This is a genomic window from Microtetraspora niveoalba, from assembly GCF_001570405.1.
GTDB lineage: Bacteria > Actinomycetota > Actinomycetes > Streptosporangiales > Streptosporangiaceae > Microtetraspora > Microtetraspora niveoalba.
This window is the reverse complement of the sequence record NZ_BBYM01000018.1, coordinates 55,991-111,825: the sequence shown is the minus strand read 5'-3', so window position 1 is coordinate 111,825 and position 55,835 is coordinate 55,991. Positions and strand designations below refer to the sequence as shown.

The following is a 55,835-nucleotide window of genomic DNA, read 5'->3' as shown; positions in this document are numbered from 1 at the left end:
CGTTGCCGCGGAAGGCGTGGTTGCCCTCCTCCACCAGCGGCTCGATGTCGTGCGCGGCGACGGGCACCGCGTTCATCCGGGCGTGGTAGTCGGAGATGAAGGCGCGGTTGTCCTCGATCTCGGTGAAGTCGTAGAACGCCAGGCCGGCCCCGTCGCTCAGCCCGTACGTCGTGCGGAGCAGCTTGGCCAGCGTCGCCCCGCCGTGCAGATAGCCGGCGTAGCGGATCCACTGATGGGGGACCAGGCCGAGCGGCCATTCCTCGCGGACCCGGCGCAGCCGCGCCACGTACGCGTCGGTGGCCGGGGAGGTGCGCAGGGAGTCCCGCCAGCCGGGGCCGTTGAAGTGCGCGAGGTCGCGTTCGATGGCCTCCGTCCGGTTGAGCTGGGGCAGGTGGAGCGAGCCGACGGCCGGGTCCTCGCGCAGGGCGCCCGTGGTGCGCTCCAGCTCCGAGTACACGGCGTGGAACCGGACCAGCCAGGCGACGTAGGCGTCCTTGGGCAGCCTGCCCTGGAACAGGGCGAGCATGTACGGGGTGTTCTCGGCGGCCCGGTGGGCCTCGGACGTGCCGTGATAGAGCAGCTTGGACAGCGGCTCGCGTTCCTGGGCGGTGTTGGTGTCCACGCCTGGTCCTCCGTTTTATGACGACGTGCCATAAAGATAACGACAAACTGTCGTTAAAACAATGGGCCGCGCACGTGTCGCCGATGGCCCCGCGCGCGCCGGTCCGGCCTCAGCGCGGGGGCGTGACAGCCGGGGCCGCTCACCGACGGTGGAGCGGCGGCGGGAGGAAGGTGCCGAGCCGGCAGTGGGCCGTCACCGGGCCGGCCCGGGAACCTGAGGTCCCCGGCGGGACGGACCGGCCGGATCGCTGACGCCATGCCCCCTGCGTGCGAAAATGCGGACATGCCTAGGATTTCCGCCCCGAACCTTCGCGAGCACCGTGCGCAGACCGTGAACCGGATCATCGACGCGGTGGCCACGCTCTCCAAGGACCGAGGCATCGACGCGATCTCCATGACCGACGTCGCCGCGGAGGCGGGCGTCGCGCGCACCGTCCTCTACAACTACTTCCCGGACAAGGCCGCGCTGCTGCTCGAGTTCAGCCGGCGGGTGACCGACTACTTCGTGGACCGGTTCGACCAGGACCTGCCCGAGGACGCCTCCGCCCACGCGCGGCTGGAGTCCTTCATCCGGCTCCAGTTGAGGGGCCTTCTCGCGCACCCCCACCCGGGTGCCGCCGAGATCACCGCCGCGCTGGGCCCCGACGCGTACCAGGCGCTCGCGGGCCACGTCGCGCCGATGCACAAGATCCTGTGTGAGATCCTCGCCCGGGGCATGGAGTCGGGGGAGTTCCGCCGGCTCGACACGGACGCCGCCGCCCGCAGCATCCTGGCCGTCATCGGCGCGGAGCGCATCCCCCTCGTCGGCGGCGAGGTCGCGCTGGCGGACGCCGAGGAGAGCGTCATCGCGTTCGTCGGCGGAGCCGTGGCCGCGCCCGCGAAGTGACGCCTCCGCCCGCCTCCGGCACCGCACCTGCGGACAGCGGACAGCGGACATGGGGGCAGGGGCTCCGGGCAGGACACCGCCTCTGAAGACGGACCGCTCTGGTGTTCGGTGACTCCGAAGACGGGCCCCTGTGGGACCGACGCGGACGCCCTGGTGGGACGTGGCTCTGAAGACGGATTACTCCGGGCCTGACGTGGCCCTCCGGGGCGGGCACGGCGCGGGCCGATCCTCGTACCGAGGCACCGCACTGCGAGGATGGCGGATGTGTCCCCCGACGAGCCGGCATCGCCCCCGGTACGAGCCCTCCAGTGCGCGAGCGACGCCTCCGTCCCGGATCGGGGGAGCGGCGACCGCCGCCCGAAACGCGCGCGTGATGCCCGTGTCGCGGACCGCGCGGGCGGCAGACCCTCGGAACCCGCGAGCGGCGGCCGAGCCGCCGGCGCGGCACGTGACGGGGCGGCCGTGGACCGGATCTCCGACGACGAGCGGCTGACCGGGCTCGCCCTCGCGGCCCGCGCGGGGGCGCCCGCGGACGTCGAGGCGTTCACCCGCGCCGTCTATCCCGACGTGCTGCGGTTCCTCGTCCACCTGACCGACGCCCAGTCGGCGGAGGACCTCACCCAGGAGACGTTCGTGCGGGTCCTCGGCAGCCTGCCCGGATTCGCCGGACGGGCCTCCGCCCGTACGTGGTTGCGCGCCATCGCCCGCCGGGTCGTCGTCGACCGGATCCGCTCGGCCGCCGCCCGCCCCGTGATCGCCGACGTGCCCGACTGGCGCACGGCCGCGGAACGGTCCCGGTCGAGCGGACTGCCCGCCCCGGAGGACGCGGTGGCGCTGGCCGCGCTCCTCGCCGAGGTGCCGCGCGACCGCCGCGACGCCTTCGTGCTCACGCAGATCATGGGCCTGCCGTACGCCGAGGCGGCGGAGCTGATGGGGTGCCCGGTCGGCACGGTGCGCTCCCGGGTGGCGCGGGCCCGCGGCCAGCTCGCCACGTCGCTGCTCGACGCCGAACGGGCCGCCTGACCGGGGAGCCTGACCGGGGCGAAAGGCCGTCCGGGGCGGCGGGACGCCGGGCCGCACCGGCCCGGCGTCCTCGGTTCCGGATGCGCCGCCGACGCGGCGAACCCGGGACGATCACCACTCCACGGGCAGGGCCTCCAGGCCGTACACGATCGCGATCTTCCTGAACTCCACCTCTTCGGCCGGCACGGCGAGACGCAGCCCGGGGAACCGGCGCAGCAGCGCCGGGTAGGCGATGCGCATCTCCATCCGCGCCAGCGGGGCGCCCACGCAGCGGTGGATGCCGTGCCCGAAGGCGAGGTGCGACGACGCGTCGCGGTCCGGGACGACGGTCTCCGCGTCCGGGCCGAGCTGCGGGTCGCGGTTGGCGGCGGCCAGCGAGCAGAGGACCATCTGGCCCTTCGCGATCGGCTGCCCGGCCAGGACGAGGTCCTCGCGGGCGAAGCGCGGGAAGGCGACCTGCACCACGGTCATGTAGCGCAGCAGCTCCTCCACCACCCGGCCGACCTGCTCCTCGTCGCCGTCCCGTACGAGCGCGAGGTGCTCGGGGTGCTGCAGCAGCCACAGGGTGCCCAGCGCGAGCATGCTCGTGCTGGTGTCGTGGCCGCCGGTCAGCAGCCCGTCGGCGAGGCTGGCCAGCTCCTCGTCGCTGATCTCGTCGCCGTGCTCGCGGAGCAGCATCCCGAGCAGGCCGTCACCGGGGTTCTCCCGCTCGCGCGCCACGAGCTTGCGCAGGTAGGCCATCGAGTCGTTGATCGCCTGCAACGACGCCTCGGGGCCGCCGGAGAAGTCGAACCGGCCGGTGCTCAGGCGCAGGAAGTCGGCCTGCTCCTCGTACGGCACGCCCAGCAGCTCGCACACCACGAGCGAGGGGATGGGCAGGGCGAAGGACTGGACCAGGTCGGCCGGGCTGCCCGCCTGCTCCATCGCGTCCAGCCGCCCGGCCACGATGGCCTCGATCCGCGGCTCCAGCCTGCGCAGCCGCCGTACGGTGAACTCCGGGGTCAGGAAGCGGCGCAGCCGGGTGTGCTCCGGCGGGTCGCGGAAGCCGAGCCCGCCCGGGTCGTCCTGCTGGGAACCGGCGGCGATGACGTTCCCGAAGTCGTTGCTGAACCTGTTGTGGTCGCCGAGTACGGCGCGCACGTCCTCATATCTGGTGACCAGCCACACGGTGGAGCCGTCCGGCATGGGCAGCGGGTGAACCGGATGCTCGGCCCTGATCCGGGCGAGCTCGGGCACCGGGTCCATCCCCTCCCGCATGAACTGCACGAGGGGAAATTCCGTCTCTGACATCTGTTCCTCATAGTTTCGCCCGGTGCCGGTGCGCGGGGGTGCGCGCCGGCGCCGGGGTCCGTCCAAGGGCGGGTGGGCGCCGTGCCGACCGCCGCCGGCGATCGTCCCCGCGGGATGCCGACGCCCTTCGCCTCCGACACCCGGCCGCTCCCTCGCGCGGCCGGTCACAGAAACGCCGGCGATGAGAGCCCCCACAAGACTTGTCGTTCCAGCGGGCCGCGAAGTTCCCGACGGAGTGGATTTCTTCCGGCATCGGGCGATATTTCCTGTTATCGAGCGCCGCCGCCGCCCGTCGCGGGCCTCACGTCGCCTCGTGGACGACACGACCTCCGACGGCGACGAGGCCGGCCGTTACGTCGGGGACGGCCTCCACCGGGATCGCGAAGAGGTCGTGGGACAGCACCGTGAAGTCCGCCAGCTTGCCCGGAGTGATCGAGCCCCGGTCGTGCTCGCAGAAGTTCGCGTACGCGGAGCCCAACGTGTACGCGCGGATCGCGGTCGCGAGGTCCAGGGTCTCCTCCGGCATCCAGGCGGGCCCGCCCGCCAGCCCGCGCCGGGTGACGGCCGTGTAGATGCCCACCATCGGGTCCATCTCGGCCACGTTCCAGTCACTGGAGAACGCGAGGACCGCGCCCGCCTCGTGCAGCGACCGCATCGGCCACGCCTTCGGCCACCGGTGCGGACCCACCGCCTCCGCCCAGTCGTGCCCGGGGCCGGCGATGTCCGGGGAGCAGTGCCGCGGCTGCATGCACGCGACCACGCCCAGCTCGGCGAAGCGCCGCACGTCGGCCGGGTCGAGGCACTCGACGTGCACCACCTGGTGGCGGGCGTCGCGCGGGCCGTTGACCCGCCGCGCGTGCTCCACCGCGTCCAGCACGGTGCGGATGCCCCGGTCGCCGGTCGCGTGGACGAAGGCCTGGAAACCGGCCGCGTCCAGCCCGGCCAGCAGGTCGGCGAACTCCTCCGGCGGATAGAACGTGTCGCCCCGGTGGTCGCCGTGCCCGCAGTACGGCTCGAGGAGCGCGGCGGTGCGCGGCTCCACGACGTCGTCGATGTAGAGCTTGAGGGGCCCCGCCCGCAACCACTCGTCGTCGTACCGCGCGGCGGCCCGCGTGAACTCGGCGAGGTCGGCGACGCCCGTCCCCCTCGGGTGGAACAGCGCGGCGATCAGCCGGGACCGCAGCCGCCCCTCGGCCCTGGCCCGCGCGAACAGCTCCAGGTCGTCCACCGAGTTCTGCGGCTCGACGATCGTCGTGATGCCGTACGCGGTGGCCATGTCGAGGCTGCCGAGCAGCCGGGCGTACTGCCGCTCCGGGCTCGCCCACGGCACGCCGAGCGCGGCGAGCGCCCGATGGCCGTCCCGGGACAATCCCCGTACGGCGAACTCGGTGACGAAGCCGGTGGGGGTCCCCCGTCCGTCCACCCGCGCCACGCCGAACGGCAGCTCGGTGTGGTCGCGGTCGACGCCGAGGCGGCGCAGGGCGGCCGTGTTCGCCCACATGGTGTGCACGTCGTAGCTGAAGACGATCGCGGGCACGTCACCGGTGAGGGCGTCGAGGTCCTCGGCCCGGGGTGTGCCCGGGAGCGCCGAATAGTCGAAGCCCTCGCACTCGATCCACGCCGCGTCCGGGTGCGCGGCCCGCCAGGCGGCGATCCTGCGGCCGATCTCGGCCGTGTCGGCGGCCCCGGCGAGCTGTACGCAGGCGTCGTCGGAGCCGAGCCGCACATGGTTGTGCGCGTCCACGAACCCGGGCAGCACGAGGCGGCCCCCGGCGTCGATCGTCTCGGCCGCGTCGGGGGCGTCGGCGTCGGCGCCCACCCACACGATGCGTCCGTCGCGGACGGCCATCGCCTCCGCTTCCGGGAGTGCGTCGTCCACGGTGTGGATCCGGGCGTTCCGCACGGTCAGGTCGGCGGTCATCGTAATCCGTCCTCCTCGACGGGGTCTCACAATCGGTCACTCCTCGCCGGGGACCGCCCGGCGGGCGGTCCCCGGCCGGTCAGTCCTCTGGGGCGGTGACCACCCAGTGGGTCGCGCGGCGCGGCCGCAGGTAGAAGACGTAGTACGCGGTGAACACGACGACCACGCCGCCCGCGACCAGCAGGTCACGCGCGCTCTGCTCGAACAGCGCGTAGCCGAGGGCGGCGATCACGACGAGCGGCGGCAGCGGCCACAGCGGCATCCGCCACGCCCGCTCCCCGCGGTGCGCCGCCGTACGGGAGCGGAGGGCGGCCGCGGCGAGCAGCAGCGAGACGACCGTCACGATCACCGAGGTGAGGCCGAGCAACTGCTCGATGTCGAGCAGCGCCGCCATCGCGACGCCGGGCAGGCCGATGACGAGCGTCGCGATGTACGGGGAGCCCCAGCGCGGGTGGATCCGGGTCAGCAGCGCGGAGACGGGAGCCGGCCAGGCGCGGTCGCGGGCCGAGGCGAACACGACCCGGCCGTTCTGCAGCACCATCACCAGGACGGCGTTGAGGATCGCGATCGCGATGCCCAGGTTGACGGCGGTGGCGACGCCGTCGCCGCCCCACGCCCGCACGTGGTCGGAGAAGGAGCCGTTGACCAGGTCGTCGAGCGAGCCGACGCCGAGCACGGTCGCGGCGACCGGCACGACGATGACGACGGCGGCCAGGCCGAGCGACCAGAACACGGTGCGGGCGATGTTGCGGCGCGGGTCCTTGATCTCCTCCGAGAGGTAGGTGGCCGTGCCGAAGCCGTTGACGACGAACATCGCCACGGTGAGCCCGGCCATCAGAGCGGTGATCCCGAACGGCGACACCCCGCCGTTCCCGTCGGGCAGCACCGGCGACACGAGGACGTCCGCGCCGCGCTGGGTGTGCGCGAGGCCGAGCACGGCGACCACACCCGCCGCGACGACCTCGACGGCCAGGAAGATGCCGGTGACCAGGGCGTTCGACCGGACGTCGAGCATCGCGAAGGCCGTGGCGGCCAGCATCACGACCGCGCCGGCCGCCGCCCGGTCCACGGAGAACAGGTCGCCCAGGTAGTCGGCGGTGCCCAGCGCGATGATCGGCGGGATCACGACCAGCAGCGAGATGGACAGGCCGAAGGTGAGCCAGCCGCAGAAGCGGCCGAGCATCGCCGTCACCATGGCGTACTCGCCGCCCGAGCTGGGCTTGAGCGTGCCCAGCTCGGCGTAGCAGCAGCCGACGGCGGCGGACACGGCCACCCCGGCGAGCAGGGTGAGCACCGCGCCGCTGCCCTGCCCGGCGAGCACCTCCGGAACGATGATGAAGAGCGAGGACGCGGGCGTGATGCACGACAGGGTGAGCAGCACCGCGCCGAAGACGCCGAGAACTCGGGACAGGGACGGTGCCGGGGGAGCGGCCGCGGACGCCGTTTGCGGCTGGGTCATCGTGGCTCCTCGAAACGGTCTTTGAACGCCGTTCAAAGCGATTGAATGGCATTCAAAATGCACTGCCGTACAGTGGTCCGTCAAGGACCCGTCAACGAGCGTTATCGCAAGGTGAGAAATGGCACGGGAGCGTCGCCGGCTGGACCGCCCGAGGGAACAGATGCTGGAGGCGGCGATGGCCGCCATCACGGAGCACGGCCTGGCCGAGCTCACGATGGCGGGGCTGGCCCGGCGCCTCGGCACCAGCGGGGGCCACATCCTGTACTACTTCGGCAGCAAGGACCAGGTGCTCGTGGAGACCCTGCGCTGGAGCGAGGAACGGCTCGCGCCCCGGAGGGCCGAGCTCGTCGCCGGGAGCGCACCGGCGGGGGAGCGCCTCGCCGGGTACGTCGACCTCTACCTCCCGACGGGAGCGGCCGATCCGCGCTGGCTGCTCTGGGTCGACGTGTGGAGCCGCACCATCGCCGTCCCCGAGCTGCGCGAGGCCCAGGCCGAGCTGGACCGGGGCTGGCACGAGGACCTGGTACGTCTCGTGGACGACGGCGTGCGCGCGGGCGAGTTCGCGCCCACCGACGCCGAGGCGTTCTCGGTCCGGCTGCGCGCGATGCTCGACGGCTTCAGCACCCAGATCGTCATCGGCGTGCCCGGCGTGGACCGCGACGTCCTGGCCGACCACGCCAAGGACCACGCCCGCCGGACGCTCGCCCCGGCCCTCCTCTGAGCGTCGAAGCCCGGTCACCGATCAAATGAGTCGAATCTCCTTTCGTGCCCGTGCAGACTTGGCGGCGACGTAAAGGAGAGCAACCATGCCGAACCGGGTCGCCCCGAACCTGCTCTCGTGGGCCACCGACATCGAACCGGGCACGATCGAGCAGGCCGCTCGCGCCGCCCGGCTCCCGTTCGTCCCCGGCCACGTCGCGCTGATGCCGGACGCGCACGTCGGCCTCGGCGCCACGGTCGGCTCCGTCATCCCGACCCAGGGGGCGATCATCCCCTCCGCCGTCGGCGTCGACATCGGCTGCGGCATGGTCGCGACCGAGACCACGCTGACCGCCTCCGACCTGCCCGACAGCCTGGACGCGCTGATGCCGCTCGTCGAGCGCCGCATCCCGGCGGGCGTCGGCAAGGGCCACGACGACCCGGCGATCGACGACGCGCTCGACGGGATCGGCCACCCGCACACCGAGCTCACGACCAAGCAGCGGAGCACCACGGCCCGCCAGTTCGGCACCCTCGGCTCGGGCAACCACTTCGTGGAGGTGTGCCTCGACGAGCGCGACCGCGTCTGGACGGTGCTGCACTCCGGCTCGCGCGGGATCGGCAACCAGCTCGCGACCCGGCACATCGCCGAGGCCAAGAAGCTGATGGCGCGCTACTTCATCACGCTGGAGGACCCGGACCTGGCCTACCTCGTCCAGGGCACTCCGGAGTTCACCGCCTACATCCGCGACATGCTCTGGGCCCAGCGGTACGCCATGGCCTCGCGCGGCCGGATGGACGCGGTGCTCTCCGACGCGCTGTTCTCCGTCGCCGGCAAGGGCGAGCGCGTGCGGACGATCAACTGTCACCACAATTTCACGGAGCAGGAGCGTCACCGCGACAAGGACATGTGGATCACCCGGAAGGGCGCCATCAAGGCGGACGCCGGCGACCACGGCGTGATCCCCGGTTCGATGGGCACCCGCTCGTACATCGTGCGCGGGCTCGGCAACCCGTCGTCGTACAACTCCTGCTCGCACGGCGCGGGCCGCCGCATGTCCCGGGCCGAGGCGCGGCGCCGGCTCTCGGCGGAGTCGCTCGCCGAGGCGATGGCGGGACGCACCTGGAACGCGGACCGGGCGACGGCGCTGATCGATGAGCACCCCGAGGCGTACAAGTCGATCGACCAGGTCATGGAGGACCAGCGCGACCTCGTCGAGGTCGAGCACACCCTGCGGCAGGTCTTCAACTACAAGGGATAGCGCCGCCGGGGGATGCCGTGTCCGGTTCCCCCGGCCGCGTCGTCGACGGGTGACTCCCGGCGCGCGGCACGCCGGCTCGGCGCCGCCGGGCCACGGCGGCGGTGTCAGCGCGCCCGCGCGCCGAAGCGGGTGAGGAAGCCGGTGAACGCCTCGACGACGTGGTCGAGCATCCTGCGCCCGGCCTCCACCGTGGCGGGGGCGACGGGGTCGGTGGCGCCGTTGATCGCGGCGATCCAGCCGTGCTCGGCGACGAAGCCGCCCTCGATCTCCAGCGGCGTACGCGTTCCGGGGGGCGGGTCGTCGGGGGAGGCGGGGGCGGGCGGCGTCCCGAGGGCGAGGAGGAGGGCGGCCTCGAACGCGCCGGCGTGGCCGGGGACGTGGTGGATGCCCGCCTCCCGGGCCAGCTCGACCAGCCGCTCGCCGCCGAGCGTCCAGTACGACGCGGCCGCGACGGTGATCTCGTGGTCGAGCACGGCGTCCCGGGCGGCCTGGCGGATGATGTCGTCGTTCCCGCCGTGCCCGTTGAAGACGACGACCCTGCGGAACCCGGTGCGCGCCGCGCAGGCGACCAGGTCGCCGAGCACCGCGAGCAGGGTGCCGCTGCTCAGCGAGAGCGTCCCGGGGAAGGGCAGGTGGTGGTGGGAGGAGCCGTAGGCGAGCACGGGCGCGACCAGCGCCGGCGGCGCGGTCACGCCCGCGGCGGCCCGTAGCGCCACCCGCTCGCTCACGACGGCGTCGGTGCCGACCGGCAGCCGGGCTCCGTGCTGCTCGGTCGCGCCGACGGGGATGACCAGGGTCGCCTCGGCGGCCAGCCGGCCCAGCTCCGCGCTGGTGAGTTCGCCCAGGACGTGGGATCGCATTCTCGCTCCTGTGTGCGTGCGTGGCCGGACGCGGGGCCGAGGATCGCGGCCGGGGGACGGCCGGATGGGCGCGCCCCGCGTTCTCCCGGCCATATTACGAGCTATTTACGAGCACGCAAGGGGCGGGATGTCGTCACGGATCGTGGCAGGCCGTGGCGCCGAGCGGGACGGGGGCCGGGCGAAGTGCCGCGACCGGTCCCGCTTACGAACTATTTTGTTCACGTGCCCGAAACGCAGCCCATGAGCAGGGATCCCCGGCCGTTGACGAGAACGCGCCTCGGGATCGTCGTCCCCGTCGCCAGCGAGAGCGTGTTCGAGGCGGCGCTGGCCCGCCTGGAGGGCGTCGAGGCCCGGTGGGTGCGCTACGAGGACGAGGGCGGGATCGAGCCGTCGGTCCGCGAGGCGCTCCAGGACGTGGACGCCGTGTTCTTCGCCGGGCCGATGCCGCTCGACCGGTGCCGCGACATGCTGCCCGAGGGAGTGCCCGTGGCGGTCGCCCGCCAGGGGCCCATCGACCTGGCGCTCGCCCTGCTCAGGGCGCGCGAGCAGGGCCTCGCGCTGGCGCCGGCGAGCGTCGACACGTTCGACGAGCCGGTCGTCGAGGAGCTCGCCCGAGAGCTGGGCCTCCCGGTCAGGGCGATGCGCGCGCTGCCGTACGCGCCGGGGCAGGACGTCGAGGAGATCGTCGCGTTCCACCTGGAGATGCGGCGGCGGCACCGGACCCACTACGCCGTGACCGGGCGCAGCCGGGTCTACACGCGGCTGCTGGAGAGCATGGACGTGCCGGTCCTGCGGTCGGTGCCGGTGGTCGCCTCGATCCGGTCGGCGATGAACGAGGTGGTGCTGCGGGCGGTCTCGGCCCGGCACTCCAACCTGCGCTTCGCCGCCGCCGTCTACCGCCTGCTGGAGGACTCCGGCCTGTACGAGGCGGGCGTCGAGCGGGTGAACACGCTGCGCATGTTCTTCGACGCCCCTGAGTTCGCCGAGGCGTGGGTCGAGGGCAGGGGCGACCAGTCCGTGCTGGTGTTCGCGCACAAGGGGCTCCTGGAGGAGATCACCGCGTCGTGGACGACCGTGCCGCTGATCGAGGAGGTCCGGGCCCGGCTCGGGGTGCGGATGGCGGCCGGCTTCGGGGTGGGGGAGTCCGCCAGGGACTCGGTGCGGCACGCGGAGATGGCGGTGCGGCGGGCCATGGCCGAGGGCGGCGACACCGGCTACCTGATGAGCGAGGACGGCCTGATCATCGGCCCGATGGGGGCGGCGGCCACGCCGCTGCGCTACGCGTTCAAGGCCGACGACCGCACCGACGACGGCGGCCTGCGCGAACTGGCCGGGCGGACCGGCCTCGGGGTCTCGACGTTGTCGCGGCTCGGCGACCTGGAGCGGCGGCTGGACGGCGCCGCGGCGAGCGCGGAGGAGATCGGGCAGGCGCTGCGGGTGTCGGTGCCGAGCGGGCGCCGGATCATCCGCGTCCTGCGCGAGCACGGCCTCGCCCTGCCGGCCGGGATGTCGCAGCCCAGCAAGCGCGGCCGGCCCAAGAGCCTCTACCGGCTGGCCATCAACACCCACCTGAGGGGCTCGGGCCACACCGCCTGACCGCGCGCCGCCGGCCCGGCGACATCCCACCGGCCCGGGAGCGTTCGACCGCTGCGGTGGGGCTCGCCGGGCGGTCTCGTGTCGCTCGCGCGTTCATCGGCGCGCCTTCCGGCGCCCCCCGGGAAACCGCGCCGGAAGCCCCGGGCGGCCCCGCGGTGAGGTCTTGACGGACCCCTCGGGCGTCTGCACACTTGTGGCCATTAAACGAACCATTTCCGAACATGGCCGTAATTCATCGCGGCTTCCGGGGGCAGCACGGAGAAGGGAGCAGAGCGTGGGGCCGATCAAGCGCCGGCGCCTCCTCACAGGAGGCGCCCTCGTACTCGTCACCGCCGTGGTCAGCGCGTGCGGCGTCTTCGGCGGCACGACCGGCGAGCCCGCGTCCTCCGGTTCCGGCCCGGTCTCGCTGGAGTTCTGGACGATCAACCTCAAAGAGGGCTACACGCCCTACATCGAGGGGGCGATCCGCCGCTACGAGCAGGAGCACGCCGGCACCACGATCACATGGGTGGACATCCCGGACTTCGAGCAGACCCAGAGCAAGCTGCTCGCCGCGATCAGCGGCGGCGCGACGCCCGACGTCGTCAACATGACGCCGTTCATCCTGCCGAAGTTCGCCGCGACCGGCACGGTCTACTCCCTCGACGAGCTGGCCCCCGACGTCCCGTCCATCGCCGCCGAGTACGCCCCGGGGCTGTGGGACGCGGGCGTCATCGGCGGCAAGGCGTACGCGATCCCGTTCTACGGCAGCGTCTCGGCGCTCATCTACAACGCCGACCTCTTCCGCGAGGCCGGGCTCGACCCGGACAAGCCGCCCGCCGACTGGGACGAGGTCTTCGCCGCGGCCGAGAAGATCCACGAAAAGACCGGGGCGTCGGGGTTCGTGCAGACCCTCGACGACTTCGACGACGCGGGCAACCCGTCCGACATCCTGGCCGGCCAGGCCGGCGTCCCGCTGCTGTCCGACGACGGGAAGAAGGCCGCCTTCGCCACCCCCGACGCGGTACGCCACCTGGAGCGGTACGCCGAAGGGGTCAAGAAGGGCTGGATCGACCGCACGTCCGTCAACGGCGGCGTCATGGACGGCGCCAAGGTCCTCGCCCAGGGCAAGACCGGCATGGTCTTCCTCGGCCCGTGGATCCTGCGCTGGCTCCAGGACAACACGGACGCCGAGACCTTCAAGAAGTTCAAGGTCGCCGTGCACCCGAAGGGCGCGGGCGGCGCCGCCAACGGCTTCCTCCAGCAGTTCGCCGTCCCCAAGGCGAGCAAGCACCCCAAGGAGGCCCTCGACTTCGCCCGCTATTTCAGCTCGACCGTCCTCGAGCTGGCGAAGCAGGCCCCGGTGCTGCCCGGGCTCGCCTCCGTCGCCGACGACCCCTACTTCCAGTCGTCCCCCGAGATCAAGGTGCTCGTCGACCAGGACGTGAAGTTCTACTGGCCGAAGCACCCCGCCGTGGCCGAGCTGTTCGCCGCGCTGCGCACCCAGTTCCAGGCGGCGCTGCTCGGCGACAAGACGGCCGAGGCGGCGCTCAAGGACGCCGCGGGTGAGTGGGACCGGATCCTCCCGGTGGGCCAGTGAGCGGAACGGCACTCCGGACCCGCCCCGGCCGCGCGGCGCGGCCGCCCCGGGCGTGGCGCGCGGTCAGGGACTCACGCTGGGGATGGCTCCTCGCCGTCCCCGCCGTGGGGCTGATCGGCGGGTTCGTCCTCTACCCCGCCCTGAACACCCTGCTCTTCAGCTTCACCGACTTCAACGGCCTGACCCCCGCCTCCTTCGTGGGGACGCGTCAGTACGAGGCGCTCGCGACCGACGCCGTCTTCCACCGGACCCTGCTGAACTCCGCGCTCATCACGGTGACGGTGACCGTCCTGCTGGTCTGCCTGCCGCTGCCGGTGGCGTACTGGATCCACCGGGGCATCCCGTTCCGGCGCTTCTTCCGGACCGTGCTCTACCTGCCGGTGGTCGTGCCGATCATCGTCTCGTCGGTGGCCTGGAAGTGGATGCTGGACGACAACGGGCTGGTCAACCACGTCCTGGTGTCGCTCGGCATCACACGCGAGCCGGTCTCGTGGCTCTCCGACCCCGGCTGGGCGATCTGGTCGGTGGCCGGGGTCATCGTCTGGCGGGCCTTCGGCATCTACCTGCTGATCTATCTGGCCGGGCTGGCGACGCTGCCGGGCGAGCACTTCGAGGCCGCCGCCATCGACGGGGCCGGGCACGTGCGGACCTTCGCGAACATCGTCGTGCCGCAACTGCGCGGCTCGATCGTGCTCAGCTCCGTCATCGCCTTCGTCGCGGCCATGCGCACCTTCGACGAGATCTACGTCCTGACGGGAGGCGGCCCGGTGAACGCCAGCAAGAACACCGCCTACTACATCTGGGAGTCGGCCTTCTCGTTCTTCAAGTTCGGGTACGGCAGCGCGATGGCCGTGGTACTGCTCGCGCTCGTCCTCGGCCTGGTCCTGCTCGGCCTGCGGCTCGCCAGGGTGGCGCGATGAGCACGACGGGCTTGCCGGGCGCGATGAGCACGACGGGCGTTCCGGATACGGCGGGCGCGACGAGCGGGGCGGGCGGCGGCGTCCCGGCGGCGGCGAGGCGGCGGAGGCCGGCGCGCAGGCCGGGCCGTGCCGGGGCCGGGAGGGCCTTCGGCCCGGTCTCCCGCACGGTGGTCGTCGCCGTACTCGCGGTCGCGTCGGTGGTCGCGGTCGGACCGCTCCTGTGGCTGGTCTCCACGTCGTTCAAGAGCCGCGGCGACGTCTTCTCCGTGCCGCCCGAGCTGATCCCGACCCAGCCCACCCTCGACAACTACGCGTACGTGTGGGGGCAGGCCGACGTCCAGCGGTACTTCGCCAACAGCCTCATCGTGTCCGTCGGCACGGTGCTGCTCAACGTCGCGGCGGCGGCCCTGCTCGGGTTCGCCCTGGGCAGGTTCCGCTTCAGGGGCCGGCGCCTGCTTTTCCTGCTGGGGCTCAGCACGATGGTGATCCCGTTCCCCGCGATCATGCTGCCGCTGTTCATCGCGACCAAGGAGATGGGCCTCACCGACAACCTCCTCGGGATCATCATCCCGACCGCCGCGATGAACCTGTGGCTGTCGGTGTACATCCTGCGCGAGGCGTTCGGCGGGCTGCCCGACGAGCTGGAGGAGGCCGCCGTCATCGACGGCTGCTCGCCGGCCCGGCTGCTCTTCCGCGTGATGCTGCCCCTGGTCAAGGCGCCGCTCGCCACGTCGGCGATCCTCGTCTTCACGCTGACGTGGAGCGACTTCCTGTGGCCGCTGGTCATCATGCGCGACCACGGCCGGTTCACCATCTCGGTCGGGCTGCAGTACTTCATGTCCACGCTGACGTCCAACTGGCACCACATCGCCGCCATCGCGGTGATCGCCTCCCTGCCCGTCGTGGTGATCTTCCTCGTGTTGCAGCGCTTCTTCTTCAGCGACGTCCTCGCCGGTTCGACCAAGGGATGAGTGCCATGAGAGTCACGCGGCTGGAGGCCGTGCCCGTCTCGGTGCCGCTGCGCGAGCCGTTCACCTCCGCGCTCGGCGTCCAGGCCACCTCCGACTACGGCGTCGTCGTCGCCGAGGCCGACGACGGCACGACCGGGCTCGGCGAGATCTCCCTCATCTGGCACGGCAACGGCGCCGCCCTGTGCGGCCTCGTCAACCGGCTGCTCGCGCCCGTCGTCGTCGGGACCGACCCGTTCGCGCTGACCCGCTTCCACGAGGCGGCGTCGCGGGTGCTCGCGTTCGGCCGGCACTCACTCGCCGCCGTCGCGGCGGTCGAGACCGCGCTGCTCGACCTCGCCGGCAAGGCGTCCGGCCGGCCCGTGTACGACCTGCTCGGCGGGCTCGCCCGCGACCGGGTGCCGCTGTCGATGTCGCTGCCGATCGCCCCGGTGGACGAGGTGCTGGATCGGGCCCGCCGCCTGACCGGCGAGGGCTTCACCACGCTCAAGGCCAAGGGCGGCGGCGACCACGACCGGCTCGTCGAGGTCGTCGCCGCGCTGCGCGCGGAGTTCGGCCCGCGCCTCGGCATCCGGGTGGACCTCAACATGGCGTGCACACTCGCCAAGGACGCGCTCCGGCTCATCCGGCGGCTGGAGCCGTACGACGTGCTGTCTGTCGAGCAACCGCTGCCCGCGGCCGACGTCGAGGGCATGGCCGAGCTGTGCGCCCGCTCCACGGTCCCGATCATGGCCGACGAGAGCGTGTGGTCGCCCGGCGACGCCTGGCGGGTGCTGCGCGCCCGCGCCGCCGACATCGTCAACGTGTACGTCCCCGAGGCGGGCGGGCCGGTCGGCGCGCGGCGGATCGCCGACCTGTGCGCGACGGCCGGGGCCGGCGTGGCGATCGGCAGCATGCCGGAGCTGGGCATCGGCACCGCCGCCGCGGCCCACGTGGCCTTCAGCTCGCCCCGGCTCGACCAGCCCAGCGACGTGGCCGGGCACCTCTACCACGCCGACGACGTCGTCCGCACCGGCCTGACGATCGAGGACGGATTCCTGCTCCCGCCCCCGGGGCCCGGCCTCGGCGTCGAGCTGGACCCCGACAGGCTCGCCGCGTACCGGATCCCCGCCCCCGACGGCGGCGACCCGTACGCGACGCTCCGGACGACCCGCGCGTCCTGACAGGTTTCCGCGCGCGGAGACGCCCGCGGCCGGGGTTTCCACGACCGGGAGCCCCCGCCGCCGGAAGCTCGGCGCCCTGAGAGAAGCGAGGATCTTTGCGGTATCTCGACTGCAACACCTTCATCGGCCGCCCGGCCGGGCACCGGCCGTACATCACCCGGGCGGTGACGGCGGCGGACCTGGTCGCGGAGATGGACCGGGTGGGGGTCCACGAGGCGGCCGTCTACCACGTGCTCGCCCACGAGTACGCCCCGGAGGCGGGCAACGAGCTGCTCCTGCGCGAGCTGGCCGGCGCGGCGGGCGGCGTGCGGGAGCGGCTGCGCCCGGTGGGGGTGGTGCTGCCGCCGCACACCGGCGAGGCGGCCGAGCCGGAGCCGCTGGTCGCCGGGCTGCTCGCGTCCGGGGTGCGCATGGCGCGGATCTTCCCGTCGTCCGACATGGCCGGGCACCGGTTCTCGCTCGCGCCCTGGTGCTCCGGCGAGCTGCTCGCGGCGCTCGAACGTGTGCGGATGCCGCTCGCGGTCGACTTCACCCTGTTCCGGCGGGGCGAGCCGCCGTGGCGGGAGATCCACGACCTGGTGGAGTGCCACCCGGACCTGCCGGTGATCCTGATGGACGTCCAGGGACGGAACAACCGGACCCTCTACCCCCTGCTCAAGCGGTTCGCCAACCTGCACGTGCAGTCGGCCGGGTTCAACGTGCACCACGGGCTCGAGGACCTGTGCGAACGCTTCGGGGCGCACCGGGTGGTGTTCGGCTCGGGCTACCCGCTGCGGTCGATGGGCGGGGCGCTGCTCCAGCTCGACCGCGCGGGCCTGCCCGCGGCCGACCGCGAGCTGATCGCCTCGGGCACCCTGACCCGGCTGCTCGCGGACGTACGGACCGGGACGGCGGCGGGCGCGGACGCGGACGCCGGCGTGGAGACGAAGGAGGCGGCCGCGCATGCGCGCTGACGCGGTGACCTCGGCGGCCGGCACGGTGGACGGGGCCGCGACGAACGGAACGGGGGATGCCCGGGTGGACCACATGACGGCCGGCATGACGGGCGGCGTGACGGGCGGCGTGACGGACGGAGCGGTGGCCGAGCGCGCGAGCGGGAAGGCCGGGCCCACGGACTGGCCGCTGGTCGTGGACGCGCACTGCCATCTCGGGGCGTTCCGGAACTTCCACATCCCGGCCAACGACATCGACGGCATGGTCCGCGTCATGGACCTCCTGGGGGTGGACGTCGCCGTCGTGGCCGCCCACGCCGGGATCTACGCCGACTACCGCTTCGGCAACGACCAGGTGAAGGCCGCCGCCGCCCGGCACCCGGGCCGGGTGCTCGGCTACTGCTGCATCAACCCCAACTACGCCGCCGAGGTGCGGGACGAGCTGGAGCGCTGCTTCGCCGACCCGGCCTTCCGCGGGATCAAGCTGCACCCGGAGCTGCACGGCGACTATCCCCTCGACGGGCCCGCGTACCGGCCGGTGTGGGAGTACGCCGCGGAGCACCGCGTTCCGGTCCTCTCGCACAGCTACTTCGCGGGCGACCCGCTGGGCGTGTTCGCCGCCCTGGCCGACGAGTACCCCACCATCCCCCTGCTGCTCGGGCACGCCGGGCTGGACTACGGCCTCGACCGGGTCGTGGACGTGGTCGCCGACCGCCCGAACATCCACCTCGACCTCACCGGCCCGCTCTCCTGGGACGGCGTGGTCGAGTTCCTGGTCCGCGAGCTCGGCCCGGAACGGATGGTCTTCGGGAGCGACATGCCGTTCATGAACGCCGCGTTGCAGCTCGGCGGATGCGTGTACGCGCGGGTGGACGGCGCGGCCAAGGAGCGCATCCTCGGCGTCAACGCCGCCGCGTTGTTCGGGCTGGACGCGCCCGCGCGGCGGACCGGAGCGCCCGCGTGAACGGCATGGACGGAGCGAGCGGGACGGAGGCCGCGCAGGACATGGACGCGATGGACAGGGCCGCGAGTGACAGCACCGCGAGTGACAGCACCGCGAAGGAGAGGGGCGCGGACGAGACGGGGGGCAGGAGCGGGCCGAAGCGGCTGGCCGGGCGCGCGGCGCTGGTGACCGGCGCGGCGCGCGGCATCGGGAAGGCCGTCGCGGCGCGGCTCGCCGCCGAGGGCGCGCGCGTGACGGCCTGCGACGTCCAGGGAGACCTGCTCGCCGCGGCCGTCGCCGAGATCGGGGCGTACGGCGAGATCGAGGGCCGGGTCGTGGACGTCGCCGACCACGCGGCCGTCGCGGAGCTGCTCGCCGCGCACGGCGGGCCGTACGACGTGCTGGTGAACAACGCGGCGATCGCGCCGCGCATCGCGCTCGACGAACTGCGGCCGGACGACCTGCGCGAGGTGCTGCGCGTCAACGTGGAGGCGGCCGTGTTCCTGAGCAGGGAGGCCGGGCGGGCGATGCGCGCCGCCGGGCGCGGCTCCATCGTCAATGTGGCCTCGGTGAACGCGCTGCGCGGCCAGCCGGACATGCTGCATTACAACGCGTCGAAGGCGGCGCTGGTCTCGGCCACCCAGACCCTCGCCGTCGAGTACGCCGGGGACGGCGTGCGGGTCAACGCGGTCTGCCCCGGATCGACCTGGACCGAGATCTGGGAGGAGGGCGGCTGGGGCGAGGAGGACCGCGCGCGCTTCACCGGCCGGATCCCGCTGCGCAGGTTCGCCAGGCCCGACGAGATCGCGGCCGTGGTGGCGTTCCTCGCCGGGAACGACGCCTCCTACGTCACCGGCCACGCGCTGGTCGTCGACGGCGGCCTGACCGTGGGCATGTAGGGGAGTCCGCCCATGCCCAGCCCGCCTGCGCCCGCGCCGCCGCCCGGCCCACTGCCCGGCCCGCCCGCTCCGGCGCCCGGCCCGGGGTCCGCTCCGCCGCCGCCCGGCCCGCCCGCTCCGCCTCCGTCCACGTCCGGCTCATCCGCGTCCGCCTCTCCCGTGCCGGGCCGGGGGCCGGAGACCTCGATCTTCTGCGGCCCGCTCGACCTCGCCGGGGAAGGCGTCGACGCGGTGCTGCGGAACGTGCGCGAGCGCGCGGGCGTCGAGCGGATCGCGCCCGCCGTCGCCTACCACGCCGCCCGCGACCTGCTCCCGCACAACCCCCTGCGCAGGGTGGCGACCGGAGGAGCGGGCGTGTGCTTCGCGCCCGAGTGGGACCGGTACCCCGCCGCGCTGCGCCCGGTCCGCAGCGCGTTCGCCATGGGCCGCGACCTGCTCGGCGAGCTGTGCGGGCGGGCCGGCGCGTACGGCGCCGCCGTGGACGCCTGGATCGTCTACCTGCACGACGACCGCGAGGACTCGGCGCGGCCGGGAGCGGTGCGCAACCTGTTCGGGGACGTCTACCCGCACGTCCTGTGCGCGTCCGACCCCGACGTCCGCGCGTACGCGGTGGCGCTGACCGAGGACGTCTGCCGCTACCCGGTCGGCACCGTGCTCGCGGAGGCGCCGCACTGGCTGCCGTTCGACCACGGGTACGGCCACGAGCGCCGTTCCGTGCCGCTGGACCCGACCGCGGCCCTGCTGCTCGGGCTGTGCTTCTGCGCGCACTGCCGCGACGCGGCCTCCGGACGCGGCGCCGACGTGCCCGGCCTGACGGCCGCGGCGAAGGCGCACGTCGAGGCGTGCCTGACCGGAGGCCCGCCCCCCGCCGCGACGGCCGACGCCGTACGGCGGGCCGGGCTGCGGCGCTACCTCGACGCGCGCCGCGAGCGGGTGACCACCCTCGTCGCCCGCCTCGCCACGACCGCCGCGGCCGCCGGCGCCGGGTTCCGGCTGCTCGACCTGTCCGCCGGGATGCTCGGGTGGGCGGACGGCCGCCCCACGGGCCCGCCCGGCGTGGCCACGACGGGCGAGCTGGGCGTCGACCCGGCCGCCGTCGCCGCCACCTGCCCCATCACCCTCACCCCGTACGCGCGCGACCCGGCGCGGGTGCGGGACGAGATCGCCGCCTACCGCGCCGAGGCGGGGCCAGCAGCCCGGCTCGGGATCGCGCTGCGCCCCATGAGCCCCGACTGCGACTCCGCCGAGAACCTCGCCCACAAGCTCGGCGTCGCCCGCGAACTCCACGTCGACCGCGTGGATTTCTACCACTACGGCCTGAGCCCCCTCTCGGCTCTGGACCGCGTCCGAGAAGCACGCGCCATCGCCTCTTGCCGAAAGCAGCACGCCGAGGAGGAACCTGGATGCAGCAAGGCCGACGAATCCTCGTGGCAGGGCTGATCGCGACCGTGGTCGGCGCGGGCGCGTTCACCGTGCCCGCGCGGGCGGACCGGGCGGCGAGCCCGCCCCCGCCGCTCGGAGGCGAACAGACCTGGCCCACCCTGAGCCAGCCGTACATCGACGGAGTGCGCGAGGCCCTGCGCTCGGGCACCGACCTGTGGGGCGAGCACCTCATCTCCACGCCCGAGGGCCCCACCTTCGAGAACATCAAGGACTACCTGGTGCCGATCGCCACCGGCGGCGTCGCGACCGGCGAGCCGGACACCGGGGCCAACGGCATCTCCGACACCGGCTACCACTACCTGCCGCTCACCCTGCCCAAGGGGGACACGGCGGACACCCAGTCGCCGCCGGAGCCGAGTGACAACCACTACGCCCTGCACGCGGCCGACGGCAGCGGGATCACCGCCGACTGGCACACCCCCTGCGACGCCGCGCCGTGGACCAAGGACTACTCCGAGGCGTTCAACGCCCGCTGCGGGAACTTCTGGCAGGCGCGGTTCTTCGTCGGCCCCGACGGGAGCGAGCGCTACGGCGGTGACCTCGGACGGCTCTCCGGGCAGCGGTTGCTCGACGGCTACCTCCCGGTCCTGCGCACGGACTACCGCGACGCCGCCGGCGTGAGGTACACGCAGGAGTCGTTCGCGGCGCGCGTGCCCGAGACCGCGTCGCTGGTCAGCCTGGTCAAGATCACCGCGACCGGCGCGGGGAACGCCCGCTCGGCCAGACTCCGCGTCCACATCAGGGATCCGAAGAACCCCGCCCTGTCCCTGGACGGGCGCAAGGTCGCCGCCGACGGCCGCGTCTACCTCCTCGCCGACGGGCGGCCCACGCTCTCCGGCGCCGACCTCACCTACGACCTCGACCTGGCCGAGGGCCCGCGCACCGTCACCCTCGCCGTGATCAACAACCCGGCGGAGGTGCGCGGCAACGGCGCCTCCGTCCTCGCCCCCGGCCGGTACAGCGGCGCCCGCGACGAGGTGGCGCGCTACTGGAAGAAGAAGCTGTCGGGCGGCGCGACCGTCTCCATCCCCGAGCGGTACGCCACCGACGCCCTGCGCAACCTGCTCGTCCAGAACCTCACGATGGGCTGGCGCTACAGCATCGGCAACTTCTACGAGCAGCAGTACGTGCCGGAGATGGTCGACACCGTCTCCGCGCTCGGCGAGTTCGGCTTCACCGAGGACTACCGCCGCGACCTGCAGACGCTGCTCGACCTGACCAAGGAGGGCGGCCCCGCCTACCCGGTGATGTACCGGAACTGGGAGCAGGGCGCCAAGCTCCTCGCCGCCGCCCGCTACTACCGGCTGACCGGCGACGCGGAGTTCGTCCGGCACAACCTCGGCAAGCTGCGCGGCTACCTCGACGACTACGTCGGGCAGGCCGCCGCCGACCCCAACGGCATCCTGGAGAAGCAGCGCTGCTGCGAGGACAACTGGAACGCCGGCTACTGGACCCACGCCCAGCTCGTCTCCTGGTGGGGCTGGCGCGACATGGTCGAGGTCTTCCGCGCCATCGGCCGCCAGGACCTCGTGGACGCCTACGCCGGGCCGTACGAGGCCTTCACCGGCAAGCTGCGGGCGGCGGTCGACGCGTCCAAGACGGAGCTGCCCGACGGGTCGCTGTTCGTGCCGCGCGAGCTGTTCTCCGGCGACCAGCCGTACGAGACGATCACGCAGACCCGGGACTCCAGCTATTGGAACCTGCTCGCGTACTACGGCTTCGCCTCCGGGTTCTTCACCGACGACGAGAACGCCAAGCTGCTGAAGTACGTCCACACCCACGGCGGCACGTTCCTCGGGATGATCCGGTTCAACTACACCGGCCAGGCCATCGGCGACTGCAGGCCCGACGGGCTCGCCGGGTACGAGGGGACCGGCGTCGACCAGGTGTACGGCTACCAGTACAACCGGTTCCTCGCGGCGACCGACCAGCCCGACCGGCAGGTGCTCTCGTTCTACGGCCAGCTCGCCCACGGGTTCTCCCGAGACACGTTCAGCGTGGGAGAGGGCGCCAACATCGACCCGTGCCCCGGCAAGTTCTACCGCGGCACCTGGCTCTCGCCGCTGAGCGCCAACAACGCCGGGTACCTCAAGAGCCTGCGGGAGATCCTCGTCCACGAGGTGGGCGACGAGCACGGGAAGCCGACCGGCCTGCGGCTCGCCTCCGCCACACCGCGCGGGTGGCTCGCCGACGGCAAGAGCGTCGCCGTCGCCGACCTGCCCACCGTGTACGGCCCGCTCGCGTACACGCTGACCTCGCGGCTGGCGAGCGGCGTCGTCAAGGCCGAGGTGCGGCTGCCCTCCCGTCTCGGAGACGCGTCGGCGACGCTGCGGCTGCGTGTGCCCGCCGGGCACACGCTGGCCGGGGCCGAGGCGGGCGGCCGGACGCTCCCGGTGACCGGTGACACGATCGACCTCACCGGCCTGCGCGGGCACGTCACCGTGACGGCGCGGTTCACGCGCTGACCAGGCCTGCCGGGGCGGATCATCCGGCGATGGCGCGCCGCCCCGGCAGCAGGCGGGCGGGGGCCGCGGAATGGGCGCCGCGGCCCCGCCCGCCACCTCCCTCACACGATCCGGAAGCGCCCCCTCATCCCATCGATCCGGCACCGGCATCCGCGACACATCCATCCCCGCACCGCGGCGACAGACGGCGAAGGCAGGCCAGCATGCTCCTTGTCCAGGCTCTCCCCGGCGGAGCCCCCGCTCCCGACGGCTCCGCGTCCGGCCGCTGGGCGCTGCGCGACGAGGGCGGCGACCGGTCCCTGCCCCGGGACTTCACCCTCGCCGGCGCGCTGTCGGGCGACCTCGCCCACTTCCGCCGTGCCCTGGGCCCGGCCTCCGGGCGGTCGTCCGGCACGACGGCGGGGGTGGCGGACGGCGCGGCGGGCGCCGCCGCCCCGGGGCCGAGCACTGTCCTCGCCGCGCCCGCCGACCACGGGACCGAGATCTGGGCGGCCGGGGTCACCTACCGGCGGTCGCGCGAGGCCAGGACCGAGGAGAGCCGCGACCCCGACATCTACGAGCGGGTCTACGACGCCCGCAGGCCCGAGTTGTTCTTCAAGTCCCTGGGCTGGCGGGCGCGCGGCCACGGCCAGGCGATCGCCGTACGGCCCGACTCGGACTGGAACGTCCCCGAGCCCGAGCTGGCGGTGGTCGTCTGCGCGAGCGGAGAGATCGCCGGTTACACGATCTGCGACGACGTCAGCTCACGGTCGATCGAGGGGGAGAACCCGCTCTACCTTCCGCAGGCCAAGATGTACCTCGGCGCGACGGCCCTCGGTCCCGGCATCCGCCCGGCCTGGGAGGTGCCCGACCCTTACGGCCTCGGCATCCGGATGCGCGTCTTCCGCGGTCCGGCCGGGTCATCCGGTGCCCCCCTCTGGGAGGGCGCCGCCTCCACCGGCGAGCTGCACCGGCGGATCGACGACCTGGTGGAGCACCTCTTCCGCGCCGACCGGTATCCGCACGGCGTGATCCTGGCCACCGGCACCTGCCTCGTGCCGGACGGCGACTTCACCCTGCTCTCCGGAGACGAGGTGCGGATCGAGATCGAGGGGATCGGCGAGCTCGCCAACCCGGTCCGGACGATCGGCGAGATCACCGTCTGAGCCGCCGTACGGCGAGGCCGCGCGTCGTTCTCGACGAGCCCGGTGGGGCGGCGAGCGGAGCGCGCGGGGACGCGGGAGCGTCCCCGCGCGGCCGGGCACGCCTGCCGGGACGACTCGGACAAAGTGGATGAAGCGGTGGTCGAACGATTACCCCGCGACCGGCGACCCGATCAGGTGGCCGGGGAAGGACCTCCCTGCCGGGTGCGCCGGGCGATCGGGGAGGCGATGGCAGGGTGAGAGCGGACGATCCGGGGGAATCCCGTACGCCGGGAACTGCGGGAATGGGACGGCGCGAACTGCTGCGCGTCCCGGCGGCCCTGGCCGGCGGGCTGGCGCTGACGGCCTGCGGGCCGACGACGCTGCGACTGGTGGAGACCCACGATGCGCCGCCGGACCCCGCGCCGTCCGGCTCGGCCAAGCCTCCGGCGTCCGAGGCGCAGGTGCCGGTCACCCCGCCGGAGGACCTGATGCGTGAGCACGGCGTGCTCAAGCGCATCCTGCTCGTCTACCGCGAGGGCATCCGGCGCATCGACCGCGGCGAGCCCGTCCCGGCGCGGGAGCTGAACGCGGGCGCGCGGATCATCCGCACCTTCATCGAGCAGTACCACGAGGAGCTGGAGGAGAAGTACGTCTTCCCCGCGCTGACCAGGGCGGGGAAGCTCACCGACACCGTCTCCGTCCTGGACCTGCAGCACAAGCGCGGACGGGTGCTCACCGCCCGCATCCTGAAGGCCACCGGCGGGTCGCCGGCGGCCGCGAGCCCCGGGACGCGCGGCCGCCGCGACCTCGTCGCCGACATGAGCGCGTTCATCCGCATGTACGAGCCGCACGAGGCGCGCGAGGACACGGTCGTCTTCCCCGCCTTTCGCGACGTGGTGCCGCCCGCGCGGTTCACCGAGCTGGGGGAGATCTTCGAGGACGAGGAGCACCGCCGGTTCGGCGCGCGCGGGTTCGAGGGAGTGGTGGACCAGGTCGCCGACATCGAGAAGGCCCTCGGCATCTACGACCTGTCCCAGTTCACCCCGCGCGTGTGACCGCCCGCCGCGACGCGCTTACGCGGTCCCGGACGGGGGACACCCGGCCGGGGAGGCGGGTCAGGCGAGCCGCCGCAGGGCGGTCTTGAGCACGTTGCCGGTCGCGCATGTTCTCGATCTCCGCCGGATAGGCGTTGAACCCGCCCACGATGAACATGTCCTTGAGCCGGTCGGTCACGCGGACGTTGCCGGCCTCGTCCATGGTCCCGATGTCCCCCATGTGCAGCCGGCCGCCGGCGTCGATCGCCCGCGCCGTCTGCTCCGGGTCTTCGGCTTCTCGCGATGCCCGGGCGGCTGTCCCGGCCGGGTGTGCGGGATGCCCCCGACGCCTCGTCTCTGGGGCGTCTCGACGTCAGGCGCAGGCCGACAGCGCCCGATACCTCCCGGAGTGGAAGACGAGCGGTTCGCCGCCCCGCCGCTCGAACCGCTCGACCTCGCCGACGAAGATGCGGTGGTCGCCGCCGTCGTGCGCGGTCAGCGTACGGCACAGGAAGAAGGCCACCGTCCCGGCCAGTACGGGAAGGCCGCAGGCGGAGAGACAGGTCTCCACCCCGGCGAACTTGTCCGGACCGGGCGTCGCGAACCGCCGGGACAGCCCGTCCTGGTCGGCCGCCAGGACGTTGACCGCGAACCGGCCCGCCCGGCGGAAGACCGGCTCGCTGGGCGCCCGGAGGGACAGGCACCACAACACCAGCGGCGGGTCGAGCGAGACCGAGGTGAAGGAGTTGACCGTGACCCCGGCCCGTTCCCCGTCCCAGGTGGCCGTGGTGACCACCGCCACCCCGGTCGCGAACTGCCCGAGGGCGTCACGCAGCGACCTCATGGCCCGCCCTCACCGGCCGAGGCTCGCCAGGTAGGCCCCGGCCCGGTCGGGGTCCATGAACCAGGCGGCGAAGTCCCGCGGGTCGTCGAACCCGTTGACGAAGCGGGAGGCCACCTCCGGCAGCTCGCCCGCCGCGCCCAGCAGATCGAGCACGTGCGGCGGCGGAGGCGCGAGCAGGGCGTTCGTCCACGCCGTGGCATGCGAGGCGTCCGCCCAGTAGCGCTCGAAGGTCCGCTCCATCCACTCCGCGTCGTACGGCCGCGCTCCCCGGTCGAGGATCGACTCCAGATAGGAGGCGGCGCATTTGGCGGCGTTGTTCGACCCCTGTCCCGTGATCGGGTCGTTGAGCACGACCACGTCGGCCACCCCGAGGACCGAGGCGCCCGACGGCAGCGTGGCCACCGGCCTGCGCACGGTCGGGCTGAACCTGCCGGTCAGGACGCCCAGCTCGTCGGTGAGCTCGACCGCGGCGCAGCGCTCGGCCTCCCACGGCAGGAAGGTCTCCAGGATCCACCGGCTCCTCGCCAGGTGCTCCTCGGGAGTCCGCACGTCGGCCCAGCAGTCCATCGGGCCGCCCGGCACACCCTCGAAGACCATGATCTCGCACGGCCCGGTGACGGTCAGCGCGGGGAACACGAAGTACTCGCCCACACCGGGCACGAGGTTGAAGCACACGGCGGGGTACTCGGGCCGGGGCGCGAGCCCGTTGACGTACGTGAGGGCGAGCGCCCGCTGCGGGGTGTCGTACGGCGAGCGTCTCGGGTCCCGCCGGAACAGCGAGGCGACGGCCCCCTTGCCCGCCGCGACCAGGACCAGGTCGTACCGCGCGGCGTAGGTCTCCAGGTCGGCGGGCGTCGCCTCGTGGAAGACGAGCTTGCCGCCCAGCCGCTCGACCTCGGCCAGCCACGCGGGCATCTTGATCCGCTGGTCCACCGAGCGGGCCGGGGCGCGCAGCCGTGACGCCCAGTCGATCGCCCGGCCGCCGTCCGGCGCGGGAACCGTGAACCCGATCCCCTCGATGGGCGGGCAGGCGTCGCCCCAGAAGTCGAGGCCGAGGGCGCGCTCGTGGGTGAGGGCCGTGCCGAACATGGCCTGGCTCGACATCACCCGGCCGCCGGCGATGTCCTCCGGTGTGCGGTTGGAGACCACCGTGACGTCGTAGCCGTGCCGCAGCAGGCCGAGCGCGAGGTGCAGGCCGGACTGCCCGGCCCCGACGATCATGATGTCGCGCATGGGACTTCTCCTTTCTCGTTCGATGACCCCGGCGGGTCCATAAATACGGGGCTGCTGAGAAAGTACGGTCGGTGACCGTGCGCTGACCATCCGCTGAGCGCGGATCCTGTCCCCTGGGCGCGGACATCGGCCGCGCGAGTACGGGATTGTCCCTGGACGGGCGGCCCCCGGTCGGTCAGCATGACCACGTCAACGCGACGTGAGGCCGGGAGCGCCGATGGCCGGAAGGGTCCTGCTCGGAAACCACGCCGTCTTCGCCAGTGACGATCTCGACGAGGTCCGCGAGCTGGTGGGGCGGGTGTTCTGCCCGCATCGGCTGGACCTGTCCGGCGGCCCCGCGCCGCTGCTCGCCCGGTTCAACTCGGCCGGGTTCGGGTCCGTACGGGTGAGCTACCTGGACTACGCGGCCGACGTCCACATCGAGCCGGGAGAGCTGGAGTCCTTCTACCTCGTGCAGATCCCTCTGGCCGGGAGCAGCCTGATCAGGTGCGGGACCCGGGAGATCGTGTCCACGCCCCGGCTGGCCTCGCTGCCCTCGCCGACGGAGTACCTGGACATGCGCTGGGCGGCCGGGTGCCCCCAACTGATCGTGAAGTTCGACCGGTCCGCGGTGGAACGGGCGCTGGAGCAGATGCTCGGCGCGCCGCTCGACCGGCCGCTCGTCTTCGACCCCGGCCTGGACATGACGACGGGCCCCGCGCGGGCCTGGTGCGCGATGGCGGACCTGCTCGTCGGCGAGGCCGAGCACGGCGACGGGCTGACGGGCCAGCCGCTGGCCGTCGCGCACCTGGAGAACGCGCTGCTCGCCTCGCTGCTCACGATGCAGCCGTCCAACTATTCGGCCCGGTTCGCGGCCCCGGCGCCCCCGGCGCTGCCCAAAGTGGTGCGGCGGGCCATGGAGTTCATGCACGAGCACGCCGGCCGGCCGCTCAGCACGGACGACGTCGCGCGGGCGGTCGCGGTCAGCAGCCGCTCTCTCCAGGAAGGGTTTCGCCGGCACCTCGGCCTGAGCCCGATGGCCCACCTCAGGGACGTCCGTCTGGCGCGGGTCCACGACGAGCTCGTGGCGGGCGACCCGGCCCGGTGCACCGTCACCACCGTGGCCGCCCGATGGGGTTTCCTCCACCAGGGCCGCTTCGCCGCGGCCTACCGGGCCCGGTACGGCCAGGCCCCCTCGGCCACCCTCCGCGGCCGGTGAGGCACGCGGGAGCGCCGGGACGCTGAAAAGAGCTTATTGCCGGATATTTGCGGCTATGCAGGTGGAAGTCTGGCGAATGCGGACATTTACCGGTCGTGGCCACCAGGATCCAGCACGAGGGCCCCGAGCCCGTGTACCGGCAGCTCGCGGGCATCCTTCGCGACGAGATCCTGAGCGGCCGGATCGAACCGGACCGCCCGCTCCCCACCGAGGCGGACCTGCGGCAACGGTACGGCGTGCCGCCCGAGGACGTGCGCCGGGCGATCCAGGAGCTCAGTGACGAGGGCCTCGTCTACATCCTCCCCGGTGAGGGGGCCTACGTGTCCTCCCGTGCCGAGGAGACCGGCGGCGGCTGAGGCCGGGCCGTATCCCCGCGTCCGCCCGCCGCTTCGCCGGGGCGCCGTCACCCCAGGCCGCCTCGCGGAATGCTCCACTGTCAGGCGGTTCGCCGGTCATGGGTTTTGCGCTTGGCGGTGATGTCCGCCGCGATGAGCAGCCCGAAAGGGATGATCGCGGAAACGAAACCGCTCATTCCGACCAGGCTCACGCCCAGCGCTCCCCAGCCGAGGATCGCCCAGCCGACATACCCGGGAACGTGTTGTCCCTGCCGTCCTGCCCGTGCCACCAGTAGCCCCAGCAGCACCAGCAGCACGACGAATCCACCGGGCAGGGCCCAGAAAATCGCCTTCGACTCACCGTCCGCGGCACCGGTGCGAAGGTCCCCGGCGAGCCAGCTGGACCAAGGGGCGGAGGGGGCGAACACGGCGATGTGCGCCACGGCGATGAAGATCATGCTTCGGCCGGCCCAGATGGTGAGCCGACTCGGGGACGCGGACGCGGCAGGTGAGGAAGCCGCGGATGTTGTGTTCATGATTGACAGCCTTTCTCGGCCGTGGTCCTGTGTGCTCCCCTGCGAGGGGGATGCCGTTCCCTCTCCTCGGGGAGCGGCGACAGGTGCGAAGGCCGGAGCACTACGGACGACCGGTGGCATCGCCGATATCGCGTTGGATATTTTTGAATGGTGCGAATGTCGCCGACTTCGGAGCGGTGACCTTCGGAGAGGGGGGACGCATTTGGCACGGCATGCCAACGCCGTCATCTCGGCTTGGTCGCCCACAATATGACGTTCGTGCCGAAGAACTTCTTGCTCCACCCGATGTCCCGGAAACCGAGTCCACTCAGAATGCGGGCGATATGGTGCGGTGACGTGAAGGCGAGCATGCTGGATTCGAGATAGGTGTAAGACGATCGGTCGCGAGCCAGGACCCGCCCCAGCAGCGGGACGAATACGCGGACTCCCCACTCCACGACCGGCTTCAGCAGGCCGCTCGGGGGACACGTTTCGAGGATCACGATCCGGCCGCCGGGCTTGAGAACTCGGTACTGTTCGCGGAGCACTCCGTCGAGGTCGTCGACGTTCCTGAGGAGATAACCCTCGGTGATCCCGTCGAAGGACTCGTTCTCGAACGGCAGGCAGGCCGCATCCGCCTGCCGCCATCGAACCGCGTCCGCCCCGGGCTTGGCCTTGGCGCGACTCAGCATCTCCTGCGAGAAGTCGACGCCCGTCACGGTGGCGGCAGGGTACCTCCGTGCCGCCTCCAAGGCGATCACACCTGTCCCTGTGGCCAGGTCCAGGAGTCGTCCGCCCGCGGCCGGTGCGACACGTGCGGCGACCTCGCGGCACCATTGTTCATGACGGCCGAGCGTCATGACGAAATTCATCCGATCGTAGTACCCGGCGATCTTTTCGAAGATCCCGTGTACTTCGGAGCCTTTTCCGTGAGGCGTGCGGTCATTCGTCACCTCTGAGACCTCCTCCACCAGGAATGCTCACTGAATTCGTGGACGTGCCACGGGCGGGAGGTGTGCGCGGTCTTCGGCAGCCTCATGCGAGCGCTTTCTCGGCCATCATGGCCATCAGCGTCATCTGGTCCAGATGAGGTGTGGTGGTGGGGTCGAGTTCCCGGTAGCGGCGGTGCAGGTTGACCACGATCCGCTCGGCGTCCAGCCAGGTCCCGTACTCATCCAGGTCCACCGTCCTGATCGCCTCGGGGAAAGAGAGGCCGCGGGCGTGAGCTGCGTCCGCCTGCTCGACCACGTGGGTGAGGTAGCCGCGCACCGCGCGGATCCCGTCGGGGTCGGTGACCGGGCCGTGACCGGGGACGATCGTGTGGGCGCCGGTTGCGATCATCCTGTCGCAGGCGTCGATCCAGTTGGCGATCGGACCGCTCCACACGATCGGGGTGCAGCCGATGAACAACAGGTCGCCCGCGAAGAGCACACCCGCGTCCGGCACATGCACGACCGTGTCGGCGCTGGTGTGGGCGGGGCCGAGGTTCATCAGGCGCATCTCGCGGCCTCCGATGTTCAGGGTGAGGTCCCTGTCGAAGGTCATGCTGGGCAGCCGCAGGCGGATGCCGCTGAAGTCGAAGGCGTCGAAGCGTTCCCGGAAGTAGGAGGTCGCCGGGCCGATGTCCATGACTTGGGTGGCGGTCAGCATCTCGGGGGGCATCTCATGCCGCATCTCCGCGCAGGTGGCCTCGGCGGAGATGATCCTGATGTGCTCGCCCAGCAGCTGGTTGCCGTGCGTGTGGTCGCCGTTGGAGTGCGTGATGGCGGCGTGGGTGAGCGGGTGCCGATCGGTGATCTCGCGCATGGCGTCGAGCATCTCGGCGGTCAGCGGCAGGTCGAACAGGGTGTCCACCAGGAGGGAGGCGCCGTCGCCCGTGACCAGTCCGGCGTTGCTCAGGCCGTACCCGCCGTCGGGCAGGAGCCAGGCCCGTACGCCTGCGCCGACCTCGTGCAGCCCGCGGGTGTAGGGCAGCCTGGAGGGGGCGCTGTTGACGCGCGGGCGGGGCGGGCGCCGGTCGGGGTTGTGCCGGGGCGTCAGCGGGTACGGACGCGCGGACGCGCGGACGGTCTGACGGGTACGGCCCAGTCCCTCGACGGTCAGTTCGACGACGTCGCCGTCCCGCAACCAGCCGGGGAACGCGGTCGGGTCGGTCATGGACAGGTGCTCGATGAGGCAGCAGCCGGGCACGGTGCCGGAGCCGAACACGTCACCGGGCAGCAGGTCCACGCCGCGCGAGGCATAGGAGATGACCTCTCCGAAGCTCCAGTCCATGGTGTCGGTACAGCCTGAGCCGATGGTTTCACCGTTGACAGCGGCCTCGGCCCGAAGGGCGAGCTTGCCGTCGCGGCGGTAGGGCTCCAGCTCGTCCGGAGTGACCAGGAACGGGCCGAACGTGGTCGCACCGTCCTTGCCCTTGGCCTGGCCGATCGCCAGCGGCGTCTCGCGCAGTTGCAGGTCCCGTGCCGACCAGTCGTTGTAGATCGTGTAGCCGATGATGTGTTCCTCGGCCTGTTCCGGCGTGAGGTCCCGGCCGCCCGGGCCGATGACCGCGGCGATCTCCAGTTCGAAGTCGAACCAGGCGCTGCCCGGCGAGATCGTCACATCGTCGTACGGGCCGGCGATCGTCGAGGGGCAGGCGAAGTAGAAGGCCGGGATCTGGTACCAGGCGTCCTTGAGCTCGCGCGGCTGCCCTGCGGCCTGCTGGCAGTTGCGCATGTGATCGAGGAAGCACAGGCAGTCGCGGATCGAGGGCGGCCGCGGAATCGGCGGGCGCAGCCTCGCCTCGCCCAGGGGAACCGTCTCCGCGGACGACGCCGACGCCGCCTCTCCCGTCGCACGCAGCTCCTCCGCGCCGCGGCCGATGAGATCGAGCAAGCTCACGCCGGGGGCGACGGGATGGATCAGGTCCTCTCCGATCACTCCGACGCGGTCGCCGGTGTCCGTCGCGTAGGTCACCCAACGCATGGAGAGCCTCCTTGTGGTTCTATGTTGGATGACACAGGCTATAGCGGCCAACATTTGCTCTGTCATTCGGCATGCCTGGTTTGATGGTTCGCATGGCCACGCGACGTATCCAGAGGACCGAGGAGAGCCGCCGACTGCTGGTGACGGCCGCCGCCGAGCTCTTCGCCGAGAAGGGATACCAGCGGACGAGCTTCATCGACATCGCCGACAAGGCGGGCATCAGCCGCGGCTCCATCCCCTGGCACTTCGGCAACAAGCTGGGCCTGCTGGAAGCCGTGATCGACGACCAAATCGATGTCGTCCTGACCGCGTCCACCCTGCCCGCGGGGGAACGCTCCAGTGATCCGCTGGACGAGGTCATGGGCTTCATGCGCCGGCCTGTCACGCGATTGTTCATCACCCTGCTCGCCGAGGCGGTGGAGGTCGGCTCGCCGATCCGCGAGCACTATGCGCGGCTCCATGCGGCGCTCCGGGAGTCGGTACTGGCCCGGATATCGGAGGCGACGCTGCCTGCGGGAACCGCCCCGGAGGCGTTCGCGGTGGTGCTGGTGGGGGCGCTCATCGGTGTCCACGCCCAGTGGCGGGTCTCCCCCGAGGCGGTGGACCTGGACGCCGTCCACGCCACGCTCCGTGTCCTGCTGCCGGCGGGCCTCAAGTAGACCCGACGCCGTCGCCGCCTTCCCGGCTCGCGGCACCGTCCGATGCCTGCCGACCGTGGGAGGTCGCAAGCACGGAGCGGCGAACAGGCGCACCTGAATCTCCCGTTCGCCGGGCCGAACGAGGGTGCTGTACGGCTATCGCGCCCGTAGTCCGTTCAGCGCCAGATCGACGCAGTCTTCGAGGAACGACTCGTCGAGGTCGTTCGGTGTGAGGAGCAGTCGCAGGTAGATCTGGCCGTAGAGGAGCTCGGCGCAGCGGTAGGGGTCGGCCTCGGCCGCGATCTGCCCCTGGTCCTGGGCCAGCTTGATGCGCGCCATCACCGGCTCGCTCGACGGGGCGATGAGCCGCTCCCACAGGCGGGCGGCGACCTCCTTGTCGTGCTGCGCTTCCCCGATCAGGGCGGCGACCAGGGGGGCCGAGTCGCCCACCACCTCGATCCAGGTGTCCTTCACCATGCCGACCAGGTCGGCACGTACGTCGTCGCTCGGCGCCGAGCGGGGGCGCATCAAGGGAGTGTCTCGCAGTCGCTGCACGTAGGCGTCGAGGACGACCGCGCTCTTGGAAGGCCACCACCGGTAGATGGTCCGCCTGCCCACGCCCGCGCGGGCGGCGATGCCGTCGATGCTGACCTTGGACAAGCCTTCCTCCTGCGCCAGCTGGAGGGCGGCTCGCAGGATCGCGTTGGTCGACTGGGGGTTGCGTCGCGCCGGATCCGGTTCCTTACGCATGCGCGCAGCTTACACGGCACGAGGAGCCGAGTCGGTTCGTATTGACAGGAGCTGCGCGCCGTCGTTAACGTCCAGAATTCCGGGGAGCCGAGCCGACTCGGCTCCCCAGGACTCGAGGAGGATTTTCATGCGGATCGTCAGAGCCGTCGTCGTGCTCGCGGCGCTGTCCATGCTCGCCACCGGCTGGTGGGCGCGGCTGGATCCGGCGGGCTTCGCCGCATGGGCGAACTGGCCGAATCACGTGCACTTCCTGCACGATGCGGGTGTCTTCCAGATCGGCATCGGACTGATGATGCTGCTGGCGCTCTGGTGGCGTGATGTCATCACCCTCGTGCTGGCCGGCTTCATCTTCACCAACACGTTCCACGCCCTCAACCATGCTCTCGACCTGGAGATGGGCGGTAAAGCGTCCGACCCATGGGTGCTGTCGGCGGTGTCCGCGCTCGCGGTGCCGGGGCTGGTGATGCGGCTCCGTTCGGTGCGGGCACGCCGTATGAAGGTGGCGGCATGAGGGTGCTTCTGGCCGGGGCCACCGGCACGATAGGAAGCGCGCTGGTTCCGCTGTTGCTGGCCGCCGGTCATGAGGTGCTCGGCCTGACCAGGTCCGATCGCGGGGCCGGTCGTCTGGCGGCGGCCGGTGCCGAGCCGGTGCGCGTCGGCATCATGGACGCGGGCGAGCTGCTGGCCGCGCTCGACGGGCGCGAAGCCGACGCGGTGATCCACCAGGCCACCTCGATCACCGGCATGCCGATGTTCCATCGCAGCCTCTATGCCACCGACGCGCTGCGCGATCAGGGAACGGCGAACCTGCTGCGCGCCGCCGCGCTCGTCGGCGCCCGACATTTCGTCACCCAGTCGTTCTACCTGGGGTACGGCTACCGCGACCATGGCACGGAACCGGTGACGGAGGACCGGCCGTTCGCGACGCTGACCGGACATCGAGGGATGGACGTGCATATGCGCTCCCTGCGTGCCAACGAGGAGCAGGTCCTGGGCACGCCGGGCGTCGACGGCGTCGCCCTGCGCTACGGCATGTTCTACGGCCCGGAGCCCATGACACGGCAACTGGCCGACAAGACCAGACGCGGGCTGCTGCCCGTGCCCCGCCCTTCGGGGGTCACCTCGCCCATCCACATCCACGACGCCGCGACCGCCGCGGTGGCGGCGCTGGAGCGCGGTCGTCCCGGCCAGGCCTACAACATCTGCGACGACGAGCCGGTCGAGTTCGCCGACTACCTCAGCGTGCTGGCCGCCTCCGTCGGCGCCGCGCCGCCGAGGGCCGTGCCGGCCTGGGTGCTGTCGGCTGTGCCGTACATGAAAGCGTTCATGGTCGACAGCCGCATCCGCCTGAGCAACGCCAAGGCCAAGCGCGAGCTGGGCTGGCAACCGGTCTACCCGTCGATTCACGAAGGGTTCGGGACACTGTGAGCGGTCAGGGCGGTGACGGGGACCGCGTCGGGGTTCGCAGCGCGGCCCCGGAGCTCAGCCGCCCGGCCTGCCCCCCGGCGACCACGTCGATCGCGACCCGGTAGAAGCTGGAGAGCGAGCCGTCGCCGCCTTCCCGGCTCGCGGCACTGTCCGATGCCTGCCGACCGTGGGAGGTCGCGCCCCCTGTCGGGCGCCCGTCGCACACGTCCTAGGCTGGGGGACATGGGCATCGAGCCTGGCACCTACGACATCGGCCCCGAGGCCGGGCGGCTCCTCATCAAGACGACCCGGGCGGGCCTGGGCGCGAAGGCCGGTCACGACCTCACCCTTGAGCCCGCGCGCTGGCGGGGGCGGGCCGTCGTGGCCGACCCGGCGGGTTCGTCGGTCACCGTGGAGGTCGACGTCGCGTCGATCGAGGTGAAGGAGGGCTCCGGCGGCATCAAGCCGCTGAGCGACTCCGACCGCGCGGACATCGTGCGGAACCTCCGCGAGAAGGTCCTGAACGCGCGCGAGCACCCGACGATCACGTTCCGGTCGTCGCGTGTGGACGGCACCCTGGAGTCGTTCCACGTGGAGGGCGACCTCACCATCGCCGGCGCCACCCACACCGTCACCATCGACGGCCGGGCGGCCGGCGACCGCGTGCGCGGATCGACGACGGTGGTGCAGAGCCGGTGGGGCATCCGGCCCTACTCCGCTCTCTTCGGCGCGCTGAAACTCAGCGACGAGGTGGGCGTGGAGTTCGACATCGCCCTCACCACCCGCGCCTGAGCGGTTCGCGCCTCTCACATCGCGGTGACGAGGATCCCGTCGTCGTCGCTGAACAACTCGGCGCCGGGGCGGAACACGACACCGCCGAAGGTGACGGGAACGTCCCGGTCTCCCGTGCCGTTCTTGGCGCTCTTGCGCGGATTGGAGCCGAGGGCCTTGACGCCGAGGTCCAGCTCGCGCAGTGCCGCCACGTCACGGACCGCGCCGTTGATCACCACTCCCGCCCAGCCGCGGGCGACCGCGATGCCCGCGATCATGTCGCCCATCAGCGCGGCGTGCAGCGACCCGCCTCCGTCGACGACGAGGACGCGCCCCTCGCCGGGTTCCGACACGACGGCCTTGAGCAGCGCGTTGTCCTCGTGGCAGCGCACCGTGGCGATCGTGCCGTGGAACGCGCGGCGCCCGCCGTACTGGCGGAGCTGGAGGTCGCAGGAGTCCAGCTCCGCGCCGCGCTCGTCGTACAGGTCCGCCGTGACGATGTCCATGGATGCCTCTCCTGTCCGGCGGGGGCCACCCGGCTCGACGCCGGAGCGCCGGCCCTGCGGCCGGCGTCCCTGGCACGGGTCGGGCGAACCTCCGTCGTGGCCGTCTCGTCCCCGTTTACGGGGCAGGTTCGAACCGTGCCACAAAGCGGCGGTGTGTGTCGAAGCGGCCTTCGCCCGCGGGAGGGTCAGCGGGCGGACCACCTGGGGTCGCGGCCCAGGTAGCGCAGCAGCACGGCCACGTCGTCGTCCCCGTCCCGCGTTTCCAGCGCCGGGCCGTACGCGCCGTAGGCCCGGAGCGGCTCGACGATGCGCTCGGCGACGTCCATCAGGACCCGCGCGAGCCCCGGAGTGAGCGGAGAGGGCTGCCCCGTGGCGGCGGCGATGTCCCACGCGTGCACCGCGGCGTCGAGAGCGCAGGCTCCCGCGCCGACCGCGGCGGGCAGCTTGCCGGGCGGCACCGGGACCGACACGTTCTCGGCGTCCGCGGCGACCGTCGCCCAGGCGTCGGCCGCGGCCTTCATCGCCTCCTCGGCCACGCCCCGGGCGTCCGCGGCGAGGGTGCCCGACGGCGCGAACGGATCCTCCGTAGGCCCCGGGCCGCCGGTGATGAACGCGGCGAAGGCGGTCTGGTCGCCGGCGGCGTGCTGGAGCACCTGGGTGACGTTCCAGGACGAGCAGGGGGTCGGCAGCGCCCAGTCCCCGTCCGCCACGCCCCGGACGACGGTCCGCAGCGCCTCGTGCGCCTCGTCCAGTACGGCCCAGCTCGTCGTGTTCGCGGTCATGTGGTTCTCCTCATTCTCGGACGCGGTTCGGGGGAGGGGCCCGCGCGGGCGGGGCCACGGAGCGCGGGGAAGATCGGACGCGGGCACCGCCTCGCCTCGCCGTACGGGAGGCCGGACCGGAGTCCGGCGGCGGTTTCCGTGTCTCCGACACTAGACCGCCATTAGGAGGGTTCCGTTCCTAATGAGCCGTGGGAACGCCGGGGATACGATCGCGCGGCCGCGGCCCGAGCCGGGGGCCGCGAGGTCAGGGCAGGCGGCCGTGCGGGCCCGAGGCGTATGGGGCGGTGTCCCGCCTCCCGGACCGGAGGCCGGAGCACCGCACGCACCCGGTAGCAGGACTCGAACCGCCCGGATCGCACTCCGTACCGGCAGGGAGCGTTGCCCGCGAGCCCGATCCGGCTTACGTTCGACTGGCGGTGACCCGATCCGTCATCCGGCCACGACCCTGGGGGGCAGGGGAAGCCATGACGCACGTCGCAAGGGGGACGGCCGGCCCGGCAGAGGCCGGGAGCGACCGGCGGGCGGAGCGGATCCTCGACGCGGTTCGTCCGTCACCGCCGCGCTTCCTTTTCACGCCGGAGCGGGAATCCGGACACGGGGACGCCGGGCCACGAGGCCCCGGCCCGCTGCCCCGGGCTCACATCCGGGCACATCGCCGGTAACGGTTCCACACCTCAAGGAGATTCGATGAGCACTTCCGGCATCGTCGGTCCCGTCGACATGATGGACCCCGGCCTGCTGAGCGACCCGTTCCGGGGCTACTCGCGCATCAGGGAGCAGGCGCCGATCACGCGCGCCGTCTTCGCCGGAGCGAGCACCCCGATCTGGCTGGTCACCCGGTACGACGACGTCAAGACGGTGCTGGGCGACCACCGGTTCGTGAACAACCCGGCGAACGTGCCGGGGACGGACGCCCACAACATCCGCGAGGAGCTCATCGAGGCCCGCGGGGTGCCGCGCGAGTACGCCAAATACGTGCTCGACAGCGTTCTCGACGCCGACGGCGCCGACCACATCCGGTTGCGCAGGCTGGTCTCCCGGGCATTCACCGCGCGCCGCGTCGCCGAGTTGCGCCCCCGCGTGGAGCGGATCACCGAGGACCTCCTCGACCGGCTCCCCGGCCTCGCCGAGGACGGCGTCGCCGACCTCATCGAGGGGTTCGCCTACCCGCTGCCGATCACGGTGATCTGCGAGCTGGTCGGCATCCCGGAGGAGGATCGCCCCCAGTGGCGCGACTGGGGCAGGGCTCTGGTCTCCCTCCGGCCGGGGGCGTTGAACGAGCCGCTGTCCCGGATGGTCGAGCATATCCACGACCTGTTCGAGCGCCGCCGCGCCCGGCCGGGTGACGATCTGCTCACCGGCCTGATCCGGGCCCACGACGAGGACGGCGACCGGCTCAGCGACACCGAGATGGTCACCATGGTGCTGACCCTGGTCCTCGCCGGGCACGAGACCACGGCCCACCTGATCGGCAACGGCACCGCGGCCCTGCTCACCCACCCCGACCAGCTCGCGGCGCTGCGCGCCGACCCCGCGCTGGCGCCCCGCGCCGTCCACGAGCTGATGCGCTGGTGCGGTCCGGTGCAGGCGACCCGGATCCGGTACGCCGCCGAGGACGTGGAGTTCGGAGAGACCCTCGTGCGGCGCGGCGAGCCCGTGATGGCCGTGCTCGTCTCGGCCAACTACGACCCACGCCGGTTCGACGACCCGGACCGGCTCGACATCACCCGCGAGCCCGACGGACGCCGCGAGGTCCACGTCGGGTTCGGGCACGGGATGCACTACTGCCTGGGAGCGGCGCTGGCCCGCCAGGAGGGCGAGGTCGCCTTCCAGGCGCTGACCCGCCGCTTCCCCGGCCTCCGGCTGGCCGTGCCGCCCGAGGACCTCGAACGCCAGCTCCTGCCCGCCTCCTGGCGGCTGGCCCGGCTCCCCGTCCGCCTGGGCGGTTGACAGCCGCCACGCGTACGGCGGGGGCGTCGCCGCCCCGGGCGCCGGCGGCGGTAGGCCGGACACGCCCGCGGCCCGTCCGGTCGGTGCGCACCGACCGGATGGGCCGCCGTACGGTTCCGCGGCGTCGCCGGCCCTGCAGACGGCCGGGCGGCTCAGCCGCCTGTCACAGGATCCGCGGGTTCAGATCCACGTTCAGGGCGACGACCAGGACCAGGACCAGGACAGGGTCGAGGCGTACACCCATTCGCCGGGGCGGCCATCCGATCCGGTCCGCGTGACCCCGGGCACCGGAACGCAGTCGAACTGCGGGCACGGCGTGGTGAAACACTGCTTGGGCGCGGGGACGCAGACGGTGCCCGGAGGGCACAGCGCCGCGGCGCACGGCGACCCCGGCGCGCACGCCGTCGACGTCGCGGTCGTCGACGACGACGTGGAAGCGTCGGCCGCCCAGGACGGCGCGGACAGTCCGGCGACGACGGCCGCCGCCAGCACGAATCTGCGAAGCATTTATCCCCCGAACACTCTGGAGCCCCCCGGCGATCATGCTCGCACAAGGGGAGAGGCAGGCCGGCTCGCCGCGCGGGGGCTCCGCTCCGAATCCGTTCCGGCGGAGGCGTCGCCTCGGCGACCCGTACGGGCCGCACCCCCCGGGACCGGGCGCGCCCGGCGTCGTCACCCGGTGAAGGGAGCCAGCGTCGTCCGCAGGTCCGCGGGCCCGCCGTACACGACCCCGGTCATGCCGAGCGCGGTGGCGGCCGCGACGTTCTCCGGCCGGTCGTCGACGAACAGGCAGCGTTCCGGAGCCGCGCCCGCGCGCTCGGCGGCGATCTCGTAGATCCGCCGGTCCGGCTTCGCGACCCCGACCCGGGCGGGGCCGCCGCCTTGGAGAGGTAGGGCCCCGCCCGCAATCCTGGCCGATCATGGCTGTTCCCGGAGACGACCGGAACCGACTCTCGGCACACCCGTACACCGGGGAGGTCAGAGGAAGGACGCGGGCGGTCCTTCGGGGTGCGGTCGCAGCGCCATCGCGGACAGGGCGGTGACGATCGTGGCGGAGACCGCGTGCGCCGTCTGCTTGACCAGCGCGGCGACCTCTCCCGAGACGGAGGACGGCGCGGGGCACGCCACGCTCACCGCCATGCGGACGCCGCCGTCGCCGTCGAACACCGGGGCGGCCGCGCACACGACGCCCTCGGCGAACTCCTCGCGCGCGTACGCGACGCCGTGGCGGCGCACCACGCGCAACTCCCGGTCGAGGGCGGCGTGCGCGACGATCGTGCGCCGCGTCATGCGGTCCAGCGTGCCGCGCTCGCGGAAGGACGCGTTGAGCGCGTGGTCGAACGCGAGCAGCACCTTGCCGCCGGCCGTGCAGTGCAGCGGGGCGCGGTCGACCTCGTCCGACGGCGAGCTCACCCGGCCGTGCCCGTACACGCGCTCGACGTAGGCGACCTCCAGCCCCCGGGGGACGGCCAGGTTGACCGTCTGCCGCGTCCGCTCGTACAGGCGGACGAGGTGCGGGAGGACGAGCGGACGCGTGCCGGGGATCATCCTCGGCCCCGGACCGGCCAGGCTGACCAGCCGGTCGCCGATGGCGTAGTCGATGCCGATCCGCTGCGTGAGCCCCTTGGCGCACAGGACCCCGAGCAGGCGGTACGCCGTCGTCTTCGGCAGGCCGGTCCGCCTGGACAGCTCGGCGAGGCTCACCGGTTGCACGGCCGCGCTGAGCGAGGTGAGGATCGATATCGCCTTCTCCAGACTGCTCGGCTTCTCGAGCGGGCCCCCGTTCTCCAGGGGGCTCGATCTCTCCAGGGGACGGGGGGTGCCCGGTGTGCCCGGCGGTTGCGCCGCGGGGAGCGGTCGGGGCAGGGACGACGCCTGATGGGTGATGGTTCGCGGCATTCTGTCGGTGTGCACCTTACGAGCGATGTGAGAGCAAGCTCCGGCTGGGGATTCGCAAGACCATGATTACCCACGGCGATGAATCGCCACACTGCGTGTCAAAGATGTTATGGATCCGGGCGGCGCGCCGTGGACCCGCACGTCGGAGCCGGTACGGCAGCCGGGGCGGATCGTGGCGCGTTCCATTCTCCGGAACGGCACCTTCCCCCGGCCGGTAACCGATCAATAGCGTCCTGTGCGTCGGAGCTTCCTTGAGGGGGACGGACGATGACGGTGGAGAGCGACCGGGCGACGGTCCGGCGGACGGCCGCGGAGCCGGCCGGCGACACGTTCCAGGAGGCGGCCGGGGACGCGGGCCGCGAGACGGCAGGGGGGAGCGCCGCCGAGACCGACCACCGGATCAGAACGCTCGTCGACCGGCGGCTCGCCGCGTTCCTCGACGAGCACGCCGCGCCCGTGGCCGATCCCGAGGTGACGACGGCCTACCGGCTGCTGCGCGGCTTCATCCTCGGCGGAGGCAAGCGGGTGCGGCCGCTCCTGTGCTACTGGGGATGGCGGGGAGCCGGGGGCGCGGACTGCGACCAGATCATCTCCGCCGGGGCCGCCCTCGAACTGTGCCACGCCGGCCTGCTCATCCACGACGACATCATGGACAGCAGCGACCTGCGCCGGGGCCGCCCGACCATGCACCGCAGCCTCGCCGGGCTGCACCCGGGGCTGGCCGCCCGCTCGTTCGGGCAGGCGGCGGCGATCCTGCTCGGCACGCTCACCCTCGCCTGGTCCGACGAACTGCTGTCCGGCAGCGGCGTCGAGCCGTCCCGGCTGAAGCGGGCGCGGACCCTCTTCGACCGGCTCCGCACCGAGGTGATCGCCGGGCAGTACCTCGACATCCTCGCCCAGGTGCGCGACCTGCCGACCGTGGAGCAGGCGCTCACCGTCGTGCGCTACAAGACGGCCAAGTACACCGTGGAGCGCCCCCTCCAGATCGGCGGGGCGCTGGCCGGGGCGGCCCCGTCCCTGCTCGATCTCTACTCCGGGTTCGGCGTCCCGCTGGGAGAGGCGTTCCAGCTCCGCGACGACGTGCTCGGCATGTTCGGCGACCCGGCCGAGACGGGGAAGCCCGTGCTCGACGACCTCAGGGAGGGCAAGCACACCATCCTCATCGCGCACGCGCTCCAGCACGCGTCGCCCGCCGAGGCCGCCCACCTGCGGACCTGGCACGGCAACCCGGAGCTGACCGAGGAGCAGGCCGCGGGAGTACGCCAGATCGTGATCGGCACCGGGGCGCTGGCGCGCGTGGAGGCCATGATCGACGAACGCGCCCGCGAGGCGCTCCAGGTCCTGCGCACCGCCCCGATCGACCCCGAGGCCAGGGACGGGCTCGGCCTGCTCGCCGACGGCCTCATCCACCGCACCCGCTGACCCCGGGGCCGTCACCCGGCCCGTCCGAGCCCGGCGCGCCCACAGCGCATGGGCGGCGGCGCCGTGTCCACGCCTCGGCCCCCGAAGACCGCAGTCGTACCAGCCGCGGAGACCCTGACCGCGCGGCGGGAGGCCCCATGCCTTCCGCCGCGCGTTCCGCGGGCACGCCCAGGAAACCCACAGAGAGGTGGTTCACGTCATGACCGAAACCGTTCCCGCCAACGAGCAGCCGCAGCTCAGCCTCGGCACCGCGGCCGCGCGGAACCTGGCGACGACGACCAAGTCCGTGCCGCAGATGCAGGAGATCACCTCGCGGCACCTGCTCCGGATCCTCCCGTGGGTGCAGGTCGCGGGCGGCGTCTACCGGGTGAACCGGCGGCTCAGCTACGCCCTCGGGGACGGCCGGATCACGTTCGTCTCCACCGGGGCGGACGTCCGCGTCATCCCGGCCGAGCTGTGCGAGCTGCCCACGCTGCGCCGCTTCGACGACGGCGACGTGCTCGAGGCCCTCGCCGGACGGTTCACCCAGCGGGAGTTCGAGCCGGGCGAGGTGATCGTCGGCGCGGGCGCACCCGCGGACCGGGTCGTGCTCATCGCGCACGGCAAGGTGAACCGGCTCATCCCCGGCGCGTACGGGACCGAGACGGTGGGCGACGTCCTGGCCGACGGCGACCACTTCGGCGACCGGGCCCTGACCGACGAGACGGCCGTGTGGGACTTCACGGCCAAGGCCATCACCCCCTGCACCGCGCTGATCCTGTCACGTGGAGCGTTCCAGGAGGTCGCGTCCCAGTCGCCCGTCCTCCAGGAGTACCTCGACAGCAGGGAGCCCGACGGGAACCGGGCCGTCAACGCCCACGGCGAGGCGGAGATCGAGCTGGCGGCGGGGCATGTGGGGGAGGTGGCGCTGCCGGGGACGTTCGTGGACTACGAGGCCGAGCCGCGTGAGTACGAGCTGAGCGTGGCGCAGACGATCCTGCGGGTCCACACGCGGGTGGCGGATCTGTACAACGAGCCGATGAACCAGACCGAGCAGCAGTTGCGGCTCACGGTCGAGGCGTTGCGGGAGCGGCAGGAGCACGAGCTGGTCAACAACCGCGAGTTCGGCCTGCTGCACAACGCGGACCTGGGACAGCGGATCCACACGCGCAGCGGCCCGCCCACCCCCGACGACATGGACGCGCTGCTCGCCAAGGTGTGGAAGGAACCCGGCTACATCCTGGCGCACCCCCGCGCCATCGCCGCGTTCGCCCGCGAGTGCAACAGCCGCGGTCTCTACCCGCAGAGCGCCGAGCTGCACGGCAACCGCGTCCCGGCCTGGCGCGGGGTGCCGATCCTGCCGTGCAACAAGATCCCGGTCAGCGACCGCGGCGTGAGCTCGATCATCGCCATGCGGACCGGCGAGGCGAACCAGGGCGTCATCGGCCTGCACCGCACCGGGCTGCCGGACGAGTACCAGCCCGGCGTGTCGGTCCGGTTCATGGGGATCAGCGACAAGGCGATCATCTCGTACCTGGTCACCGTCTACTACTCGGCGGCGGTCCTGGTCCCGGACGCGCTCGGCGTCCTCGAGAGCGTCGAGATCGGCTAGCGGCCGGCGACGAGGCAGATGATGAAGCAACCCTTCGAGCTTCCCGACTTCTACGTGCCGTACCCGGCCCGGCTCAACCCGCACCTGGAGGGCGCGCGCACGCACACCAGGCAGTGGGCGCGGGACATGGGCATGCTCGACCCCGCGCTCGGCGTCTGGGACGAGCGGCTCCTCGACGCCATGGACTACGGCCTGATGTGCGCCTACATCCACCCCGACGCGCCCGCCGACGAGCTGGACCTCATCACCGACTGGTACGTCTGGGTGTTCTTCTTCGACGACCACTTCCTCGAGGTGTACAAGCGGAGCCGGGACACGGCCGGCGCCAAGGAGTACCTCGACCGGCTCCCGGCCTTCATGCCCGCCCATGACGGGGCGGCCACGCCCGAGGCGACCAACCCCGTCGAACGCGGCCTCGCCGACCTGTGGGCCCGTACGGTGCCGGGCATGTCGCGGGACTGGCGGCTCAGGTTCATCGAGAGCACCGCGAACCTGCTGAACGAGTCGCTGTGGGAGCTGTCCAACATCGACGCGGGCCGGGTCGCCAACCCGATGGAGTACATCGAGATGCGGCGCAGGGTCGGCGGCGCCCCCTGGTCGGCGAACCTGGTCGAGCACGCGGTGGGCGCCGAGATCCCTGCCCGCGTCGCCGGCACCCGCCCGATGCACGTGCTCAGGGACACCTTCGCCGACGCGGTCCACCTGAGGAACGACATCTTCTCCTACCAGCGCGAGGTCGAGGAGGAGGGCGAGCTGAGCAACGGGATCCTCGTCTTCGAGCGGTTCCTCGGCTACGGGACCCAGGAGGCCGCCGACGCCGTCAACGACCTGCTGACCTCCCGGCTGCACCAGTTCGAGAACACGGCGCTCACCGAGCTGCCCCCGCTGTTCGAGGAGCACGCGCTCGACCCGGCGGAGCGGCTCGCCGTCCTCGCGTACGTGAAGGGGCTGCAGGACTGGCAGTCCGGCGGGCACGAGTGGCACATGCGCTCCAGCCGCTACATGAACGGCGCGTCGCAGGAGGCGGCCCCGGACCCGTCGCCAGGCTCGCCCCCGGAGCCGGGCGGGTGGGCGCCCGGCGGGCCCACCGGCCTCGGCACCGCCTCCACACGGATCCGGATCGCCGCCGGGCTGCGCGGACCGGGCGGCGTCAGGAGCTTCACCCGCACCCGCTACCAGCGGGTGGAGCCGCTGCCCAGGGACGGGATCGCCCTGCCGTACCCGGTGCGGCTCAACCCGCACCTGGACGCGGCGCGAACGGAGAGCCTCGCCTGGGCGGGGCGCATGGGGTTCTACGACCCGATACCGGGCGTGGCCGGCCCCGCGCTGTGGACGCGGCGGCAGAACGAGGGCTTCGACTTCGCCCTGTGCTCGGCCAGGATCGATCCGGAGGTCTCCGCGCACGAGTTGACGCTCTCGGCGGAGTGGCTCACCTGGGGGACGTACGGCGACGACTACTTCCCCGTGGTCTTCGGCCCCACCGGCGACATGGCGGGCGCCCGGGTGTTCAACGAGCGGCTGTCCGCGTTCATGCCGCTGGACCTGGGCGTCACCCCGCCGCCGGCGAACCCGGTGGAGCGCAGTCTGGGCGACCTGTGGGCCCGTACGGCGGCCGGCATGACCATGGAGGCCCGGCACGCGTTCCGGACGGGGGTGGAGAGCATGACGGAGAGCTGGCTGTGGGAGCTGGCCAACCACATGCAGAACCGGGTCCCCGACCCCGTCGACTACATGGAGATGCGGCGCCGGACCTTCGGTTCGGACCTCACCCGGGCGTTGTCCCGCCCGGTCAACGATCTGCGGGTGCCCCCCGAGATCTACGGCAGCCGCACGATGCTGGGGCTGGAGAACGCGACCGCCGACGTCGGCTGCTTGATCAACGACGTCTACTCGTACCAGAAGGAGGTCCAGTACGAGGGCGAGCTGCACAACTGCGTCCTCGTCGTGCAGGACTTCTTCCGCTGCGACGCGCGCCGGGCCCTCGGCGTCGTCACCGATCTGATCGCGTCACGGCTGCGCCAGTTCCAGCACCTCGTCGCCACCGAGCTGCCCGTGCTGTTCGACGACTACGGCCTGGACGAGGGGGCGCGCGCCGCGCTCACCGCGTATGTCGCGGGACTGGAGGACTGGATGGCCGCGATCCAGCTCTGGCACGAGCGGACCCGGCGCTACGTGGAGTCCGAGCTGAGGTATCCGGTGCCGAGAGGAGCGGTGCCGAACGGTCCGACGGGCCTCGGCACCGCCGCCGCCCGGCTGCTGACGTCGTCCGCCGCGACCCGGGGATCTGTGATGTGCCGATGAGCGCGACCGACGCCGGGGAGCCCCGGCTGAGCCTCGGGACCGCCGCCGCGCGGAACCTGGCGACGACGACCAAGTCCGCGCCGCAGACGCGGGAGACGTCGCCCCGGCACCTGCTGCGGGCGCTGCCGTGGGTGCCGGTGAAAGGCGGCGCCTATCGGGTGAACCGGCGCCGCACCCACCGGCCCCCCGCGGGCCGCGTCACGGTCACCTCGGCGGACGGGCGGGCGAGGGTCCTTCCGGCGAGCCTGGCGGAACTGCCCCCGCTGCGCGGGTTCGCGGACCTGCCGGTCCTGGACGCGCTGGCCGACCGCTTCGTCCAGCGGGAGCTGTCGCCCGGCCAGGTCCTGGTCTCGGCGGGAGACGCCGTGGAGCACGTGATCCTCGTGGCGTACGGGAGGGTCGAGGTCACCGCGGCCGGGGAGCACGGGCGGTCCCGGACGCTCGGCGCGCTGGCCGACGGCGACCACCTCGGCGCGCAGGCCCTGACCGGCACGGCGATGACGTGGGGGTTCACGGCGACGGCGGGCACCGAGTGCACGGTGCTGCGCCTTCCCGTCGAGGCGCTGCGGGACGTGCTCGACCGGTCGGGGCCGCTCCGGGAGCACATGTCGCGGTTCGCCGCGGCCTCCCGCGTCCGGCAGAACAGGCACGGCGAGGCGGAGATCGAGCTGGCGGCGGGGCATGTGGGGGAGGTGGCGCTGCCGGGGACGTTCGTGGACTACGAGGCCGAGCCGCGTGAGTACGAGCTGAGCGTGGCGCAGACGATCCTGCGGGTCCACACGCGGGTGGCGGATCTGTACAACGAGCCGATGAACCAGACCGAGCAGCAGTTGCGGCTCACGGTCGAGGCGTTGCGGGAGCGGCAGGAGCACGAGCTGGTCAACAACCGCGAGTTCGGCCTGCTGCACAACGCGGACCTGGGGCAGCGGATCCACACCCGCGGCGGCCCGCCCACCCCCGACGACCTCGACGAGCTCCTGTGCCGGCGGCGGAAGACGCACTGTTTCGTGGCCCACCCCCGGGCGATCGCCGCGTTCGCGGTGGAGTGCAACAAGAGGGGGTTGTATCCGGACTCCGCCCGGTTCGGGGAGTCCACGGTCACGGCCTGGCGCGGCGTGCCGATCCTGCCGTGCGACAAGATCCCCGTCAGCCGCCGGGGAGTCAGCTCGATCATCGTCATGCGGGTGGGGGAGGAGGACCAGGGGGTGATCGGGCTGCACCGCACCGGCCTGCCGGACGAGTACGAGCCCGGCGTGTCGGTCAGGCGCACCGGCATCGACGACAAGGCGATCGCCTCCTATCTCGTCACCGCCTACTACTCGGCGGCCGTCCTGGTCCCGGACGCGCTCGGCGTCCTCGACGGCGTCCAGATCGGCTGACAGCGTCGGCGGTGTGCTCGATCGTCGGCAAACCGGGCGACATCCGGTGTTCCGGAGGGCATTCTGACGTGGCGGCGTCGGCGCGAAGCGCCGGCGCACCACAGGCCGACCGCGACTCCGAGGCTGGGACCGCCATGGCGAGATCGTTCATCGAATACCGGGAACGCGGGTTCTGGTCCGTCGACGCGTATGTCCAGATCTGGCTTCACCTGATGTGGCTGGAGGCCGGCGCCTACCCCGAGGCGCCGGGCTGGCTGGCCGAGGCCCGCGACTACTGGCGTCTGCAGGCCACCGACGACGCGTACGGAGCATGGAGGGGCGCCAGGCTGGACGAGTACGTCGGAGACGATCCGGACCGGATGGCGGTGGTGCTGAACCTTGTCGAACGCGTGAACAGGCGCGTGTCGTCCTTCGGGCCGGCCGTTCCCGACGAGGTTCTCGCGCCCTGTGGGTACGCCGGGTCGAGCGGGCTCATCAACAGCAGCGCGATAGCGATGTGCGGTGACGCGGTCGCCGGGCTGCTGAAGGGCGAAATCGGCTGGGATGCCGCCGGCTCCCCTGTCCTGGGGAATCTCGGCTGGGGCTGACGGCACGGTCGGAGGCTGAGTGACCCATATGGAGAACGGCGGCCGGCGCGGCGCCCGTTCGTCCTCAGGCGCACCTCGCCTCGGCCAGAATTCGGCGGACGCCGGACCTCTGGCCGTCGCTGTACGGCGGTTTCGACGCCGGGTTCCTGGTCGCCGTCGCCAGGAAGGTCGACATGGCCGACCGCGTTTCCAGATATCGGCTGAACACGGATCCCGGCGTCATGGTCGCGCTCATGGACGCGCTCGGCCGGAACGCCGAGGCGGCCCAGGATTTCTTCGTCGGCGATCCCACCGCGTTGCGGCATTACCTGACGGAACGCAGGATGGCCGACGGCGGCGCCGCGCTGGGCGGAGCGCTGGAAGCCGCCACGCTCACCTTCCGCGACCACGAGGGTTCGTCGCGGAATCCCTCGCGCGGTTACCTCTCCGCGAAACTCGCGTCGGAGTTCGTCCATCTGCAGGCCGAGCGGATTCATGGCGGAAAGCCGTCCGGGTCATTCGTACGGCCTGCCAGCACCGGGCGCATCCTGGCCGGATACATCAGCGACGTGGACGATGCCGCCCATATCCGCGACACGAGCGCGCCAGGGGTCGCGGACGGCGACCTCCCCGTCGTGCCCGGACGGGAGCCGTGGAGCCCCGTGTTCCGCTCGTCAGAGCTGCTGTCGGTGATGGAGGAGGCCTTCACGGATCCCGCCGCGTTCGTGCCCGTTCTGATCGCCCAGACGGCGTTCACCGGCCGGACTCTCGATCACGGTGCCACCGAGATCGCCGCCGGGCGCGGGCGGAACGCGCTGTCCGTCAACGCGGTGACGGCCGCGGCGGGGGCGGGTCTGATCGGGGTGGATCTCCCCCTCAGTATGGATACGCAGTTCAACAGCGCGTTCTCTCGGCGCCGATCGTGAAACCGGTTGCCTTCCGCGGGCGGAGCCGATGCGCCCGTCGGAGGGCGCATCCGCCGAAAGTCCGTGCGAAAGTCCGTCGAACCCGCAGAGAGGTGGCCACCGTCGTCGCCCGGTGCGCGGGAAGACCCGGACCCGTCAGGGGGTGGGCGGGGTGAACAGTTGCTCGGCGCCCTGCGGGTGCGCCCGGATGTGCGCGACGAGCACGTCGCGCCCCTGGAGCACGTGCTCGCTCATCAGCCGCGCCGCTCGGGCACCCTCGCCGGACGCGACGGCGTCACGGATGAGCCGATGGAACAGGTGCGACCGTTCCAGTTCGCTCCGGTCGAACTGCCGGAACGCCTGGAACACGAGGGGGACCTCGACCGTACGGGCGAGCAACTGGCCGAGCTGGTCGTGCCGGGCGGCGTCGATGATCGCGCCGTGTACGCGCCGGTTCGCCTCGCTCAGAGCCCGCACCCGTTCGAGCGTGCCGCGGGCGGAGGGTTCGATCGCGGCGGCGAAGAGGGCGATGCCCTCGTCGATACGGGCGAGATCCTCGTCGGTGGCCCGGCTCGCGGCCAGCTCCGCTGCGAACGACTCCAGGAGCGCGCGCAGGGCGTAGATGTCCGCCACCTCCTCAACGGAGACGGAACGGACGACCGCGCCCCGGTTGGGCTCGCTGTGCACGAGCCCCTCGGCCTCCAACATGCGCAGCGACTCGCGCACCGGCGTGCGGGACAGCTCGAACTCCTCGGCGATACGCTGCTCGATCAGCCGCCGGCCGGGCGGGTAGCGGCCCTCGACGATGGCCTGGCGGATCTGCTCGTAGGCCGCGCGCGTGTTGCCCCTGACCTCGGTCACTCTGTCCCTCGCTGAGCTGTGATCCTGCCGGTCCCGGTTCTCGGAGGATTGTACGCAATCATCCCCGTCGGGGGGTGTGGCTCCGCGACCCGCCGCGGTCCGGACCGCTCGTGGGAACGGCCCGGACCGCCCTCCGGATCCCGTCCGGAGGCAACGGGGTCAGCCGCCGATGCCGCTGACGCCGCTCAGTTCGTTGGGGGCCTTCGGCAGCGTCGCCGTGCCCAGCTTCCGCCTCGACGCGATGTCGACGGCGTGCAGCTCCCTCGTCGCCGGGTCGGTCACGTACGCCGTGCCGCCTCGTACGAAGAGGGCCGGGCGGGGCTGCTGCCACTCCAGCGGCTCCCGCCACTCGGCCATGATCTCCACGCGGTCCACGACCTTCCCCCTCTCGGGGTCGATCACGTGCAGCCGGCCGTCGGTCCCCAGCACGAGGCCCTCGCCGTTCGGACCCCGCCCGAGAGACCGGAAGGTGTAGCTGGTGCCGAGGTCCACCAGCCGCATCGAACCGGACTCCGTGTCGATGAGCGAGACCCGCTCCGGGCGTTCGAGCTCGGCGTCGGGGTCCGTCTTGTAGTCGCCGAGGACGATCGCCGACGCGTCCGACCCGGCCTGGTTGCCGATCCGCCCGTACGGGTCGGGGCTGCTGATCTTGCGGATCGTCCCGTTCCTGTAGAGCAGGACGCCGTCCTCGCATCCGAGCACGACGGCCTCGCCCTTCGCGGCGGCTTCACCGTGGACGCCCGGACACTTCTCGCTGCGGGCGACCTCCTTGCGGGCCCGGTCGAGGACCTGGACGCCGACCCGCTTCTCCTCGGTGCCGAGCGTGGTCACGAGCTCGCCGTTCGCCAGCTCGATCGCCACGCCGTGGTGCGGCGCGGCGGAGGTGTACGTCTCGCCCCCGGGCAGGCCGCCGGCGAGGTCCTTCGGATCGAACACGGTCACCACCCCGGTCCCGTCGGAGAAGAGCACGGTCTTCCCGGCGTGCCGTACGACGTGGCCGGGCTTCGCCCCCGGGAACTCGTCGTCCTTCAGCGCCGGGGCGGCCGCGTCCAGGACCCGGAACCCGGTCGAGGTGGAGACCAGCACGTGCCGGTCGTCGCCGGCCGGGTTGACCCGGTTGAAGCCGGGGAGCGGGATGTCCGCGGCTACCCGGAGGCTGTTCCCGTCGATGACGTACAGCCCGCCGTCGTAGGTGGTGACGAGGGGGTCCGTCACCGGGGCCGTCGACCGCGCCGATGCGTCGGGCGCCGGCGGCGAGGCGGTGTCGATGGTGCCGGCGGTGTCGGCGGCGCGCGCCGCCCCGGCGGATGTCTCCGGCTGTCGCGTCGCGCAGGCTGCGAGGGCGAGTCCCGCGACGAGCAGGGCGGGGATCGCCGTGAGTCGGGTACGCGGCCAGGTGTTCATTTCGTGGTGTGCCTTTCTCTGGTTCCGATTCCGGTGTTCCGGCGGGTCAGCGTCCGGTGAGGCCGCCGACCATGGCCTCCGCGTTGGAGCGCATCATCGCCACGTAGGTGGCGCCGCCCTCACGCCGCTCGCTCAGGGATTCCGTGAACAGGGGGATGACCCGGACCTCCAGCCCGGCCTCAGTGGCCAGGACCCGGGCCAGCCGATCGGGCTGGGAGGAGTCGGCGAATATCGCCCGCACGCCCGCCGCGCGCACGGTGTCGGCGAGCGTCTTCAGGTCCGCCGCGCTGGGGGAGGCGAGCGTCGTGCCGCTGGGGATCACGGCGCCGACGACGGTGAAGCCGTACCGCTCGGCCAGATAGCCGAAGACATGGTGGTTGGTCACCAGCTTCCGCCGATCCGGCGGGACGGTGGCGAACCGCTCCCGTATCCACGCGTCGAGCGCCTCGATCTCGGCGCGGTAGCGTGCCGCGTTCGCGCGGACCGCCGCCGCGTCGACGCCGTCCACCTCGTGCGTGATCCGTTCGGCGATCACGTCCACCGCCATGGCCATGCGTCGCGGGTCGGTCCAGAAGTGGGGGTCGGGCCGCTCCTCCGAGGCGCTCCCGCCGCCGTCCGTGGCACCGTTCCGATCGGCCTGCCCCGCGTCGCCCGGGGTGGCGGTCGCGAAGCGGATCGGATCCACGTGCTCGCCGACGGCGAGGGTCGGCACCCCTGACTGCGCGGCCGCCTCGACGTTGCGCAGCACGCCTTCCTCCAGGCCGAGGCCGTTGTGGACGACCAGGGCGGCCTTTTCGATCACGGCCGCCTCGCGCGCGGAGACGGCGAACGAGTGCGGGTCGGCGTCCGGCTTCATCAGCACCGTGACCTCGGCTTCGTCCCCGACGATCCGGCGGGTCACGTCTCCGAGGATGTTCGTGGTGACGACGACGGCCGGGCGCCGCTCGTCCGCGTCCGCGCACCCCGCCACGGCCAGCGACGCCACGAGGGCGATCGCCGCGAGGAGCGGGACCGAGGACGCCGCCCTCCGCCGTCCGGTGGAAGCGGCTCGCCAGGTCGTGGACGAGACTCTCCGTACGGCCGCAGGCACCTTCGTCAGGGGAGTCGACCGGGAGGACATCAAGGAGGCCATCCGGGCCTTCACCTGGGCCTTCACCCGGGCCTTCACCTGGGCCTTCACCCGGGCCTTCATCCGGGCCTTCGGCGGGGCCGTCACCATCCCGTCTCCACCATCGCGCCGGGAGTGAACCCGAGATCGAAGGTGCGGGCACGCCGCAGGTCGTCGTTGTAGTCGATCTCATGGACCACCTCGGCCGCCGGGTCGCTGACGTAGGCGCGGGTGCGGTCCGCCTGGATGACCGGCGCCGGCGTCGTGCCCGGCCCGGTCGCGGGCGCGGCGAGCAGCCGGGTCGCGGCGGTCTCCTCGCCCGATCCCGGGTCGTACGCGCGCAGCGTGCCGTCCGGGCTAAGCGAGAGGACGGGAGCTCCGTCGCCGGTGGCGGTGACGGCCAGCGTGGGCCCGGTCTCCAGGAAGGTCCACCCGCGGGCGGAGACGTCGAGCACCCACACCCCGGCATCGCCCGCTCGCGCCGCGAGGGTCGCGCTTCCGGGGCGGTGGTGGAACTCCCGGGCGCGATCGTGTCTCGGCGCCTCATCCGGGTAGCGGATCTTCTCGCCGGTGAACCGGCCGCCCTTCACGGTGACGAGCAGCGCGCCGTCGGCGCATCCGAACACCGCGCCCCGGCGGGTCACGGCCGCTCCGAGCGGCTCCGGGCAGGGCACGCCGACCCGGCCCGCCGGACGGCCGTCCCGTGCGCGCACGTCCACGCCGTCCTTCGCCGTCCCGGCGGCCGCGCCGCCTGCCACCAGCAGATGCTCGCCGTACGGCACGACCACGCCGTGCCGTCCGACGTCGAGCCGTGCGGTCTCGACGAGGTCCCCCTTCTCCAGCGCGGCACGGTCCAGGACCCGCGCCGTGCCGTCGGCGAAGGACACGGCGGTGACGGCCGCGTCGCCGAGGACGCGCACCGCGCGGGGTCCCGGCAGCACCCCGATGTCGCGTGCCCCCGTCAGGTAGTAGTGGGAGTGGTCGCCGTGGTCCACCGTCCACACCCCGCCGTCGACGACGCGCGTGGCCGTGCCGCCGAGGGCGTCCAGGTAGGCGAACCGGCCGTCGCTCCCCACGCCGTGGAAGCCCTCGGCCGCACCCCCGGTGCTCCTGCCGATGCCGCCGCCCGCGCTCCCGGTCCCGCCGGCGGCCTTCGCGGTGGGCGCCACGGCGGTGACCGCGCCGGTGACCAGGTCGAGGACACGCGCGGCTCCGGTGCCGGCGTCGCCGATCACGAGCCGGGGCCGCGGCTCCGCCAGTTCCTCGGCGCCCTCGACGTACCCGTGGGGGAGTGCCCGCTCCTGAGCGGGGAGCGCGGCGCCGGCGTCGCCCCGGTCGGCCGACGCGCATGCGGCCAGTGAGATCGCGGCCAGCAGGGCCCCGGCGCGGAAGGCTCCGGCGCGGAGAGCGCCGATCCTCACGGACGCCTTCGGATTCCCGGTCATGACGCGCGCTCGGCTTCCACCCGGGGGCCGGAGACGGCGGCCGACGGCGCGGAGCCGGTACGGCGTCGCCGGCGGCCGAGCCCGAGGAGCCCGGGAGGCCGCGACGCGACCGCCGCGCCGGCCGCCGACACGAAGAACGCCGACACGGCCACGGCGGCGACCGTCGCGCCCGCGGCCGTACCCAGATGCCATGACGCGACCAGGCCGGCGACCGTCGAGAGGACGCCGATCAGAGCCGCGCCGATCATGATCTCGGGGATGCGCCGGGCCCACAGCGCCGCGGCCGCCGGCGGTGCGACGAGGAGGGCGAAGACGAGGAGCGTGCCGACGACGTGGAAGGACGCGACGATGGCGAGGGTGACGAGCCCGAGCAGCACGGCGTGCGCCGTCCGGGGCCGCAGCCCGAGGGTGTGCGCCGTGCGCGGGTCGAAGGCGAGGGCGACGAAGGACCGGTGGCCGAGCGCCGAGACCGCGGCGGCGACGAGCAGCGCGGCGGCGAGCCGGATCAGGTCCGCCGGCCGTACGGCGAGGACGTCGCCGAACAGGAAGCCGGTCAGGTCGACCGCGAACGACCGGGAGTGCGAGACGACGATCACTCCCAGGGCGAGCATCCCGGCGAAGAGAAGGCCGACGCTCGTGTCCTGCGACAGCCTGGACAACCTGGGCATGCCGGAAGAGCCGGACGGGCCGGAGCGGCCGGCCGCGCCCGGGGAGCCCGAGGGACTGGACGCGCCGCCGAGCGCCGTCACGCCGAGAGCCATCGCCCCGGCGCTGAGCGCGGCGCCGAGCAGGATGTCGCCGCCGAGCAGCGACGCGAGGGCCACCCCGGGGAGCATCCCGTGCGACATCGCGTCGCCGAGGAAGGCCAGGCCGCGCAGGACGACCCAGGTCCCGGCCAGGGCGCAGATCAGGGAGACGAGGATCCCGCCCCAGAGGGCCTGCCGTACGAACGACACCTCGAAGGGGCTGAACAACCAGTGCATGGTCAACACCATACAATGAAAACGGAAACCATTTTCAAATCGGAGGTGTCGTCATGCACGGGAACGAGGAGGAGGCGGGGGTCGAGATCCGCGATCTCGTCGCCGGTTACGGGCGAGGAGCGGTGCTGCGCGGCATCACGGCCCGGATCCCGCGCTCCCGGGTGACCGCGCTCGTCGGTCCGAACGGCTCCGGGAAGTCCACCCTGCTGAGCGTGCTGGCGGGCGTCCTGCGCCCGGCGTCCGGCCGGGTCGAGCGCGCGAGCGGCCGCCGCGCCGGATTCGTGGTGCAGCGGAGCGCGGTCCCCGACGGCCTGCCGATCACGGTTCGGGAGGCGGTCGCGATGGGCCGCTGGGCACATCGGGGACCGTGGCGGAGGCTGACGGAGCGGGACCGGTCGGTGGTGCGCGACTCAATGGCGCGCCTCGGCGTCCTCGACCTCGCGGCCCGGCGGCTGGGCGATCTGTCGGGCGGCCAGCGGCAGCGCGTCCTGGTCGCGCAGGGGCTCGCCCAGGAGCCGGACCTGCTCCTGCTCGACGAGCCGGCCACCGGGCTCGACCTCGACGCGCGGCGGCGCATCGCCGCCGCGCTCGGCGAGGCCGCGGCGGCCGGTGTCACCGTGGTCCAGGCGACCCACGACCTCGACGCCGCGGCGCGGGCGGACCGGTGCCTGCTGCTCGATCGGGGCCGCCTCGTCGCGGCGGGTCCCCCTGGCGCGGTCCTGACACCGGAAACGCTCGGGCGGATCTGGGCCCCGTCCCCCGAGAGCGGCCCGCCCGTAGAGGGTGGGCCGGTCTTCTGAGACGCCCGCTCGACCGCGCCGCTCGACCGCGCCGCGCGGGCGGACCGGGGTGGCGGCCGGGCTGGGGTGGCGGGCGGTTTCGGAGCGCCTGGTGGAGTGACGCTCCACCGGGCGGCACCCGGCGCCGGCGGCGAGGTGAGTGTCCAGGTCTTCCGTTTCGTGGGGCTTCTCCAATGGCGTTTGTTAAC

The 55,835-nt window shown here is 72.6% G+C and carries 52 protein-coding genes (1 of these 52 cut by a window edge); 30 read left to right on the top strand and 22 right to left on the bottom strand.

What is annotated here, in order from left to right; genetic code table 11:
* A protein-coding gene (locus AWQ70_RS18720) for a biliverdin-producing heme oxygenase (RefSeq protein WP_067177747.1) crosses the window boundary here: on the bottom strand, positions 1-622 show its 5' portion. It extends 44 nt beyond the left edge of the window; only the first 622 of its 666 coding nucleotides appear in the window; the start codon lies at positions 620-622; the stop codon falls past the left edge of the window.
* A gap of 282 nt (positions 623-904) precedes the next feature.
* On the opposite strand from AWQ70_RS18720, the gene AWQ70_RS18715 reads away from it, so the two are divergent.
* A complete protein-coding gene (locus AWQ70_RS18715; protein ID WP_067177745.1) occupies positions 905-1,507 on the top strand; it encodes a TetR/AcrR family transcriptional regulator in 603 nt (200 codons plus the stop codon).
* A 462-nt stretch (positions 1,508-1,969) separates the two neighbouring features.
* Complete coding sequence (locus AWQ70_RS18710; RefSeq protein WP_067177742.1) at positions 1,970-2,530, top strand: sigma-70 family RNA polymerase sigma factor; 561 nt, start codon at positions 1,970-1,972, stop codon at positions 2,528-2,530.
* Positions 2,531-2,641: 111 nt separating this feature from the next.
* Here the strand turns inward: AWQ70_RS18710 and AWQ70_RS18705 are convergent, their stop codons facing one another.
* The 3 genes from AWQ70_RS18705 to AWQ70_RS18695 all read right to left on the bottom strand — a co-directional run bounded on the left by AWQ70_RS18705 (position 2,642) and on the right by AWQ70_RS18695 (position 7,200).
* On the bottom strand, positions 2,642-3,820 hold the full coding sequence (locus tag AWQ70_RS18705) for a cytochrome P450 (RefSeq protein ID WP_067177740.1): 1,179 nt from the start codon (positions 3,818-3,820) through the stop codon (positions 2,642-2,644).
* Between the two features lie 301 nt (positions 3,821-4,121).
* A complete protein-coding gene (locus AWQ70_RS18700; RefSeq protein ID WP_067177737.1) occupies positions 4,122-5,741 on the bottom strand; it encodes an amidohydrolase in 1,620 nt (539 codons plus the stop codon).
* Positions 5,742-5,820: 79 nt separating this feature from the next.
* On the bottom strand, positions 5,821-7,200 hold the full coding sequence (locus AWQ70_RS18695; RefSeq protein ID WP_067177734.1) for an APC family permease: 1,380 nt from the start codon (positions 7,198-7,200) through the stop codon (positions 5,821-5,823).
* 118 nt (positions 7,201-7,318) lie between these two features.
* Between AWQ70_RS18695 and AWQ70_RS18690 the strand changes: the two genes are divergently transcribed.
* Both AWQ70_RS18690 and AWQ70_RS18685 read left to right on the top strand, forming a co-directional pair.
* On the top strand, positions 7,319-7,921 hold the full coding sequence (locus AWQ70_RS18690) for a TetR family transcriptional regulator C-terminal domain-containing protein (RefSeq protein ID WP_067177732.1): 603 nt from the start codon (positions 7,319-7,321) through the stop codon (positions 7,919-7,921).
* An 85-nt stretch (positions 7,922-8,006) separates the two neighbouring features.
* Entirely contained in the window at positions 8,007-9,161 is a 1,155-nt protein-coding gene (locus AWQ70_RS18685; protein ID WP_067177730.1) for an RtcB family protein, read from the top strand.
* 104 nt (positions 9,162-9,265) lie between these two features.
* Here the strand turns inward: AWQ70_RS18685 and AWQ70_RS18680 are convergent, their stop codons facing one another.
* Positions 9,266-10,021: a creatininase family protein gene (locus tag AWQ70_RS18680; RefSeq protein ID WP_067177728.1), complete on the bottom strand. Its 756-nt coding sequence runs from the start codon at positions 10,019-10,021 to the stop codon at positions 9,266-9,268.
* 261 nt (positions 10,022-10,282) lie between these two features.
* On the opposite strand from AWQ70_RS18680, the gene AWQ70_RS18675 reads away from it, so the two are divergent.
* The 12 genes from AWQ70_RS18675 (at position 10,283) to AWQ70_RS18620 (ending at position 25,108) form a co-directional block, all read left to right on the top strand.
* Positions 10,283-11,617 carry a hypothetical protein gene (locus AWQ70_RS18675; protein ID WP_084517358.1) on the top strand — a complete coding sequence of 445 codons (1,335 nt, stop codon included), beginning with the start codon at positions 10,283-10,285 and terminating at the stop codon, positions 11,615-11,617.
* A gap of 274 nt (positions 11,618-11,891) precedes the next feature.
* Positions 11,892-13,196, top strand: coding sequence for an ABC transporter substrate-binding protein (locus AWQ70_RS18670; protein WP_067177724.1), 1,305 nt, complete (start codon positions 11,892-11,894; stop codon positions 13,194-13,196).
* The gene (locus AWQ70_RS18665) at positions 13,193-14,116 is read left to right on the top strand and encodes a carbohydrate ABC transporter permease (RefSeq protein WP_169808702.1); all 924 of its coding nucleotides are present in this window, start codon (positions 13,193-13,195) and stop codon (positions 14,114-14,116) included. Before AWQ70_RS18670 ends, AWQ70_RS18665 begins: the two co-directional genes overlap by 4 nt.
* Positions 14,113-15,087, top strand: coding sequence for a carbohydrate ABC transporter permease (locus AWQ70_RS18660; RefSeq protein WP_157530167.1), 975 nt, complete (start codon positions 14,113-14,115; stop codon positions 15,085-15,087). The genes AWQ70_RS18665 and AWQ70_RS18660 overlap by 4 nt, the downstream gene beginning before the upstream one ends.
* A 5-nt stretch (positions 15,088-15,092) precedes the next feature.
* Positions 15,093-16,247 (top strand): mandelate racemase/muconate lactonizing enzyme family protein, encoded by a 1,155-nt coding sequence (locus tag AWQ70_RS18655; protein ID WP_067177718.1) that lies wholly within the window; start codon positions 15,093-15,095, stop codon positions 16,245-16,247.
* Positions 16,248-16,342: 95 nt separating this feature from the next.
* Positions 16,343-17,200, top strand: a complete 858-nt coding sequence (locus AWQ70_RS18650) for an amidohydrolase family protein (RefSeq protein WP_067177716.1) — start codon at positions 16,343-16,345, stop codon at positions 17,198-17,200.
* Complete coding sequence (locus AWQ70_RS18645; protein WP_067177713.1) at positions 17,190-18,143, top strand: amidohydrolase family protein; 954 nt, start codon at positions 17,190-17,192, stop codon at positions 18,141-18,143. Before AWQ70_RS18650 ends, AWQ70_RS18645 begins: the two co-directional genes overlap by 11 nt.
* 5 nt (positions 18,144-18,148) lie before the next feature.
* On the top strand, positions 18,149-19,021 hold the full coding sequence (locus AWQ70_RS18640; RefSeq protein ID WP_245647040.1) for an SDR family NAD(P)-dependent oxidoreductase: 873 nt from the start codon (positions 18,149-18,151) through the stop codon (positions 19,019-19,021).
* A 12-nt stretch (positions 19,022-19,033) separates the two neighbouring features.
* Positions 19,034-20,461 (top strand): hypothetical protein, encoded by a 1,428-nt coding sequence (locus AWQ70_RS18635; RefSeq protein ID WP_157530165.1) that lies wholly within the window; start codon positions 19,034-19,036, stop codon positions 20,459-20,461.
* Complete coding sequence (locus AWQ70_RS18630; protein WP_169808701.1) at positions 20,425-22,929, top strand: hypothetical protein; 2,505 nt, start codon at positions 20,425-20,427, stop codon at positions 22,927-22,929. The genes AWQ70_RS18635 and AWQ70_RS18630 overlap by 37 nt, the downstream gene beginning before the upstream one ends.
* A gap of 203 nt (positions 22,930-23,132) precedes the next feature.
* Positions 23,133-24,074, top strand: a complete 942-nt coding sequence (locus AWQ70_RS18625) for a fumarylacetoacetate hydrolase family protein (protein ID WP_084517346.1) — start codon at positions 23,133-23,135, stop codon at positions 24,072-24,074.
* A 281-nt stretch (positions 24,075-24,355) separates the two neighbouring features.
* A complete protein-coding gene (locus AWQ70_RS18620) occupies positions 24,356-25,108 on the top strand; it encodes a hemerythrin domain-containing protein (protein ID WP_067177706.1) in 753 nt (250 codons plus the stop codon).
* On the opposite strand, the gene AWQ70_RS42220 is transcribed toward AWQ70_RS18620, so the two are convergent.
* The 3 genes from AWQ70_RS42220 to AWQ70_RS18605 form a co-directional block, all read right to left on the bottom strand.
* A complete protein-coding gene (locus tag AWQ70_RS42220) occupies positions 25,092-25,328 on the bottom strand; it encodes a hypothetical protein (protein ID WP_067177704.1) in 237 nt (78 codons plus the stop codon). The two genes, AWQ70_RS18620 and AWQ70_RS42220, sit on opposite strands and share 17 nt — an antisense overlap.
* A 132-nt stretch (positions 25,329-25,460) precedes the next feature.
* Positions 25,461-25,931: a flavin reductase family protein gene (locus tag AWQ70_RS39905; RefSeq protein WP_067177702.1), complete on the bottom strand. Its 471-nt coding sequence runs from the start codon at positions 25,929-25,931 to the stop codon at positions 25,461-25,463.
* Positions 25,932-25,940: 9 nt separating this feature from the next.
* Positions 25,941-27,164, bottom strand: coding sequence for a styrene monooxygenase/indole monooxygenase family protein (locus tag AWQ70_RS18605; protein ID WP_067177700.1), 1,224 nt, complete (start codon positions 27,162-27,164; stop codon positions 25,941-25,943).
* Positions 27,165-27,381: 217 nt separating this feature from the next.
* Here AWQ70_RS18605 and AWQ70_RS18600 point away from each other — a divergent pair, with 217 nt between their 5' ends.
* Complete coding sequence (locus AWQ70_RS18600; RefSeq protein ID WP_067177698.1) at positions 27,382-28,362, top strand: AraC family transcriptional regulator; 981 nt, start codon at positions 27,382-27,384, stop codon at positions 28,360-28,362.
* A 95-nt stretch (positions 28,363-28,457) separates the two neighbouring features.
* Positions 28,458-28,718 (top strand): winged helix-turn-helix domain-containing protein, encoded by a 261-nt coding sequence (locus AWQ70_RS18595; protein WP_218004584.1) that lies wholly within the window; start codon positions 28,458-28,460, stop codon positions 28,716-28,718.
* Between the two features lie 80 nt (positions 28,719-28,798).
* Here the strand turns inward: AWQ70_RS18595 and AWQ70_RS18590 are convergent, their stop codons facing one another.
* The 3 genes from AWQ70_RS18590 to AWQ70_RS18580 all read right to left on the bottom strand — a co-directional run bounded on the left by AWQ70_RS18590 (position 28,799) and on the right by AWQ70_RS18580 (position 32,179).
* Entirely contained in the window at positions 28,799-29,233 is a 435-nt protein-coding gene (locus tag AWQ70_RS18590; RefSeq protein ID WP_281197052.1) for a DUF6463 family protein, read from the bottom strand.
* A 224-nt stretch (positions 29,234-29,457) separates the two neighbouring features.
* A complete protein-coding gene (locus tag AWQ70_RS18585) occupies positions 29,458-30,165 on the bottom strand; it encodes a ubiquinone/menaquinone biosynthesis methyltransferase (RefSeq protein WP_067178051.1) in 708 nt (235 codons plus the stop codon).
* A gap of 82 nt (positions 30,166-30,247) precedes the next feature.
* Complete coding sequence (locus tag AWQ70_RS18580; RefSeq protein ID WP_067177693.1) at positions 30,248-32,179, bottom strand: fumarylacetoacetate hydrolase family protein; 1,932 nt, start codon at positions 32,177-32,179, stop codon at positions 30,248-30,250.
* Positions 32,180-32,271: 92 nt separating this feature from the next.
* Between AWQ70_RS18580 and AWQ70_RS18575 the strand changes: the two genes are divergently transcribed.
* Positions 32,272-32,838, top strand: a complete 567-nt coding sequence (locus AWQ70_RS18575; protein WP_067177691.1) for a TetR family transcriptional regulator — start codon at positions 32,272-32,274, stop codon at positions 32,836-32,838.
* 135 nt (positions 32,839-32,973) lie between these two features.
* On the opposite strand, the gene AWQ70_RS18570 is transcribed toward AWQ70_RS18575, so the two are convergent.
* Complete coding sequence (locus AWQ70_RS18570) at positions 32,974-33,567, bottom strand: TetR/AcrR family transcriptional regulator (protein WP_067177689.1); 594 nt, start codon at positions 33,565-33,567, stop codon at positions 32,974-32,976.
* Between the two features lie 127 nt (positions 33,568-33,694).
* On the opposite strand from AWQ70_RS18570, the gene AWQ70_RS18565 reads away from it, so the two are divergent.
* The 3 genes from AWQ70_RS18565 to AWQ70_RS18555 all read left to right on the top strand — a co-directional run bounded on the left by AWQ70_RS18565 (position 33,695) and on the right by AWQ70_RS18555 (position 35,766).
* Positions 33,695-34,078: a hypothetical protein gene (locus AWQ70_RS18565; protein WP_067177688.1), complete on the top strand. Its 384-nt coding sequence runs from the start codon at positions 33,695-33,697 to the stop codon at positions 34,076-34,078.
* Positions 34,075-34,995 (top strand): NAD-dependent epimerase/dehydratase family protein, encoded by a 921-nt coding sequence (locus AWQ70_RS18560; RefSeq protein WP_067177685.1) that lies wholly within the window; start codon positions 34,075-34,077, stop codon positions 34,993-34,995. The genes AWQ70_RS18565 and AWQ70_RS18560 overlap by 4 nt, the downstream gene beginning before the upstream one ends.
* Before the next feature lie 222 nt (positions 34,996-35,217).
* Positions 35,218-35,766, top strand: a complete 549-nt coding sequence (locus AWQ70_RS18555) for a YceI family protein (protein WP_067177683.1) — start codon at positions 35,218-35,220, stop codon at positions 35,764-35,766.
* Between the two features lie 14 nt (positions 35,767-35,780).
* Here the strand turns inward: AWQ70_RS18555 and rraA are convergent, their stop codons facing one another.
* A complete protein-coding gene (gene rraA / locus AWQ70_RS18550) occupies positions 35,781-36,251 on the bottom strand; it encodes a ribonuclease E activity regulator RraA (protein ID WP_067177681.1) in 471 nt (156 codons plus the stop codon).
* A gap of 185 nt (positions 36,252-36,436) precedes the next feature.
* A complete protein-coding gene (locus AWQ70_RS18545) occupies positions 36,437-37,033 on the bottom strand; it encodes a TIGR03086 family metal-binding protein (RefSeq protein ID WP_067177679.1) in 597 nt (198 codons plus the stop codon).
* 687 nt (positions 37,034-37,720) lie between these two features.
* Between AWQ70_RS18545 and AWQ70_RS18540 the strand changes: the two genes are divergently transcribed.
* On the top strand, positions 37,721-38,983 hold the full coding sequence (locus AWQ70_RS18540) for a cytochrome P450 family protein (RefSeq protein WP_067177677.1): 1,263 nt from the start codon (positions 37,721-37,723) through the stop codon (positions 38,981-38,983).
* 192 nt (positions 38,984-39,175) lie between these two features.
* Here AWQ70_RS18540 and AWQ70_RS37780 read toward each other — a convergent pair whose 3' ends face one another.
* From AWQ70_RS37780 to AWQ70_RS18535, 3 genes are all read right to left on the bottom strand, one after another.
* Entirely contained in the window at positions 39,176-39,490 is a 315-nt protein-coding gene (locus AWQ70_RS37780) for a hypothetical protein (RefSeq protein ID WP_157530164.1), read from the bottom strand.
* A 165-nt stretch (positions 39,491-39,655) separates the two neighbouring features.
* Positions 39,656-39,811 carry an HAD-IA family hydrolase gene (locus AWQ70_RS37775; protein WP_245647039.1) on the bottom strand — a complete coding sequence of 52 codons (156 nt, stop codon included), beginning with the start codon at positions 39,809-39,811 and terminating at the stop codon, positions 39,656-39,658.
* A gap of 150 nt (positions 39,812-39,961) precedes the next feature.
* Positions 39,962-40,882: an IclR family transcriptional regulator gene (locus AWQ70_RS18535; RefSeq protein ID WP_084517342.1), complete on the bottom strand. Its 921-nt coding sequence runs from the start codon at positions 40,880-40,882 to the stop codon at positions 39,962-39,964.
* Positions 40,883-41,149: 267 nt separating this feature from the next.
* Between AWQ70_RS18535 and AWQ70_RS18530 the strand changes: the two genes are divergently transcribed.
* From AWQ70_RS18530 to AWQ70_RS18505, 6 genes are all read left to right on the top strand, one after another.
* Positions 41,150-42,304: a polyprenyl synthetase family protein gene (locus tag AWQ70_RS18530; protein WP_084517340.1), complete on the top strand. Its 1,155-nt coding sequence runs from the start codon at positions 41,150-41,152 to the stop codon at positions 42,302-42,304.
* 199 nt (positions 42,305-42,503) lie between these two features.
* Positions 42,504-43,895 carry a family 2B encapsulin nanocompartment shell protein gene (locus AWQ70_RS18525; protein WP_067177672.1) on the top strand — a complete coding sequence of 464 codons (1,392 nt, stop codon included), beginning with the start codon at positions 42,504-42,506 and terminating at the stop codon, positions 43,893-43,895.
* Positions 43,896-43,913: 18 nt separating this feature from the next.
* The gene (locus AWQ70_RS18520) at positions 43,914-46,196 is read left to right on the top strand and encodes a terpene synthase family protein (RefSeq protein WP_306303406.1); all 2,283 of its coding nucleotides are present in this window, start codon (positions 43,914-43,916) and stop codon (positions 46,194-46,196) included.
* Complete coding sequence (locus tag AWQ70_RS18515; RefSeq protein WP_067178049.1) at positions 46,193-47,575, top strand: family 2B encapsulin nanocompartment shell protein; 1,383 nt, start codon at positions 46,193-46,195, stop codon at positions 47,573-47,575. The genes AWQ70_RS18520 and AWQ70_RS18515 overlap by 4 nt, the downstream gene beginning before the upstream one ends.
* Positions 47,576-47,709: 134 nt before the next feature.
* A complete protein-coding gene (locus tag AWQ70_RS18510) occupies positions 47,710-48,162 on the top strand; it encodes a hypothetical protein (RefSeq protein WP_067177670.1) in 453 nt (150 codons plus the stop codon).
* Positions 48,163-48,395: 233 nt separating this feature from the next.
* Positions 48,396-49,067 (top strand): hypothetical protein, encoded by a 672-nt coding sequence (locus AWQ70_RS18505; protein ID WP_157530163.1) that lies wholly within the window; start codon positions 48,396-48,398, stop codon positions 49,065-49,067.
* A 135-nt stretch (positions 49,068-49,202) separates the two neighbouring features.
* Here the strand turns inward: AWQ70_RS18505 and AWQ70_RS18500 are convergent, their stop codons facing one another.
* The 5 genes from AWQ70_RS18500 to AWQ70_RS18480 form a co-directional block, all read right to left on the bottom strand.
* Positions 49,203-49,907, bottom strand: a complete 705-nt coding sequence (locus AWQ70_RS18500) for a GntR family transcriptional regulator (RefSeq protein WP_067177665.1) — start codon at positions 49,905-49,907, stop codon at positions 49,203-49,205.
* 159 nt (positions 49,908-50,066) lie between these two features.
* On the bottom strand, positions 50,067-51,311 hold the full coding sequence (gene aztD / locus AWQ70_RS18495) for a zinc metallochaperone AztD (RefSeq protein ID WP_067177663.1): 1,245 nt from the start codon (positions 51,309-51,311) through the stop codon (positions 50,067-50,069).
* A 46-nt stretch (positions 51,312-51,357) separates the two neighbouring features.
* Positions 51,358-52,530, bottom strand: coding sequence for a zinc ABC transporter substrate-binding protein AztC (gene aztC / locus AWQ70_RS18490; protein WP_245647031.1), 1,173 nt, complete (start codon positions 52,528-52,530; stop codon positions 51,358-51,360).
* Complete coding sequence (locus AWQ70_RS18485; protein ID WP_067178041.1) at positions 52,524-53,840, bottom strand: hypothetical protein; 1,317 nt, start codon at positions 53,838-53,840, stop codon at positions 52,524-52,526. The genes aztC and AWQ70_RS18485 overlap by 7 nt, the downstream gene beginning before the upstream one ends.
* 20 nt (positions 53,841-53,860) lie before the next feature.
* The gene (locus AWQ70_RS18480) at positions 53,861-54,847 is read right to left on the bottom strand and encodes a metal ABC transporter permease (protein ID WP_084517413.1); all 987 of its coding nucleotides are present in this window, start codon (positions 54,845-54,847) and stop codon (positions 53,861-53,863) included.
* 53 nt (positions 54,848-54,900) lie between these two features.
* Between AWQ70_RS18480 and aztA the strand changes: the two genes are divergently transcribed.
* Positions 54,901-55,647: a zinc ABC transporter ATP-binding protein AztA gene (gene aztA, locus AWQ70_RS18475; RefSeq protein ID WP_067177661.1), complete on the top strand. Its 747-nt coding sequence runs from the start codon at positions 54,901-54,903 to the stop codon at positions 55,645-55,647.
* Positions 55,648-55,835 lie beyond the last annotated feature (188 nt).

Excerpts from the sequence above, each read along its gene's own strand:
- AWQ70_RS18715 (WP_067177745.1), top strand. The coding sequence starts at position 905 with ATGCCTAGGATTTCCGCCCCGAACCTTCGCGAGCACCGTGCGCAGACC.
- AWQ70_RS18705 (WP_067177740.1), bottom strand. The coding sequence starts at position 3,820 with ATGTCAGAGACGGAATTTCCCCTCGTGCAGTTCATGCGGGAGGGGATG.
- AWQ70_RS18700 (WP_067177737.1), bottom strand. The coding sequence starts at position 5,741 with ATGACCGCCGACCTGACCGTGCGGAACGCCCGGATCCACACCGTGGAC.
- AWQ70_RS18695 (WP_067177734.1), bottom strand. The coding sequence starts at position 7,200 with ATGACCCAGCCGCAAACGGCGTCCGCGGCCGCTCCCCCGGCACCGTCC.
- AWQ70_RS18690 (WP_067177732.1), top strand. The coding sequence starts at position 7,319 with ATGGCACGGGAGCGTCGCCGGCTGGACCGCCCGAGGGAACAGATGCTG.
- AWQ70_RS18685 (WP_067177730.1), top strand. The coding sequence starts at position 8,007 with ATGCCGAACCGGGTCGCCCCGAACCTGCTCTCGTGGGCCACCGACATC.
- AWQ70_RS18680 (WP_067177728.1), bottom strand. The coding sequence starts at position 10,021 with ATGCGATCCCACGTCCTGGGCGAACTCACCAGCGCGGAGCTGGGCCGG.
- AWQ70_RS18660 (WP_157530167.1), top strand. The coding sequence starts at position 14,113 with ATGAGCACGACGGGCTTGCCGGGCGCGATGAGCACGACGGGCGTTCCG.
- AWQ70_RS18655 (WP_067177718.1), top strand. The coding sequence starts at position 15,093 with ATGAGAGTCACGCGGCTGGAGGCCGTGCCCGTCTCGGTGCCGCTGCGC.
- AWQ70_RS18645 (WP_067177713.1), top strand. The coding sequence starts at position 17,190 with ATGCGCGCTGACGCGGTGACCTCGGCGGCCGGCACGGTGGACGGGGCC.
- AWQ70_RS18640 (WP_245647040.1), top strand. The coding sequence starts at position 18,149 with ATGGACGGAGCGAGCGGGACGGAGGCCGCGCAGGACATGGACGCGATG.
- AWQ70_RS18635 (WP_157530165.1), top strand. The coding sequence starts at position 19,034 with ATGCCCAGCCCGCCTGCGCCCGCGCCGCCGCCCGGCCCACTGCCCGGC.
- AWQ70_RS18630 (WP_169808701.1), top strand. The coding sequence starts at position 20,425 with ATGCAGCAAGGCCGACGAATCCTCGTGGCAGGGCTGATCGCGACCGTG.
- AWQ70_RS18625 (WP_084517346.1), top strand. The coding sequence starts at position 23,133 with ATGCTCCTTGTCCAGGCTCTCCCCGGCGGAGCCCCCGCTCCCGACGGC.
- AWQ70_RS18620 (WP_067177706.1), top strand. The coding sequence starts at position 24,356 with ATGGGACGGCGCGAACTGCTGCGCGTCCCGGCGGCCCTGGCCGGCGGG.
- AWQ70_RS42220 (WP_067177704.1), bottom strand. The coding sequence starts at position 25,328 with ATGGGGGACATCGGGACCATGGACGAGGCCGGCAACGTCCGCGTGACC.
- AWQ70_RS39905 (WP_067177702.1), bottom strand. The coding sequence starts at position 25,931 with ATGAGGTCGCTGCGTGACGCCCTCGGGCAGTTCGCGACCGGGGTGGCG.
- AWQ70_RS18605 (WP_067177700.1), bottom strand. The coding sequence starts at position 27,164 with ATGCGCGACATCATGATCGTCGGGGCCGGGCAGTCCGGCCTGCACCTC.
- AWQ70_RS18600 (WP_067177698.1), top strand. The coding sequence starts at position 27,382 with ATGGCCGGAAGGGTCCTGCTCGGAAACCACGCCGTCTTCGCCAGTGAC.
- AWQ70_RS18590 (WP_281197052.1), bottom strand. The coding sequence starts at position 29,233 with ATGAACACAACATCCGCGGCTTCCTCACCTGCCGCGTCCGCGTCCCCG.
- AWQ70_RS18580 (WP_067177693.1), bottom strand. The coding sequence starts at position 32,179 with ATGCGTTGGGTGACCTACGCGACGGACACCGGCGACCGCGTCGGAGTG.
- AWQ70_RS18575 (WP_067177691.1), top strand. The coding sequence starts at position 32,272 with ATGGCCACGCGACGTATCCAGAGGACCGAGGAGAGCCGCCGACTGCTG.
- AWQ70_RS18570 (WP_067177689.1), bottom strand. The coding sequence starts at position 33,567 with ATGCGTAAGGAACCGGATCCGGCGCGACGCAACCCCCAGTCGACCAAC.
- AWQ70_RS18565 (WP_067177688.1), top strand. The coding sequence starts at position 33,695 with ATGCGGATCGTCAGAGCCGTCGTCGTGCTCGCGGCGCTGTCCATGCTC.
- AWQ70_RS18560 (WP_067177685.1), top strand. The coding sequence starts at position 34,075 with ATGAGGGTGCTTCTGGCCGGGGCCACCGGCACGATAGGAAGCGCGCTG.
- AWQ70_RS18555 (WP_067177683.1), top strand. The coding sequence starts at position 35,218 with ATGGGCATCGAGCCTGGCACCTACGACATCGGCCCCGAGGCCGGGCGG.
- rraA (WP_067177681.1), bottom strand. The coding sequence starts at position 36,251 with ATGGACATCGTCACGGCGGACCTGTACGACGAGCGCGGCGCGGAGCTG.
- AWQ70_RS18545 (WP_067177679.1), bottom strand. The coding sequence starts at position 37,033 with ATGACCGCGAACACGACGAGCTGGGCCGTACTGGACGAGGCGCACGAG.
- AWQ70_RS18540 (WP_067177677.1), top strand. The coding sequence starts at position 37,721 with ATGAGCACTTCCGGCATCGTCGGTCCCGTCGACATGATGGACCCCGGC.
- AWQ70_RS37780 (WP_157530164.1), bottom strand. The coding sequence starts at position 39,490 with ATGCTTCGCAGATTCGTGCTGGCGGCGGCCGTCGTCGCCGGACTGTCC.
- AWQ70_RS18535 (WP_084517342.1), bottom strand. The coding sequence starts at position 40,882 with ATGCCGCGAACCATCACCCATCAGGCGTCGTCCCTGCCCCGACCGCTC.
- AWQ70_RS18530 (WP_084517340.1), top strand. The coding sequence starts at position 41,150 with ATGACGGTGGAGAGCGACCGGGCGACGGTCCGGCGGACGGCCGCGGAG.
- AWQ70_RS18525 (WP_067177672.1), top strand. The coding sequence starts at position 42,504 with ATGACCGAAACCGTTCCCGCCAACGAGCAGCCGCAGCTCAGCCTCGGC.
- AWQ70_RS18520 (WP_306303406.1), top strand. The coding sequence starts at position 43,914 with ATGATGAAGCAACCCTTCGAGCTTCCCGACTTCTACGTGCCGTACCCG.
- AWQ70_RS18515 (WP_067178049.1), top strand. The coding sequence starts at position 46,193 with ATGAGCGCGACCGACGCCGGGGAGCCCCGGCTGAGCCTCGGGACCGCC.
- AWQ70_RS18510 (WP_067177670.1), top strand. The coding sequence starts at position 47,710 with ATGGCGAGATCGTTCATCGAATACCGGGAACGCGGGTTCTGGTCCGTC.
- AWQ70_RS18505 (WP_157530163.1), top strand. The coding sequence starts at position 48,396 with ATGGACGCGCTCGGCCGGAACGCCGAGGCGGCCCAGGATTTCTTCGTC.
- aztD (WP_067177663.1), bottom strand. The coding sequence starts at position 51,311 with ATGAACACCTGGCCGCGTACCCGACTCACGGCGATCCCCGCCCTGCTC.
- aztC (WP_245647031.1), bottom strand. The coding sequence starts at position 52,530 with ATGGTGACGGCCCCGCCGAAGGCCCGGATGAAGGCCCGGGTGAAGGCC.
- AWQ70_RS18480 (WP_084517413.1), bottom strand. The coding sequence starts at position 54,847 with ATGCACTGGTTGTTCAGCCCCTTCGAGGTGTCGTTCGTACGGCAGGCC.
- aztA (WP_067177661.1), top strand. The coding sequence starts at position 54,901 with ATGCACGGGAACGAGGAGGAGGCGGGGGTCGAGATCCGCGATCTCGTC.